The organism is Solibacillus ferritrahens, assembly GCF_037027585.1.
Taxonomy (GTDB): domain Bacteria; phylum Bacillota; class Bacilli; order Bacillales_A; family Planococcaceae; genus Solibacillus; species Solibacillus ferritrahens.
The window spans coordinates 173,015-230,685 of record NZ_JAXCLE010000003.1 but is presented as its reverse complement, the minus strand read 5'-3'; the positions used below and the strand labels follow the sequence as shown (position 1 = coordinate 230,685).

The following is a 57,671-nucleotide window of genomic DNA, read 5'->3' as shown; positions in this document are numbered from 1 at the left end:
AACTGATATTCCTCCTGGTATGTGCTTAACTTTTTTAGTTGCTCTAATGTAGCCGCTCCCCATAGGCTTTTCAACTTAAGTACTTGATCTTGGTCATAAATAATAACGACTACTTTTGCCAGCTTTAAAAGTTCCTCAAGATGATTGTTTCCATGAAAATTATTATAAGTATCTGGTTTGGTTAACAATAAGTGAGCTTCATCTACAAAAATAATGTCCGCTTTTTTCTGCTCTTTTTGAAGAGTGTTTACTAATGGTGTTGGCTTCGAAAAGTTTTTCCCCTTTAGATGTTTTACCTGTTTCGCGATTCCTTTATAGGTCTTATACATCTCCTCATGGTTTACAACTAAATAGTTTTCTGTCTTGTACAATGGTGAAGATGCTTCTTCAGCTCGTTCTTGTATCGTGTTAAAAATTGAACTTAAAACAACGCTTTTGCCTACACCAGCTTCACCTTCTATCACTAATAGGCTGCCATATTCAGATGTAGTTGCTTGTACTTGTTTTTCACAAAATTCGAGTACTTTTTCTTTTAATTCGAGTTGTTCTAAGGATAATTCTTTGAAAGGTGATAATTTAAAAATGTCTTTGTTTTCAATTGTATGCAGCTCATGATTGACAAGCTTTTGTTCATATAATTTCTGCCATAGTTCTTTAAATAATTGTTTATCGTAGTACGCTTTGTTGTAATAGTTGTGCGTAAAATCACTAGCCGTTTTACTTTTGTTTTGGAGTGTATATTTTTCATCACCAAGGAAGTAATTTATAAGCTTAGTTTCTAAATGAAATGTTGCGGATCTATTAAATTCATCATGCTTGATGAGATTGATTTGATCAATATTTTTACGAGTTTTTAAATGTGCTTTCATTCGATTTTTAAAATATACAGTTTCTCCAATATAAGCCTCTTTGTTGCCGTTCAGCACATAAATAACTGGGTAATTTAAATATTGTTCTTTGTTACTTATTTGATTAATACTATCTTGCTTAAACGGCAAAGATAGGATTTCGATTGCTGTCATTTTTTCACCTACTTATGATTTTTCCCAGTCAACAAGTATTTAAATTTTACATGAAAATGATTCCTATGCAGTGTGTATTAAGTCACTATGATTCCAATTACTACTTTAATAATAACAAAGCAGTAATAGGAATATCTACACAATAAAAAACTTCTGAAATAGTCATAGATGCCCTTTCTGCTTTCATCTGCTCGTTTAGCTTTATTATTAGAATTTGCGGGTACCAGCTCTTTTACATTCATCAATTGTGATTACGGAGAATTAAATTATACCCACAAATAACCAAATCCTCAAAACTGTAACGTACCTATTACTATACAGATGAACAGACTTCAAAAGCACTATTTCCTTTACGTGTAAGCGATTGGTTAGGGGGATATTGCCTAAGTAAAAATGCCACTCAACTCTTGATAATAAAGGATTCTTGATAAAAAATTTTAAATTTTTTTAGGATTTTTTTATCTTTTTTTTTTCGGATTTTAGGCTTTAATTAGGCTAAAATCCTTGGAGGAATCAAATAATAGTTTTTTTAGTCGAGTCCTTCCATAGCTATATAACCCCATTTATACTGGAATAATTATTTAATAGTTTCCCTAGTCATTTTCTTCCAACAATTATCCCTTAATTTTTATAAATGTAACTTGAATACTCAAGAAACCTCTCTGGCTTTTTTGATATAAGTTGTATAAATGTTATATAACTTATATTGTTTTTGGCATAAGTTATATAATTGTTATATAACTTTATTGCATTATTTTACTCTGAATGAGCTTTTTCATTGGAAGAATCTAATTGTAGTTTTTTCGGTCATTCTCTCCCTATTGAATTTTCTTCAAACTTATATAACAGTTGTATATAAGTTATATAATTGTTGTTTAAATGTTATATAACTTATGTCCTTTTTCATATAAATGCGACACTAACATCCGAGAAGCACCCTATGACTTTTTCAATATAAGTTATATATATGTTGTATAAATGTTATTTAACTGTTGTATAACTTATATCATTTTCCATATGAATGCGGCACTAGTATTCGAAAAACACCCTTTGCCTTTTCGATATTGGTTATATAAATGTTAAATAACTATTTGGCAGTATAAAATCAAAACTGTATATCGCAACCCAATATTGAGCCATTTGTTAACGGAGCCAGCATGCCAAAACTAGCTACTTAAATGATCATGTCCATCGAAACAGACTGAAATTTCGGTTGCGGTATGGCTCAAATTTCAATTGTGAAATATACAAAACACTATTAATTAAAAGGAATATAATTTAGCTGGCTTTACAACTGGAATGTCCTATTTGTGTCTAAAATGTGACAACTGTGTACAACAAATTCCTATATGTGTGCACACACTTGTTTCCTCCTTTGAACTAGAGGCAGGTATTGGTGTACATTCATGCGTGTGTAAGCCTACCTGTTATCGTACTACTACAAGCGTGCTTTACGAATTACTTTCGCTCCATGCCCACTTATTCTATTTCGTTTACTAGCACGTACCATGGAATATCAAAACACTATTAATTAAAAAGAAAAAGTCATTTAGACCTCAAATGTATCTGCTGATCTGAATGCTCTTATATCCCCCTATTTGTTTGAATTTATTGGCTTAGAATTTCAATGGCTTTACGGCAGGAATGCCACAATTGCGTCTGAAATATGATAACTGTGTATAACAAATTCCTATATGTGTACATGCACTCGTTTCCCCCTTCGAACTAAAGGCAGGTATAAGTCCATGTGTAAACCTACTTTCTGTCGTATTACTACAAGCCATCTTTACAGATTAATTCGCTCTAAGCCCGCTAATACCATTACGTTTATTAGCACGTATCATGGAATATAAAAACACTGTTAATTAAAAGAAATTGGTATTTAGACCTCAATAGATGTAACTAGTTCGCCCTAAGAATTACTTTCTTTACTTCAGATGGTTTAGCATCGACTTTCATATACTTACCATGACATTTTGTGTCGGTTCCAACCCTAAAATACAAGATGAACCTCTCTCTGTAATCCTTCTCCTCGAATCTAAAGTTTCCAATCAAACACCATAGCTACCTAATTCAAATGTTTAGAAGTAATCAATTGAATAATCCTAATTCTGGTTTCTGCCCGACTTAGAAAGATGATGATTAGCTGATTCTATGTATTCGACACTTTTTTGGGAATTTTCCTTTCTGCAAGTGTATAGAGTGTCGTAGTAATGCAAGCAAGCTTCATTCTTTATAACTGCCAATTGGATGTGTACCACACTTTTTTGGGAATTATCTTTTCTGCAAGTGTATAGAGTGTCGTAGTAATGCAAGCAAGCTTCATTCTTTATAACTGCCAATTGGATGCGTACCACACTTTTTTTGGAATTATCTTTTCTGCAAGTGTATAGAGTGTTGTAGTAATGCTTCAGCAAGCTTCATTCTTTATAACTGCCGATTGGATGTGTACTACACTTTTTTTGGAATTATCTTTTCTGCAAGTGTATAGAGTGTTGTAGTAATGCTTCAGCAAGCTTCATTCTTTGTAACTGCCAATTGGATGTGTACTACACTTTTTTGGAATTATCTTTTCTGCAAGTGTATAGAGTGTTGTAGTAATGCTTCAGCAAGCTTCATTCTTTGTAACTGCCAATTGGATGTGTCCTACACTTTTTTTGGAATTATCTTTTCTGCAAGTGTATAGAGTGTTGTAGTAATGCTTCAGCAAGCTTCATTCTTTATAACTGCCGATTGGACGTGTACGACACTTTTTTTGGAATCATCTTTTCTACAAGTGTATAGAATGTCGTATTAACACTTTAGCAACATTCATTACTTAATAACACTACTACCTATTACGGAGGAACTAACAAATGGAACTAACTATTGAAAAATCAATTGAAGAAAAAATTGAAAGCTTAATTACACAAAGCCTTGAAAAAATCCTTGAAAAAAACATTGAATCAATCCTTGATACAAAACTTGATTCTTACCTTGGAAAAAAGCTTGGATTTTCTCCTGATAAAAACCTTGAAAAAAAACTTGGTGAAACAATTGGACAGCATAATGAGCATGAAGCTAAAGAATGGCTAAACGTTCAGGAAACTTGCGATTATATCGGAATTTCCTATAAAAGTTTACAAAAGCTTATTGATCAAGGACTTAAAGGTAATTCAATTGGTCGCAGCAAGCGATTCTCCAAAACGGAAATCAATCACTTTTTAAAAAATGTACAAGCATAAAAAATAATGGAAAACACAAAAGGAGATCATTCTAATGACAACAATGGAAAAAGCAGTTAAAGAATATATGAAAAGAGGCGTTCCTCATTATATGGTGAAAATGTATGGGGGTATCGATCCTTATACGAAAAAGCAAATCGACATTACAAAGCGTGGTTTTAAAACAAAAACTGAAGCAAAAGCTTTTTATGCCCAAAAGCAAGCAGAAATGCTACAACGAAATGATACTGACAATCCAAACCTTACATTTGAGCAATTCTATCATTCTTACTATGAAGAATACCTTCAAAATTGTTCCCTCGAAAAAAGTACTTTAGGGAAAATTAAAGGGATTTTCAAAAACCACATCCTACCTTTTTACGGAGATTTAAAGCTTAAAAATATTTCTTACCAAGATACTTTGCGGTCTTTTGAAGTATGGAAAGAAAAATTACAAAAACCATCAAAAGTAGCAATCGAACTAAATAAATGCTTAGAACAAGCTAAATATAACGATTTCATTCCAAATAATCCCCTTAAACTTGATGGTTTACGATTATGGGAAAAAAAAGAAGAGAGAAAGAGAGACAATGCACAAGGTGATAAATTGTTCTATACATTAGATGAAATAGATTTATTTATTCAAAAACTAAAAACAACAGATGATAGTTCAAAAATCGCAAGTTTCCTCTTGCTTGTAAATTTAGGCTTACGCAAAGGAGAGCTTCTTGCACTGCAATGGCAAGATATTGATTTTCAAAATAAAAAAATCCATATTCATCAAGCAGTTGGTATGGACGAATTGAATAAGCCTTATATTAAAGCTACGAAAAACTTTTTAGAAAGAACACTTGATATTGATGAGGAGACTTTCCAAGCACTATTAAAATGGCAGAAGCTCCAAGCAGAGCAATTAAAGTGGCAAAGTCTTGAGCATCAAGGTAATAAGCAGTTTATCTTCCCAAACAATAAAAATACTTTTTATACTAACAGCAAGTTAAATACTTGGTTAAATAAGTTCCAAACCCAACAAGGACTAAAACTTGTTTCAGTTCACGGCTTACGTCACAGTTGTGCTACTCGCATCTATTATCAAACGAAAGATATAAAATTCGTTCAACATTTCTTAGGTCACAAAGACATGGCAACAACAGTAGATACGTATATTCATTGCATTCCCGAAATAGGCAGTATATTAGTAAAACGTTTTAATCGTACTGCATAAATGACCATTAGTTGAATCTCAATTCGTGCCAAAGTACATTTGTATTTTGGCACTTTTTCTTTCTCTATCTTAAAAAAGGTTTTTAAAATAAGTAAAGAAATACTTGTGAACCGTGTACTGTATGATATTACATCTAAGCCATCAGTAGCCTTATTTAATAATTAATGTATAAATTGAAGGGTTAGTTTTCATTTTTACCCAAGGATATGTGTTTTCACGTAAAATAAAAGTCCACATTTCTAAGTGTTGAAGAAACCTTCCTGTTAAGTGAGTATACCATCCATTACTTTATAAAAAATATTCCAAATGGTAGAATAATACTACTATTTAAGGAGGAGATTTTTTGATAGATTCTGATAAATATTTACAAGACGGCATTCAAGAAAAAAATGTTGAAATTATCCAAGCTACTCACAAAGGAGAATGGACACCCAATGGTACAGACATAAACATAGAATGTTACGTACTTGAAAACGGTGAGCGAGTTTTCTCACTAAGAGGAACTGCTAGAACAATGGGATTAAAAGGAGGAGGTGCTTTAGCGTTACCTCGAATGCTCAATGCTAATTATATACAAGATTATTTAAGCGAAGATTTAAAAACATGGTTAGAAGAGACGAGTAACGGTAAAGTTCAAAAAATCATACCACCAGAAGGAGGAAACAACTTCCATGCCTTCAAAGCTACTCTATTAGTAGATTTATCAGATGCTTTTTATAGAGCAAAAAACGATGGTATTTTCGATAAACCTGGCATGAGCTATCAAAAAGAATTAGCTGATAGACTATATAATATCACTTTAGCTTTTTCTAAAGTGGGAATTAATGCTTTAATTGATGAAATAACAGGTTACCAAGATATACGTGAAAAAAATGCACTACAAAAATTATTAGATTTGTATGTTGAAGAACTATTTCGACCATGGGAACGAAAATTCCCAGAAGAATTCTATAAAGAAATTTATCGTTTAAAAGGTTGGGAGTATACTGGTAGCAGTCAACGACCTCACACAGTAGCCAAAATTACCAACGAATTTATCTACAGTTTTTTACCAGATGATGTAATGAGAGAAGTTCGTGAACGTAAATCAAAAAATGAAAAAATCCATCAATGGTTATCATCAGAGGTCGGATTAAATCACTTAGAAAAGCAAATCACCTCCACTACTACACTAATGCGTGCAAGTGATAGTTGGGAAGAATTCGAAAAATTATTTAACCGTTCCTTTAACCGTAACATTCCGGAACAACTAGCTTTATTTTAATAAAAACTGAAATAACTTATTTCCTTACCCATTAACAATATAATAAAAAATGCTCAATATCTTATCTCCTAAGATATTGAGCATTTATCTATGTGCAATAAATCTATATTAAATCTTCGAGGCAAATAGTTAAATTTCTAATTGAATTTTAATTTCTTCCCATTCAGCACTTACCTCTTTATTTAATTTAATGAAAATTTCACTATCTTGCCTCACTCCAGAGTATGCTTTTGAAGCTTCATATTTTACAAAATAATCCAACAAGCTAGCAATGATCCTTGGATTATCTGCCATTTCATTTTTATTGTTATGTAAAAATAAATTATACAATTCAGCAAAAGTAGACCTATTTTTATAATATAACTTTTCAAGTCTTATATATGAAGGGAGCAAAGCACTAGCAAAAAGCACTTGTGTTACTATCGAAATAAACTCCAGCTTAGTTTCTCTCATTACTAACAAGATTAGGAACAACAAGATAAATGCCCCTATTTTCCACCTTACTGACACTACCATTTTATGAGTCACTCGCATCCCAAAAAGCGAGTTTTCAAATACATTAACTCCTAGTTTTACAATCGATGGCTCTACATCATTATTATAATAGTTAATAGTTCTTTCATTATCTAATGGCACATTAAATGAATTAGACAATAGGTTTTTTCTTCTCTTCTCTTCAACCTCGGCCATCATAAATATTGTTAAATAATTGTCTGTTACAAAATATATCAAAATTGTAGCTATAAATATATAATCTAACACTTCTTTATATTGCATTTTATTATCAATTCCTACGATAACAATAGATATAAATACATTTAGAATAAAAAAAACATTAGAGAACTTACTGAAACTATTTATTTTTTTATAATATTTATCTAAAGAATCTATTCTTTGGTTCATATTTCACCCCTAAAATTCCGAAAAAAGTTTTTTTATTTCAGTTTCAGCAAGAGTAAATTGCCCCATAGATTCATACTTTTTACAATTAGCAATAACCTGTTTAGATTTTTCTAGATTTCGTTTAAACACTTGAGAAGAATTATAATCTGGTGTTAATACTTCTATTATTTCATAAATATACAGTTTAATAGAACTTTTACCACTATACGCATATCTATCAACAATCCATTCCTCTAGTTTAAATGATGAATAATATCCTCCTAAAATAGATTTATTCCAGTATTTCATCAAACGAATCACAGGTTTTAATTTAGACTGACTCCTTACATTCGCAACTGTTAATTTTTTATTGAACGATACTGGTTCCGTATGAATCCACTCTGAGAAAGTTTTCGAAGGATTGGTAGAGGGAATAGAGAGGTTCCCCATCCAATCCTCCAAAGCAGGAGTCAGTTCAAATTTAATATGATTAAGTTTCAATACCATAGTCGGACTATCTTTATAAATATCAGATGTCGAATAATATTTATGCATAAAAATTTTCAAATATCTTAATAATGTTTCTGGTTTAAATCCATTAGGATTTTTGAAAATTATCATATAATCTATATCTGAACCGCTATCTACTTTTCTAGGTAAAATAGTTCCTCTTGTACTAGAACCGAATTGAAAATGCCTTTTCATTTCACCATTATTGAAAAAATAATTTAAACGAATAGATAAAGTTGTTAATGATGTTTCAATACTAGCCTTTTCACTAGCAGTAAGAACCAATCTGCTAGACAATCTTTCTAAATAACCATTTACAGACAAACCACATTCCCCCATTCCATTATTTAACACATTATACTATGTACTTTAAACAATCGCATTATTTCGGTAAACTTGCATTTTAACACATCACCCAAAAATGAATAAATAACTATTTAAATTAAATATCCCCTTTAAGTGATTATAATTTTTCTAATCTCTGGCTAAACAAAAAATAGCAACTTGCAGTAACTGCTACTGAAGGTTATATAAAATTTATTGCTGGAGCTGGTTCAGGAAGAAGAGATCGGTCCCAAAAGTGTAGCCGCCTGGTCTCTTTTAGTTAAACTTTCTTTAATAATTTTATATACAGTAGCCCTACCAATCCCATACTTCTTTGCAATATCTGTAGCACTTTCTCCTGCTTCAAATAATGCTCTAACATGCTTCTTAGTTATTTTATCAATTGCAGGTCTTCCACCCACTTTTCCTCTCTTACGAGCAGCCTCTAATCCTGCTTTAGTACGTTGCTGAATAATATCACGTTCAAACTCTGCAAATACAGCTAACATACCAAACATAGCTTTACCAGTTGGTGTTGAAGTATCAAATGAATCATGTACCGATACAAAATCTACTTCCTTTTCTTTTAAATTGTCTGTTAGCTCATATAACTCTTTTGTACTTCGTGCTAAACGATCTAGCTTATACACAACGAACAAGTCACCTTTTGTAGCTGCTTTCATTGCATTGATTAACTCTGTACGCTCATTCTTACTGCTCGACACCTTCTCTACATATAAAACAAGCTCTAATCCTTTCTGATCTGCATAATTTTGAATTGCTTGTTCCTGCATATCTAAATTCTGTTCTTCAGTACTTACACGACAATAACCAATAATTCTAGGCAAAATTAACCCCTCATTTCTATAAACTTATACGTTTTATATGCTTATAATAATAGATGGATTTATAGACAGATTCCATAAAAAAAGAGAGCCTAAACGTTAATTCAAGCTCCTTCTTTTAATTGTCTACTAAACGATGGTTTTATAGACGTTTATTTCATAATTAAAATGTGAACCATATCGCAACCGAAATACTAGATCATTCTGGTAGATAAGATTATCGAGACAGCAAGTTTACTGGTAGGCTTTACACGGATTCTTTGCGGGCATAATTCACTTTTAAAAGGTATAGAAAAATGTTACTTAACATACCTTTTACTAGGGCTAAATCATACATGATTGAGAACATCAAAATTAATAATTCAATTCAAACTGGATTGAGAATATTCGAAAATTACGCTATAATTCAGTGTGTTGAGATAACAAATAAGACTGTTTAGTGGTGGTACACTAAGCAATCTTAGCAACAAGCAGAATCGATTCAAAGGCGATTAGCGAGCAAAAAGTAAAAAAAGTAAACCACTACTCAACTTTGGCGGAGAGGGCGGTTTATTTTTTTTGTAAAAGCAAATGACAATGCCATTACAAATACGATAAGTGTTGAAAAAAACGTATAGCTATCATCATTGCTTCGCCCTTACCAACAGCTATACACCTCACGATTCTACAATACTAATGTCCGAACGAGTAATACACATGTAAATTGAAGAGGGAAAGTATTTAATCATAAAAAAAGGCTTACCGATCTTATAAGACCAATAAGCATGAGATGAATTAAGATGGATAAGTTTATTTTTAAAGTAAATTCTCAATTCAACTGAGAGCCATTTAGTCAACGACCTCAAATTGCATCGTTTCAAAATTTAGCTCCATTGGAATGTAATGCGTTACGATTATCATTAATGGAAATGCCAGCGTCACTGTATAAGCATATACGTGCATGAATTGTAGCGGATCAACCTGTGCATATATTACTATCACCCAATGAGCGAGCACATACGGAACATAGAAAACGATAAAAAAGTAAGCTAGGCATCTGGCGGTTTGTTGCATACTTAAATAAAAGCCTGATGCGATATATATTAATATGTCTCTTGTTTCTTCTTTCATAATACCGTCGCCTCCATAATATAATGTTTCTTCTATTATATTATAAAAATGATGTACCACGATATTCTCTATTACACCATAAGACATGTTTTTAATTGTTTAGAAAGTAACTTTATACTATTCCTTAAACAACAGCATACACCCTTCGTATTTATTCATAATGTAAAACACCTAGCCATTTTGAGCAAAAAAAGAGATGCAATATGCTGCATCTACTCTATTTTACGCCAATCAATAATCTCAATTATTGCATTTGAAAGCTGATTGTACAGGATTAACCAATTTCCAACGATATTTAATTGAATTAATATTTCACCGTTAATATTTTCTCGAAATACAAGAACAATAATAGAGAGTTCTTTATTTTCGGAACGCTCTAATACCCCAGCCTTCACCAGATAGTCATTAAAATGGCATTCTACGTATTGTTTTTCATCTAACTGAGCGTCAAGTAGCGTTCGTATCGTCTGAGTCACATGCTTGTACAGGTTATGTGTATTGAATTCGTCTTGTAATGCTACTGCTAAATCGTACTTAATTTGCTGTGCTTGCAAAAGAATCGCTCCTTTCATAGTGTGTTCGTACTACCATTCTACATGCTTTGAATCGAGATATTAAATTGATATTTAAATATACTTGACTGTCAAATATATTAAACGTTCTCTACAAGACAAATAGGAAAAGAGGGTTTTTAATCTTTTTTATTTTACCTGAGGTACAGACAACACCATGGAAAAATTGTACGTATAGTTACAGCCGACCAACACTAGAAAATATAAAATATAGAAAACAAAGTAGAACGAACGTTCGTTTCATGGTATATTAAAAGTGCTTCAAGGGCGATTAGCGAGAAAAGTAAATCATTATTCAGCTTTGGGTGCGAGGGCGGTTTACTTTTTTAGTGAAAGTGACTACGGATGTTCTATCATCCGTAGTTTTTCTATTTGCTTAATTTAAATCGAAGTCTTGAGTGCTACGGTTTTTCTGTGTTTGTTTATTGCATGGATTATGCCCTCAAACGTCGCTTTCAATTAATTTAGATACACGCAAAGAACTTTTTAAGTAATTTCTAATTTTTAAGCTTACTAAATGAGCTATTTTCGTTCAAGCAGAGCAATCGCCTTATCAATTTTCTTAATCGTGTTATCAAATCCAAAATTAGTTACTTTGGTGTGTGGCTGTGTAGATTTTCTATTTATAGTACGTTTCAAACCCATGTTTGTCCCCCCTGTATAGCTTTTTCTTAAAATTTTCCTCGTATCCTAAATTTGCAATTATACAAAATAGCTCCTAATCCAAATATTCAGAAGTAAACAATTTTAATTATCTTAATCCTATCTTCTGTCCGACTTAGAAAGCTTATAAATAGCTGATTCTACGTATTCGACACTTTTTTCTGAATTACCTTTTCTACAAGTGTATAGCATATCGTATTAATACTTCAGCACGCTGCATACTTCATAATCGCTGATTCGATGTATCCGACACTTTTTTTGGAATAATCTCATCTGCAAGTTTATAGAGTGGAGTATTAACACTTTAGCAACCTACAAGGCTTAATAACACTTACTATCTATTGCGGAGGAACAAACAAATGGAAAACTTAGTTACACAAAAACTTAAAAAAAACATTGTAACAGAGCTTGAATTTACATTCGATGAAGACCTTAATCAAATCTTTGATAAATGCTTATTGATCAAGGGCGTAGTGGTATTTCAACTAGTCGAGGCAAGCGATTTTTTAAAACGGGAATCAATCACTTTTTAACTAATTTACAAGAATAAAAAATAATAGATAACACAAAAGGAGATCATTTTAATGACAACAACGGACAAAGCTGTTAAAGGTACAAAAAATCAAATTGGAAAATTATTCTATACCCCAATTGAATCGGACGAATTTATTCAAAAGCTGAAAACAACAGATGATACAAAAATCGCAATTTTTTTAATGTTTGTAAATTTAGGTTTACGCAAAGGAGAGCTTCTTGCCCTGCAATGGCAAGATATAGATCTTCAAAACAAAACAATCCGTATTCACCAAGCCGTTGATTTTGACCAATTGAATAAGCCTTATATTAAAGTTACGAAAAACCAATATGAAAGAACGCTTGATATTGATGATGAAACTTTGCAAGCATTATTTAAATGGCAGGAGCTTCAAGCAGAGCAATTGAAGTTGCAAAATCTCGAGCATCAAGGCGAAAAGCAGCTTATCTTCACAAACAGTAAAAATACCTTTTACAATAACTATAAATTAATCACTTGGTTAAAAAAATTCCAAACTCAACACGCACTAAAACTTGTTCCAGTTCACGGTTTACGTCACACTTGTGCTGCTCGCATGTATTACCAAACAAAAGATGTTGAATTTATCCAACAACTTTTAGGTCACACAAATATAAAAACAACAATAGATTTGTATATTCATTGCGTCCCTGAATTAGGCGATATATTAGTAAAGTAATTTTTTCAAACTGTATAAATGATTGTTAATTCAATCTCAATCCATGCCAAAGTACATTTGTATTTTGGCACTTTTTCTCTGTTACTGGTTAACGTAGATTAACAGTTCAAAGTTATATTAATAATCTATTGCTACTAATTCTATAAGAGGCATGGACCAACAGGATATTAATATGTATTATATCTCTGAAAGTAAAGTAGCCCTTCAACATTATCTACAATATAAAATATCTACTTAGCAACCATTATACTATGCATTAAAACATGTAGTCAGAAGTATTAATATGTTCCATTGATTCTTTTATGACCTGAACATCACTAGGTTCAAATAAAACTAAATTTGTTCCATTCTGATGCACTGTACTTCTAAACATCATTCCAGCATACCCCTGTTCCTTGATGTAATTAGCTAAAGCATGAAAAGGGGCATATTCATATTTTCTTGTTTCTTCTTCATTAGAGTGTACAGGTTTAAAAATTTGATCATTAGAAAATATATTGAAATAAAGATTAGCAAGTATACTAGCTAATTTCCCCTTATCTTTTCCTGCCCTTGTTTTTCTAGATATGTAATCAACCAACTCATCCTCTGGTACAGGAATATTAATATCTCCACAAATATTTAGTACCTTTTTTTCCTTAGCTAACTCATTAACCTCAAACTTACATATTGTTGCTTTAGTATTTTTTAATGCTCTTATTTCATTTAGAACAGTTTTCACCACTACTTTTTTAGTTATGTTTTCTGACTTACCTTTATCCTTCCCCAGTACACCTAAATAAATAAAGACCTCTCCCGGTGGGTTCATTCTATTATGTTTTGTAGCAAACTCCAGTTTGGGTATCATTCTCTCAAAGTTTTCAAGATCAATTTCACCAGATACTCCTCTATACATTTGTTTTACATTAGACAGAGAGATTTCTACTAAGTTGCTAGCATTTTTAAATAAATCTGCAAATACTTTAAAAAAAGTATATTTATTAATTAATTGCTCTGTATCATTATATTCAACTACACCATTTGACAGATCATCTTTAAGTATCTGCCATTGCTGAAATAATAACTTGACTTGACTCTCAAATCCCTTCTCATTCAATACATTCACCTCTAAATTAATTTTTTTACTCTCTATCATTATATCCTTTACTCCCCAAACATGAAGCCAGAATTGAGGACAACGGCTTGGTGAATACCCCCCTCTAGTTACTTGTTATAAATAACTAAAAAAAAGTTAAATTTTTGAAGTATTACTTCATTCGGTATATTTATTTTCAGTAATAGAATAGTGATAAATTTCAATATCTGAATCAATGAAACCTCTTCGCTTTGCCCCATGCAACGTTTGATACATATTCTCTCTACCAACAGGGTTGTCCGTATGAATATATATTTTGCTTGCCCGTAACCCTTTTTCACAAATATATTTTACTAAATCATAACCTGTTGGCAATAGATTACCTTGTAGATCCTCTCCTAAATCATGGTCAAGAGAAAGTATATCTACTTGGTAATTTTCAAGTAAGTGAATTGCTTCTTGAAACGTTCTTGCAACGACAAAACCATTCGGACAATCTCTTAAATCATCCACATAAAGATTTATCTTTTGTGTATCCAAAATAATCACATCCTTAATGCACTGTTTGTTTCAATTGTGTAGTGTAATAAAGGATTTTGCAAATATACAACCACTAATTACAAATAGCCTTTTTGCTATCACCATTATTTCTCCATTAAACGCTCTCAAAATAAAGGAAGTTTATTTATTGGGAAACCATTTTTTATACGCTATACTTACAATATAGTTAATCGCAGCATTAACTGTACCCCTAGTTTCCCTGTATGGTTCTAGGAGGCATTTCTATGAAAGACAATATTAAATCGTATACAAAAAAAGATGGCAAAACCTACTATATGTTTAAACTTTATTTAGGAATGGATAGCGAAACAGGCAAACAAATTCACGTTACTAGACGTGGTTTTCTAACGAAAAAAGAAGCTACCTTAGCATTAGCTCAATTAAGAGTTGAAGTTAAGAATGGGGAATATAAGAAGCCTAAAACTGAAACATACGAGGATATATATAATGTCTGGATTCAGCACTACGAAAGAACTGTTGAAGAAAGTACCTTTGTCAAAACTCTTGGCATTTTCAAGCATCATATTTTACCTGCAATAGGTCACTACCGAATAGAGAAGCTGAGTGTAGCAATATGCCAAAGCTTTGTTGATGACTGTTCCTTGAAACTAAAAAGGTTTCGAATGGTTAAAACATACGCATCTAAAGTGATAGATTTTGCAATTAAGCGTGAGTACATCAGTTCTAATCCCTTCAAGCTAGTGGATCTTCCAAAAACCAAAGCTTCTACTGTATTAGATACTGAGGTTAACTACTATTCAAAGGAGCAGCTAATTTACTTTCTACAATGTTTAAAGCAATATGGTAACGCTCAAATCACCGCATTTTTCTATCTGCTTTCATTTTCAGGTATCCGTAAAGGTGAGGCACTTGCATTAACCTGGGCAGATTTAAATTTCGATACAAAGGAATTGTTTATTACAAAAGCTCTTTCGAGAGGTAAAAATAACAAGCTCTATATTAAATCAACGAAAACCGATACTTCACGCCAGCTTTTAATCGATGATGAAACATGCGGCATCTTATCTGAATGGAAAAGGATTCAGCAAGCTAAATTTCCAAAGGCGAATGACAAAAGTCAATTAGTGTTTACAAACGAACAAAATGGCTTATTGCAACAAACGGTTCCCAGAAAATGGCTCATGAAAATCATCGAAACTTACGGCTTGCCCTATACACATGTCCACTCATTTCGTCATGTGCATTGCTCTTTACTTTTCGAAGCAGGTGCAAGTGTCAAAGAAGTACAAGAACGATTAGGACATACAGATGTGCAAACAACGCTCAACATTTATACGCATCTATCAAAGCGTGCAAAAAATGACACGATTAATAAGTTTGTGACGTACTTACACTCATGATTTTGACCCAAAAGTGACCAGTTTTATAGCCAGTTTATGCTGAAAACCCCAGAAAGCTCAGTACAATAAAAATAGAAAAAACCCTTGATATACAAGGGTTTTGACCACTCTAGACAACTCTAGAAAATATAAGTATGGAGACGGTGGGAGTCGAACCCGCGTCCAAAAACTCCATTAAATACAAAGAGAATAAATCAACGTTTTTTATAATACTGAATCCCATCCCGCTCCTCAATCTCAACCATTCCCTGATCCACCAAATAATCAAACTGTCCTAACGTCTCACTCAGTGTCAGGCCTAATTGCTGCTGATAGATCCGTTCAAATAATTGGGTCGTCATTTCAAAGTTGGTTTGCGGCTTATCAAGCAGTCCATATACTTTGAAAGCGCGCTGTCTTTGTTTTTCCAAACGCTCATCGATGAGGGGTTCAATTTGTGTAAGTTCCCCACCGTGTCCTGAGTACACTTTTGAAATCCCTAAGTTTTTCAGGCGTTTTAGTGATTCATTGTACTGCAGAAGAGATTTAGGACGTTCCATCGATAAATCAATTGGTGGCTCGACTAATGGATTGGAAGATGTGCGTTCCAGTAGTAAATCTCCGCCGATACATTCTCTCGTCTGCTCATCGACGAAAATTAAATGGCTTTGTGCATGGCCTGGTGTCTCGTATACTTTCATCCCTGGGTGGCCTGGCACTTCATCCCCTTCTTTTAAATAACCTGTTAGCGGAATCGTACCGAACAGCTCGATTTCCCCTTTTACGTGTAAAATACGGTTCACATATTTTTCAGGTACACCTTGCTCTTTTAATAGCTTTTTAAAAAACTGCTCATGATACTGTAGAAATGATGGTTCCTTTTTCATCCAGTAATCGACATATTCATGACCTAACACTTCCGCGCCAGGAAATGCATCAATCCATCCTGCATGGTCCGGGTGATGATGAGTTAATACGACCTGTTCCACATCTTTCAAATCATAACCTGCACTGCGTAGACCCCATTTGATCGCCTCATATGCTTCTTCTGTTTTTGGTCCTGCATCGAATAAAGTGAGGGCATCTCCTTTTACTAGAAAAGCATTTACATCCCCTACTGCATATGGTGTTGGTATAACAATTTTATGTACTTCCATGTTTTAATCCCCTTTGGCTTGCTCGTTCTGAATGACTATTCATTTATTTTAACTCTTTTTTTCTTATTCGTCACGTTAAAGGTTGACAGTTTTTCAATACACCACTATAATTTTTGATAATTCGAAATTTACAGGCAATGAGAAAGCTAAGTACATTATTTTAAGGTTTTAGAGAGTGCCGTCTTTGCTGAAATCGGCATAACCCGCTGAAATAATCGAACCTCCTTTTGAGCCGTTATGACAACATAACCGTACCCTTTGCGATAAAAAGGCTGAAGCTGCACACATTATGTGTGAATAAAGGTGGTACCGCGGAAATCAATGCATTTTCGTCCTTACTGATTGTAGGGATGAAGATGCTTTTTTTATGTTCATAAAAAAATCTTAACGTTTACAGGAATCGCATTTAAAAATCGGAGGGATACAATATGCAAAAGATTATATTTATCGGTGCTGGTTCCATGGCAGAAGCGCTCATTCATGGATGGATCAAAAAGAGTGTCGTTAACCCAAAGGCTCTGTTCATATCCAATCGATCCAATAAAGAACGCTTACAGGAGCTTGTTGAAGCCTATAATGTCAACCTAATGGAGGATATTTCGCAGCTGCACGATGCTGATCTCGTTATTTTAGCGATGAAGCCAAAAGATGCCCGCGCTGCAATGGAGGTAATTGCACCACATTTAGGTGCTGATACCGCGATTTTATCCGTACTGGCTGGCGTAAGCATTGAGACGATCGAACAATATCTCGGCAGCCGACCAATTGCTCGTGTCATGCCAAACACTTCCGCAACTATTGGAATGTCTGCTTCAGGTATAGCATTCAATAAACACGTCACAACTGTTCAGCATGCACTTTATATTCAAATGCTTGAAGCGGTCGGCATTGTCATTGAAGTTGAGGAAGAAAAGCTTCATGCCGTTACAGCGCTTTCCGGAAGTGGTCCTGCCTATTTATACTATTTGGTTGAAGCATTTGAACAGGCTGGGGCTGAATATGGTTTGTCAAAGGAAATTGTACGGGAACTAATGGTTCAGACGATTGCGGGATCAGCGGAAATGCTGAAATCCGGTAATGTCGAACCGCAAATACTGCGCAAAAAAGTAACGAGTCCAGGTGGAACGACAGAGGCTGGGATTAAAGCACTGGAATCGATGTCCTTTAACGAGACAATTGCAAACTGTGTCAGAAGCGCAGAAAACCGGTCTAGAGAATTGGCGCGCGGGGAGTAAAAAACTTAATTCGAACGTTTGATAAATCACATGCTAAACAAAATCGTATCGGACATGGCAATTAATATAATAGCAAATGAAAATAGTTTGTATGCAAAAGAGCTTGAGGTATTTTTGCACCCAAGCTCTTCTTTATGAACATTTTTAAAAGAATATATTATCGTTGGGCTGCTTGTACTTTACGTAAGTTTGGCACTGTTCCGCCATCTACACGTAAATCGATACCTGTAATGTAAGAAGCTGCATCGCTCAATAAGAATTCAACAGCCGTTGCAATTTCACGTGCTTCCCCTTCCCTTTTTAATGGTGTAATCGCAAGTAATTGTGCCATTTGCTCAGACTGCTTTGCCTCTTGGCGACCCATTGATGTATTGATCGTCCCTGGAGAAAGTGAATTAATACGTGCGCCTTTTTCACCCCAATGCCAAGCCTGATCTTCAGCAATTACTTGTACAGCTAATTTAGAAAACGTATATGCTGCGCCAGAATTCCCTTGAGAGAATTGCTCTAGCGTTTCGACAGTATTTTCACCAAATGGATTGCGGATTACTTCCATATGAGGTCCTTGTGGGGGTACCATATAGCCACTCATAGATGAAATAATAACTGCAGATGTACCTTCAGTTGCTAGCGGATAAAATGCATTTAATACATTAATTGTTCCTGTTAGGTTAACATCTAAAATTTTCTTTGCATCACCCATAGTGGGAGAAATCCCTGCTGTATGTACTAAACCTTTTAATGTACCTAGTTGTTTCGTTTTTGCTGCTAAAGCATCTACATTTTCTTTAGAAGTAATATCAACTGTTTGATAATGAACGTCCGTAATCCCTTTTGAAGCTAACTCCTGTTTTGTTGCTTCTAAACGCTCCTCAGAAATATCTGCAAGTAATACTGTACCGTATTTCCCTACGAGTTCAGCAGTCGCTTTACCCATTCCACCAGAACCACCTGTAATTACATAAACTTGATTTGTCATTTGACATACCTCCTATACTTTTATATTTTAATTGTAACCGCATTCATTTAATATAATTCAGACATTTCAAGTGAAAATGTCCGAGGAGTGTCACATTTGAAATCATTAAAAAACACGTTTCAGGAAGCTTATTTGCAACTCCTTCATCAACATCTCCCTACCCAGGTTTCAGTAAAACAAATTGTTCTAGTTGCTAATACATCACGCTCTTCCTTTTACACCCATTTCGACAATCGAGAGCAGCTCCATTTGTATGTAAAACAGCAGATTCACAGGGAATTTTTCATGCATTATGAAATAAAAAATCCTCATGAATTCAGTAGTACAACTACTCTCAACCTGTGTCAACACATTATTAAATACCGCTCTTATTATCAACATGCATTACAAGATACACTCGATTTTCATCATCTTTCCATTGAACTGAGCAACTATTTAATGCACGTTTATAACGATTTAGATTATGCCATTTTTGCAAGTTTCGGCACAATTGGCTTCTTAAAAAATTGGGTAGAACATGACTTCCTCATTAGTCCAAGTGAAGCTGCCGAAAAATTAATGAAAATCGGTTTCACAAATTGGGCTTCAAAAGTAAATATTTAATAGATTGATTCACCAGTTTAAGCTAAATATTAAAAACACTCAGTTTAAATAATGACTGAGTGTTTAGAAATATGATTAATAATTTAATTGTTTTCATCCCTTATGGGAACCGTAATCTTTTACAACATTCCATTCTTAATTCGCTTCACAATACTGAATGTCGTATACAAAGAAATCGGACCTAATACTGCGGCAATAATCAGCCACGTATTTAAGCTATCTGTTGCCTTAAGCATATCTAGGTTGGTACGTATGTAGACGACTACTCCAAATAATAAAATATAACTCATTACATTTGGAAAAATAACTAGCAATCGTAATACTTTCGGTGAAATTGTCGGTTGCTGCATCATTCATCCCCCTTTTCTCCATTATAGCGAATTATTTCTGTAAATGACCAGATTTTTCTCAAATAAGTAAAGAGGCGTATAGTAAATACTCTAGCATTTACTATACGCCTCAATATAAATTTGCTTATTCAATTTCCATCAGTTCATTTTTCCGCCACTCATACTGGCTGAAATCATTCGCTAGATAGCTGTTTTCGAAGATCGCTTTAGCTTCTTCTAAAAACGGGATTAAATCATGCTTCAGGAAACGGGCGCTAATATGATTCAACAGCAGATGTTTTGCTTGTGCCTTTTTTGCAATTTTAGCTGCTTCTGTATTCGTCGCATGTCCGTACTGGGCGGCAAGTTCGATTGTCGAATGGTCAAACGTCGCTTCATGTACCATAACATCCGCATTCTGTGCTAACCGGATACTGTTTTCGCAATACTTTGTATCCCCTAAAATCGCCACGGTAAATCCTTGCTGCGGGGGTGACGTCACATCACTGCTTTCAACAATCGTTCCATCCTCTAATTGTACGGAATGACCTGCTTTTAATTTGCCTAATAACGGACCTTTTGGCACCCCGTATGCTAACGCTTTTTCAATCAGTAGCTCGCCTTGCATCGGCTTTTGTTCAATCCGATAGCCGAAGCATGGGACGACATGCTGAAGCGGCAGTGCATGGACGGTAAATTTCTCATCTTCAAATATGATTCCCTCTGTTACTTCAACAAATTCGACTGGATAGGTTAAATGAGTTTTCGATAATTGTAATGTTTGTTCAATCCATTGTTTTAAACCAGCTGGCCCGTAAATTGTTAACAGACCCTCCCCACCTAAAAAGGACCGGGAACTTAAAAAACCGGGTAGTCCAAATATATGGTCACCGTGTAAATGCGTAATAAAAATTTTATCGATTTTCCGCGGTTTTATTGATGTATGCAAAATTTGGTGCTGTGTCGCTTCCCCACAATCAAACAACCAAATTGATCCTCGTTCTTCCAAAAGTTTGAATGCAATGGAACTCGTATTGCGTTCTTTTGACGGCATTCCAGCACCGGTACCCAAAAACTGTATTTGCATGTCTTTTCCTCCTAACACGAGTATAGTTTGCCTCATGTAGAAGCTTTTACTATCGTTGTTTTTATTATAGGTTGCAAATAAATTAATGCAAAGTATAAATTGGCACGGTAATAGATAGAGCTTGCGGAAAAATAGACGGAAGAATTCCGCTTATTTTCGAAATTGCTCAAAAAACACCCGAAATAAGGGGAGAATTTCCGCTTATTACCCTAAAAAGCAATAAAAAAGTGGGGATACACACTACATAAGGGAAATTTTTACCCTTATTTTCATGAAAAAACCAATAATTTTTCAAATAAGGGGAATTCCTCCGGTTATTTATTTATAACCCCCTCTTCCTTCCATGGTCATATGAAGCACCTCGTAACTAAAATTCAACATCTTGAGGTATTTTCAAAAAAAATACATCTTCCTTTCCCAACCAACTGTAGTATACTTCTATTTTGAGAGTAGTGCCTAGGTTACCTGCAAATTGATCTTTAGTGAAAGTTTGGACATAATAATCTTGTTTATCAATTGATCCTTGTTTATGCCAACCTCTATCTGAAAGCGGGAAAAATATTTCCTCATCTATACAGCTAATACCCTTACATATATACCAATCAAAATCATTTTCAGTAGCGATTTTCATAAGCCCGCTCTCAGAATCTTCTTCCTCTAAAATACGAATAACCTCCTTTGCAGTGAGTGAATCAATCGGCGGAGATGGATAATGCCAATAATTACTGAAAAAAATCCAGATTATAATTAATAAACCAATAGCTAAAATAAATGCTTTTCTGTCCTCAATTATTTTTATTTTCTTTAGCAATAGTTCATCCTCCTATTCAATGTTATACCAGTAATTTACAATTTTATTTAATAACCGTCTATAGCTACCTCTAGTCATAAGACATGAAGCTCTATAGTTTATTATATTTTTCAATTATATGGAACTAAAATACAAATATTGCGACCGTAAATTATTTTTGGCTGGTCATATTTTAAACTATAAATTTCAATATTTACCTATACATAAAAATATAGACCCTTCCTGATATCTATATCAGAAAGGGTCCTCTTTATTTCCTAAAACGTTTGATCATACCAAGCTTTTGCCTTTTGCACTTCACTCATCGTAAGCTGGTGGCCATTTGATTCCCACGTCAATGTTACATGAGCACCTGCATTTTTTAAGTAACGCTCTAAATCGGTTGCTTCTTGCTGTGGGCAAATTGGGTCATTGATGCCTGCTGCGATAAAGACTAGTGTGCCGTCCTGTTTGGCAACAGTCGTTTCACGGTTTGGCACCATTGGATGATGCAGAATGGCACCCTTTAATGCATTTTCATATTCAAACAACAAGTTTGCTGCGATGTTGGCACCGTTCGAATAACCGATTGCAATAATATTGTTGCGATCAAACTCGTAATCTGCAGCTTTTTTGTCGAGAAATTCATAGAGTTCCTTCGTACGGAATGCTAAATCTTCCATATCAAAAACACCTTCTGCTAAACGGCGGAAAAATCGTGGCATCCCCTGTTCCAGCACATTGCCCCGTACACTTAATACAGATGCTTCCGGATCAATGATTTCTGCCAGTGCAAGTAGGCTGTTTTCATCTCCACCTGTGCCATGCAGCAGTAACAATACAGGCTTATCACTTTTTCCTTTATTAAAAATATAGTTCATAGTCCATTCTCCTTTCTTATATAGTAGAAACTATTCATACTCTTTTTCAATTGTTTTAGTTGAGCGTACTGTATCAATCGGACGAACAACGCTTTCAATATATTGACGTTTGCTTTCTAAAAACGGTGGTAATGATAGCGATTCCCCAACTGTTTCATACGGCTCATCTCCCATAAATCCTGGTCCGTCAGTAGCCCACTCGAATAAAATGCCAGGTGCTACACGCGCATAAAGCGATTCAAAGAAGAAACGGTCAACATAGCCTGATGTACCGAAACCAAAGCCTTCCAAACGTTTTGTCCATTCATGCAGTACTTCCGTATTTTCTAATCGGAATGCAGCATGGTGAACCGTACCAAAGCCTTGACGTCCCGGTGCTAGCTCTGTATTGTGCTCGACGATGACAGATGCCCCATTGCCACCTTCACCAACTTCAAATAAGTGCAATGAACCATCCTTCTGAACTTCACGCATCACCATTACTTTTTCGAGTACCTCTTTGAAATAATCAAATTGTGAAACCCGGATATGAATCGGTCCTAAGCCTGTTATTGCAAACTCCAATGGAATCGGTCCTTTTTGCCATGGCGTACCTGATGCGATGCCTTCATTTTTTTCATCCGAAATAAGCATGTACTGTTGATCATCGAAATCAACAAATGATAATACTTGTTTGCCAAATAGAGTACTAATACCTTCATGCTTTACGTTTAATCGATCAAAACGTTTAACCCAATAATCCAGTGCTGCATCATTTGGGACACGGAACGCTGTTTTGTAAATTTCATCTGTACCATGTGTGCCTTTTGGGATTCCCGGGAAATCAAAAAATGTCATATCTGTTCCGGCAGAGCCTTTATCATCCGCGAAAAACAGGTGGTATGTTTGAATATCATCCTGATTTACCGTTTTCTTCACAAGACGCATACCTAATGTATACGTAAAGAATTCGTAATTTTTTTCTGCACTGCTTGTAATGGCTGTTACATGGTGTATTCCTTTAATGTGGTTCATGTGTAATTCCTCCGTTTTCTCGAAATCGAGATATCATTTTTTATAATGTATTTGCATGATGTCCGACACGTTTTAAGCAATCGATCAACGTATCTAATTCTTCCTCTGACAGAACATCAAAAATGGAAGCAATCTTTTTCTCGTGTGACGGGAATATCGATTCAATCATTTCTGTACCTTCGTCTGTCAGCGATACAAATGTTACACGACGGTCAGTTGGACATGCGACACGCTTGATAAAGTTTTTCTTTTCAAGTTTATCGACAACATAAGTAATGCTGCTGCTTGCGATTAGTACTTTCTTTCCGATGACTTGGATAGGTTGATCGCCTTTATGATAAAGCAGTTCCATTACAGCAAACTCCGTTAAATTTAAATCACTTTGCTGAATATCCTTCTTCGTTGCTTCATGTACAGCTGTCGTTGCTCGGTGTAATACAGTAAATGCTTTTAGTTGTTTATCAAATTCACTCATAAAGTTTCACTCCTTCTTTATCACGAATTCATTTATCTTTAATTCGAGATAAATATAACATTGATTCCTTACACTGTCAAACGATTGATTTTATTTCACGATCCACTATTACTTAAATAAACCGGATAATAATCTTATCCAGCCAAAAATAGAAGTCCATAATATGATGCTTAAAATTAAGCCGTTCAATAGGCCAATGAAAAATCTGTTCTCCATATTTACCACTCCTTAAAAAGAAGGATTGGCAAATTGTAAATGAATTAATCGCTGTTTCATCTGATGGAAATTTTACTTCGAATAGAATTATATATTGTATAATGAGTAGCCCGCATAGGAACATACGCGCTATAATGGTCTTGTATAATTTTTCCTGACTTGAGCTAAAGCTTGAGTCTTTTTTAATGCACTTATTTCTCTATCAGATTCTCATTTGAAACGAAAGGATGGATATACATGCTGTTCCCATATCGCAATGATCCTAGAAAAACTTTAATCCCTTACCTAAATACACTGGATGAGGAACTTTGGCTTAAAAAATCAGATATCTATCCAAATAACGTAGCTTGGGTTATAGCTCATATTTCAAGTAGCGAAGACTATTGGGTGAATGAAATCGGGCTGAAAAAGAGTTGTATTTTACATCTTGATGATGAAAGCTCCCCTAAAGAAATATTAGATAGCTATATACAAATTAGAAATTACACTGATAACATTTTACATACTTTAGAACAATCGCAACTCCATAAACTAGTGGAAGTTCCTAAGTTTTCTGATGGATGGATACCACCTTCTGTTCCTACTTTAAGCTGGTTGTTTCATCATGTTTACACGCATGAGGCGTACCATGTTGGGCAAATTCCAGTTATCGCTCACATTAATGGTTTTCAAAAGCCGTTATTTTAATTACGTTACAAGGGGAATTTCTCCCCTAGTTATTGCGTAGTTTGTTCGATATGTTTAGTATCTAAATTTTATCTATTAGCTACACACAAAATTTGTCCCTGTTCTTTTGCCCTACCTTTTCCCCTATAAAAGAATAATATAAGAGGGGAAGGAGGAATTTTCATGGACTACTCAGGATATGGCAATTGCTATGGAGGATACAACAGTTATAGCAATAACAATAGTTCAACTTTCGTTCTAATCGTTGTACTTTTCATTCTTCTAGTTATTGTCGGTGCTACTTTCATGCAAACAAGTAGTAACAAAAAGTAGTAAGTGTTAGATATGACAGTCAATAAAAATTAGCTTGTCATCTTTTTAATATTATTTTGGAATTAGGATCACTTCCCTGCCCCCCGAGTGATCCTTTTATAATCCTAACTTCACATACATATTTAGTTCACACCTTACTTACTGCACAATTTAGTTCTTTTACCTACTAATTCTTTATCAAAAGTTCTATATTCTCTCTAGTTACGTTACCTAGCTCTTTTTATTTTCAAATCATATTCTATTAATGTAATGCTAGCCTTACAAAAACAGACAAGAAAAGGGGTGTTACAAATGGGTTGTAATTGTAATGATTGTAGACGTGAATCAAGTTCTGGGAATAATAAAGGTCGTTGTAATGGTTGTATCTGTGACCTATTAAGAGAATTAAGAAAAGGTACAGAAGTTGACGTTTTCTTATCAGGAGGTCAAATATTAGAAGATGTCGTTTTTAAAAGATTTGACCATAATAATTGCTGTGCATTCTTTATTGATACAACAACAGAACGTGGTTCAACTCTTATCGTAGACTGTCAAAAAATTGATGCTATACGAATTGAAGTAGACTAAGTTTCAGTAGGCCACTTTCTTAAAGAAAGTGGCCTTTCTTCTGAATTCGATTTACTCGACACTTTGGTTCAATTATTTAATAATCCAGTTCACCTATTGTGAGGCAATTCTCACCATCAAGGTACCAGCGTATTGTATTCCGTTCGGTTAACTGATACCTTATAAAAAACAAGGCAGTGTTATCAGTCATTTGACTTTTAACACTGCCTTGTTCGTAATAAGCAAGCAAATAGTAATCCTACTCCTGCGGTTACTCACATATTAAAACCTGACGCTCGAACTTCCCTTTTTTCAATACAGCTCGGTCTTTAATCGTTAAATTAGCGTGATGAATTTTATCATCCATCGTTTCGATAGTTACGATGACAACGCGTTTTGCGATTCTACGTGCATTCGTAATAATGCTCTGCTGCAATTCACTCGATATATGTGTAAATAAATTGTACGGCATATCAATAATTGCGACGTCATAACCTTCATCCGCTTCTTCAATTGGCCCGATTTCAACATTCGGTTCATATCCGAAGTGGCGTAAATTAATACGTGAACCCCATACGACACGCTTATTCATATCCCGTCCTTCGATATTAATGCCCATACTCATTGCCTCAACTAAGACAGTACCAATTCCGCAGCATGGATCAATAATTTTCAACTCATCCGGATATGGAGCTGCAATATTCACAATGGCCCGCGCATCACGCGTACTAAGCGCAGTGGAGTACATTTCGGGCTTTTGCATATGCTTCAGCCATACAGACTCTCCAGCAACAAGTTCCCCTAAGTAAAAGGTTCCATCATGAATGGCTAACCCCAATACAATATCAGGCTCTTCTAAATCCGGCTCTGCTTCTATCGCATAGCTAAGCTGTAGCATATACTCATTTCGAATCGTACGGTTTAAAGTGGGTTCAATCGCATCTCTACTATTATTTAAACAATGAATTTTAAAAGTCCGTTCTCCTAACTGCAGCTGCTTAGCAGTTTCTACAAGTTGTTCAAACGTATTTCCTTCAAATAGTATATCAAGTCTTAATCGCATATAAGGACTTCGACTTGGTTCTACTTTTCTCTGACTCATTAAAACATTACCTTCCACATGAAAATTAAAAAATGTGCGCATTTCCAGTCGTGAAAGTTCATATTCATCTTTTTGCCAGGCAAAGCTATATAAGTACTTCTTCATCGATTATTTTCCAACAGTTTCATTTAATTGCGCAACAAATTGATAAAGTAATTCACACACTTCTTCGATCGATAATTGTTCATTGAAGCCTTCTATACAATCGACAGCAATATTGAGTTCCCAAAGCCCTTCTTGACCAGAAAAGGCTGCACTGCTGCTGCCTAGAGCTGATTTAACATTTTGCTTTAAATAAACCCGGATTGCTTCGCTGTGCTTCTTTTGTAATTTTAATCCGAACAAAGCCGTATATAAGTTAAATGCATCATCAAATTCAAGTGCTACTGCATCGATTCGGATGTCATTAAACTGTGCACACTCAACATAAATAAATTCGCCTTGATTTTCCTTCAAATACTGAATAGGCGTCGATGCAAATGCACTACTTTCTGCAGTAATTGTATCTTCTGTTTCTTTACTGCATCGTTCTAATACTTCTAAATTTAATTTCATCATGTTTTAAATCCTTTCAAATATAATTCGCTCGTAAATTTCACCTTGTTTAGTATACATGACAATCGAATAATGCGCATTAGAAAGTATTTAGTCTAAATTTGACGTACTTTGGCGCATCAGCTTTATGATTGATGTAAATTTTCTTTACGGCTCACTTTCAGTAACGAGCTATTTGATTTAATTAATGAAATGATGATAACGAGACAGAACGTAAACAAAATCCCGCCTGTAAACATAAATCCGGGTGTTCCTACTAAATTTAATGCACCTAGTACCGATGATCCAGCAACTACGCCAATAGAGAAAAACGCATAAAAATAACCATATGCTTTTCCGCGAATTTCCTGCGTCGTAGCCTCAATTAGGAGCGCATTTATGGACGGGAATAAAAATGCAAACCCGACTCCGTATAGAGCAAGAATGCCATATAGCAATGTCATTTCGGATGCTAGTCCAATACCGATTTGGGCGATCCCCATTAATAGAACACCGATTAATAATGTGTATTGAGCATTAAGATAATCAAATATTTTGTTCGTCGGCAATATAAAGATCAGGACAGCGACGATACCGAATACACTTAGTAATGTTCCCGCTACTCTGGAGCCGTATCCTAAATCCTGAACATAAATCGGCAACAAGTAAGCGAGTACCCCTTGAGAAAACATGAGGAAGAAGGCCCCACCATATGCCTTTAACAAATTACTGTTCCATTGCAGCGTTTCGGAAGTCTTTTTCTTTTCACGTTTAGGCAACTGTGTTTTACGTAAAAAGAGTAGTAGACCAATCAATAGTACAAGACCATATAATGCAACTAGGCTAAATACATTTGCCACTGAGATTTTACTGGCTAAAATACCACTCGAAGCCGGTCCAACAATAGCCGCGATCCCAACAAATGAGCCCGTAAATGCACTCCCACTGCCTTGTTCATTTGTTGCCCGCATATTAGCAAGAAGTGTAAATGCGGCCGGTGTTATAAATCCGCTACTGAAACCATGAACACAACGTACAATTAATAGTACCGTCGTATTATCGACAAGCTGGTAGCATAGCAGTGATACTACAGAAACAAATAGGCCAAAGACCAATATTCGAAACGCTCCAATTTTGTCCGTATAAATGCCTGAAAATATATTTCCAAACGTATTCATAAATGAGTAAAGTCCCACAACAATCCCTGCAACAAACGTTGAGGCTCCGACAGATAAAGCATATGTACTCATAATCGGCAGCTGTACGAACAGATCAAAGAATGAAAAGAAAATAATAGCATAAACAAGCCACTGCTTAGGGAATGGCTTTATATGTAATAACGGCTGCATTTTTTTTAATTTAGAATCGAAAACAAAATTACCAAAAGGTATAAATGCAACAAAAACGGCTAAAAAGGACCAACCGATATTCCACTGAATGCGTAATTGAACAATAGCAATTGCTATTAAATAAAGTATAAATATGCCACCATGAATACTGCCATTTATCGTCACGAACTGCGGTAAATCAGCAAAGTATTTTAATGGCATGGAAATAAATAATAACGTAATGAGCGATAAACCATCAAGTAAGCCCATTATTCGTAAAAAACGTATCGGATGTATTCCCATTATGTCCTCCTGAAGAATGAAATCCCTACTATTATAGCATGGGTATTTCGATGTTACCTAACTAGATGAAAATTATTCTCATATAAATGTCAAATTTTAGACTTTTATAGGATATACAAAGTTCCCATTATTTAAAATAAAATGTAGTTGGACAGGGGGTGATCATTATTAAATGTCTACTTCGTATCCGTTGTTCTCCGTTACGGCGGACGCTTTCCTGGGGCACGGCTCGAGCCCGTAGTCTCTCCCGCGTGCTTGTCCCCTGGGAGTCGCCGCCTTCACTACGAACAACTTTCTCCCCTCATTATCAAGTAAAGGGAACCAGTTAGCATGAACACCCGCTCCTCCACTTACACTCACTTCTTATGTAAATAAATTTTAGTGTAGAAAAATTGAACAATCACGAGTTGATATCAAGAAATTCGAGATTGTTCGTCTATATGTTTTCTTTAATGTGTTACTTCTTTTTTATATATTTTGATTCTTGCTATTCATCAACTTAACGAATTCATCTATATACACCTTTTCTGCATTTGAAGCTCTATCCAATGAATTTATCGCGCGATGCCATAATGGATAAATAGGTTCAAGTGCTGTTAAGTCATTAATTTGCGAAATATCTTCGTCCGTTAATTTTAGGCTATATGATGCAATGTTTTCATGCAACTGTTCTTTAGTTCTTGCAGACAAGACAATTGAATCTACATTTGGTCGATCTCGTAACCATGCTAGAACAACTTGCGGTACTGTCGCTTTATGTTTAGAAGCAACATCTTGTAATAAATCTACTAGATTATAAAACAAATCCGGATTTTTAATATATGTTTAAGGCCAACCATTCCCTTGTCTTGTAGCTAGTTCCGCTTTATTATTTCTTGTATATTTACCAGTGAGTAGTCCCTCACCGAGTGGAGACCTAATACTATTAGCAATGCCCAATTCTTTACCGGCCGGCAAAATTTCGTACTCTGCTTCACGTGATTCTGGTGTGTAATAGATTTGCTGTGCAATTGGCGGTATCATATTATTTTCTACTGCCCATGTACGTGTCTTCGCAAGCGCCCAGCCACTGTAATCGGATACCCCCCGCGAATTTTCCCTTTCTTAATTAAGTCATTCATCTCTTGGACAGTTTCGCTAACCGGTACTTGACCATCCCAACAATGTACATAGTATAAATCAATATAGTCAGTACCAAGTCTTTTTAATAGCGCATCTATGGATGAATCAACGTTAATTATAGCACCTGTATCGGTTGGTTTATCTATCAGCTGAAATCCTGTTTTACTGCTGATGATCATATCATGACGTTTATCTCTGATCGCTTTGCCAAAAATAACTTCTGCATCACCTTTCGCATACATATTTGCTGTATTAAAATGGTTGATGCCTTGATCAAGTGCGTAATCCACCATATAATTCTCAGTTGCCTGATCCATAGCCCCCACATCTTCAAGACCATTTGTACTGAACAGTACCGTGCCCAAAGCATATTTAGAAACTTTCAAATCTGAATTGCCAAATAGATTATAATCCATGACCATTCCTCCTATGCAATGTGTTTTTCCACGTCCCCCATTAAATAAAACATTCTATGGCTAAGAAGATTGCCCTTTCACGATATATGGCACAATCTAGCTGCAGAATTGCGATCTATTTAAAGTTCCTTATTTGTCGAATCGGGGAACGAAAAAAAGGTTGATTAGCACAAATCTTTGGGTAAGAAATTATAAGTGGATTGTTGTACAGGGAGTAATGACTACATGAAATTCTCTCATTGCTGTCAAATACAATCGATGGAAGGAGTGTTTCGGATGAGTAAAAAGAAAGAAATTAAAAAATTAAAGGACCATGCATTTGCAGATCTTTACTTAGTTGAAAAAGAATTTCAGCAAGTTGTAAAAAATACATCGAATAATTCAGGTACTTATAAATGGGTGGAGTTATTAAGCGATTACGAATTAAAAGAATTCTACGGTAGGCGCAGAGATCGGAAATATGCAACACTTACAGTTGAGCTATATTCCTTAATTGAACAACTGTTAAAAGACATCTATAAAGTTATTTTTAAAGGTAAATATAAAAATACTTCCGATATTAATATCATTCTTGATTTAGAGGAGAAAATGGGGGATTACTTAACGTTTAAAAATAATACTAAATTATTGGCGAACTTAAGAAGCTGTATCGTGCATGAAGAGTTCTCTTTAAAGTCTGCAAGAAAGAAAATAAATATTAAAAGGAAAAATAAACTATTATTCAAACAATTGCTTAAAGATGTTGAACAATATATAGAAAATATAAAAGTAAAATAATGTCCTGCCTCAATCTCTGAGAGAAACGTTCATGTAGAACCGAACCGATCCCCACAGAGAGGTTGGTTTATTTGCAAAATTTGCAGTGAATTAATAACCTTTTATTAATCTTTCTTGTCATGAAATTGGGGGGGAATTATGTTTAATATTGATAATCACTGCATCCATTTAAAGTTGAATATGACGAAGCAAATCGAGTTATAACAATTAATTTAGGCTACAGGGATTTATCTATAATAATTTAGTGAGCCATTCAAGTCTAATCACGAAACCTAACTTTTGAAACTAAAATTGGCTGGCATGAGCACGGTGAAAAACCGAATCCATACCAACCAATTAACTCATAATAAAAACTCTAACTTTAAGGGGTCACTACTATTGCAATTTCTCTTTTAAAATGAACTGAAACTAATTATGTCCCGGCCCCAAATAAAGTTATTTAATATTTTATTTCTAGTGAATAAAGACCGTTAAATGAATTATTAATTCATATACCTATTTCTAGAGTCATCATTAAATAAGTGAGAGCGTAGAGTATTGCGCCTATATTAGCCATATAAAAAACAAGATTTTCAAAACCCGTTCGCTTTCTTCCCAATTTAATCTTTCTAAGTCGCCAAATTATTACATAACCACATAACAATAACAAGAGAGAACCTATACCATTAATCTTTTCGAGCATTTCCATAAAAGTTATAAACTCCCTTTTAGGCTAACTATACCCGTAATTAACTTATGATGCACGAATTTGTCCACATGTCATAGCGAAAACAAAAAGTACTACTGGATTTATCATAATTCCCATTGTGCCTAGAACAGTTGCAGCACCGAAATAATCTCCTTGATCAATATAACTTATTAACTGGCTCACTGTATTTTGACTAATATCTAATGCTTCAGCCAAACATCTTGTAAATTCATTACTAGCCATTTGGACTCCACCAAATGGAATAAAGGCATAAGCAAGTAATGCATTCTTTTCAGCGTCCGTGTAATTGGAATTATTCAATTCTGTCAAATTAACATCATAAAAACCTGTTGATTCATTTTTTATAAGGATTTCAGTAAAAATGTACTCTAATTCATTGGCCATTCTCTTTTTTCCATCATCCGGAACCATTTTAATCTCCTTCGCATTACCTAATCCGACAAATGTAAAAGAGAAAAAGAGGACAGCAACTAGAAATGATAAAGATACTTTTTTCTGCATAAATATATGCTCCCCTCTATTTTGAATATATATACATATACTTAAATTTCCTGTTTATCGCAAAATATAATATAAATGGTAAATATTAATCTAATCTATTATTATCTTTATTTATAGATTGTTAAGTGACGAATAAGTGAACTGAAGTGGACAATAAAAATGCAAGTGACTAATATATGGTGTTAAGAGACGAATATCAATGATGAAGTGGCGAATAAGCTGGAGGGAGTGGCGAATATGTGAACTGAAGTGACTAATATCGCGAAAGAAGTGGCGATTAAAGTCCCAGTGCTCAAAAGTGGCGAAAAGGATGTGTCAGTTTGGTTTTTCTTTACTTCTACTATAAAAAAATAGTAGCACAAACCATGGTCTTGGTTTGTACTACTAATGTTAGTATGTTTCATGTTCCCACCCTAAAAATTCACTTCATATGATCATCCAAAAAGTCCTTGCTAAAGCTTGTTTTCGAGGCGTAGCTTTTGGATTTCACCCGGACACCGCGCTTGATCGTCCCTTTTCCAAATTTCGTTTCAATTAAATCGACTAACTGGACAATCGGCTCGTCTTTAATATGCTGCTCGAAATTGAAAAGATTGAGCTGTTGCGTTAATTCTGATTGATCCACCACATTCGAAACAGTAACGCCCAATAACCGGACAGGTGTTTCATCCCAGTAATCCGTGAACAACTTCCAGGCGATTTCAAAAATTTCATCTGCATTTTGAACGGCATTACGAACCGATTTACTGCGTGATGAATTTTGCCAATCATAATTGCGAATTTGAATCGTCACGGTTGTTCCAGCTAAGTACTTAACTTTTAACCGTTCCGCAACACTCTTACTTAATTTCTCAAACGTTTCCTTTAAAATGTAATATTCGCTTTCATCCCTCGGTAACGTTGTCGAGTTGCCGACACTTTTCGTATCGAATATTGAGTTTGGATCGACCGCTCGATTATCTATACCATTCGCCCGCTTAATCAGGCGGACCCCGTTTTTGCCTAGCTCCTTGTATAAAGTCCGTTCATTCGCAATCGCTAAATCGCCAATTGTGAAAATTTGAAGGGAATTTAATTTTTTCGCTGTCTTCTCCCCGACTCCATGCATCGACACAACAGGCAACGGCCAGAGCTGCTCTTTTAATTCCCTGATTCTTAAAACCGTTATGCCCATTGGCTTTTTCATATTCGATGCCGTTTTGGCTAAAAACTTATTCGGGGCAATGCCGATCGAACAAGGTAAATCGAGCTCATGTAATATACGCTGCTGAATTTCTTCTGCTATTTGTAATGGGTGCCGAGTTTTTGCAAGATCCGTTACATCCAAATAGCCTTCATCAATTGATACTGGCTCTACTATTTCAGTATAGCTTCGTAATATAGAAAAAATCGCTGCACTAGCTGCCCGGTACTTCGGAAAGTCCGGTGGTAATAATAGCAGCTCAGGACATAACCGTTTTGCTTCTGCTACATTCATCGTCGTATAAATACCTTTTGCCCGCGCTTCATAGGAACTCGTCACAATAATACCGCGACGTTCCTTTACATTTCCCGCCACTGCAATTGGTTTCCCTTTTAAACTTGGATTGTGCGCCTGTTCGACAGAGGCATAAAAGCTATTCATATCTAAATGGAAAATAATGTTGGCTGCCATTTTTCCACCTCCAATCCGTTAGTTTTATTTTTCAATTAAAGTCAATAGCAATGTTGTTAGTTCCTCATCGCCTTTAATCCTCAAGTACTTGTTTTTGTTCCCATGATTATATTGTAGCATTGATCCTGTCACATTTATATTTATCGTTAATCATCTACTCATCCCCTATAGATTGCCACTTTTCTAGTATAAAGCGCTATTTTTAAATGCTATATATATCTTGTATATTTTGTAAAATAACATGATTTTATATAAAAAACTACAAAAAATAAAAAAACGGTTTCGATAAACTTCTCGAAAATCCGTTTTCTGACTATCCCCACTTGATTAGATTCCAATCAAATGTTGTACCACTATTCCCCGTTTACTTTTTCGGTCATCCGACTATTCATATAATATTTAAAAACCTCAATGGAAGATTTTCGTGGAACATATTGAAACTTTTCCTTAAGCTTACGATTACTGAGCACTGGCCGATAGCGTAAAAAATCAACCTGTTCCTCACCATATTGACTTAAATTTAACCTCTTTAAAATAAACAAACTTCCCTTAATTACATTCGAAGGTATTTTGATGACCTTTTTATTCAATAAACCACCAATTTCATCTATTGTGACAGCGCCGTCCCCTGCTAAATTGAAAATTCCGGTTGTTTCACTATCTATTGCTTGAGCGAAACAAGCTACAACATCCTGATCCCAAATAAATACAAACGGACTTTTGGATTTCGCCACACCGACTAGCATTTTTTGTTCAAATAAATTCGTAATTTGATTGCGTACATTCGCCCCTAATATCGTGCCGATCCTGAAAATCGTCTGTTCAAGCTCAGGGTGCTGTAATCGGTATTGCTCAAGCATCTCTTCTACTAACCGCTTATGGTAGGAGTATGCAAATGCCTCGTTACCGCGTATTGGATCAGTTTCTTCAATCCAATCGGCATTATCTGCATAATACCCGTAGGATGCACCACTTGATGAAACAATAATACGTTTCACATTCGTTTGAACACATGCCTCCAAAATGTTTTTTGTTCCTAAAACATCGACCGAATATTCAAATTCACGATTGCTTTTCTTTCCAGGTGTAACAATCGAAGCTAAATGAACGACTATATCCACATCATATTGTTCAAAGTACTTCTGCGCTTCGTTGGACCGTACATCCAACACGATATAATGCAGATTTTCGTGTGCTTCAAACGGCGATGTTTCCCTAATATCTGCCGCAATAATGCTGTGATTTGTCGTTTGTAATAAATGACGGACGAGCTGCTGACCTAAATAACCGCCCGCACCTGTTATGAGAACATTCATGTATGGACCTCCTGATGAACTGTAACGGTATTATCCGGAGCACGTCTTGACCAGTAAGTAGCAATGATTAGTCCTGAAATGATATGCCAAATACCCCAAAATGCTGCTACCAGGGCCATTCCACCAAGCCCCCCGAAAAAGTTAAAGATTAATACTAATCCAAGACCCGAATTTTGAATCCCTACTTCAATGGCAATGGCACGACGATCCCGATCGACAACCTTTAATGCTCGGGATGCAAAATAACCTATGCATATAGCTAGTGCATTTTGAATAATTACCACCCATACAACCGCACCAACGTTATCAATAAATGCATCGAAATTGTTCGCTACCATAACGATGACAAATAAAACGAAAATAACAATCGATAGCTTCATCATAATTTGATTGAATCGTGCTGCAAATTTTGGCATTACTTTCCGAATATACATACCAACAATAAGAGGCAATCCCAGCATAAAGAAAATTGTCGTAAACATATCCACTACACTAATACTGAACGATGTCATGATTTCCTTTGTCGGACCGTATAGCGATGCCCAAAACATCGTATTTAGCGGTGTCATCACAATTGCCATAACCGTTGAAATAGCTGACATGCTTATTGAGAGCGGGGTATTGCCCTTTGCGTAATGCGTTAAGAAATTTGATAAATTCCCGCCAGGACAAGCTGCGACTAAAAACAGACCTAGTGCAATGCTTGGAATAGGCTGAATGATGCTGACGAGCACAAATGTAATCGCCGGCAATAATAGAAATTGACAAGCAAGCCCGATTAAAGCAGGCTTCGGTGTTTTTAACGATCTCTTAAAATCCGAAACTTGTAAATCAAGCGCTACGCCAAACATAATAAAACCAATCACGATGTTCATAATTAATAATGCAGTTTCATTAAAGTTGATTTGAATTGTATCTATTCCCATACACTATTTTCCCTTCGGCTCGGCATGCATATCTTTGAAATAACGAAGACCCGGTGCCCACATATGCTTTACGGGGTCAACTTCAGTGTGAATAACTGTACATTTCCCTACTGATATCGATGTGCGTAATGCGTTCTCAAGTTGTTCAATACTGTCTACAAATTCACCATGTGCCCCCATCGCTTCTGCGACTTTATCAAAACGAATTTCACCTAAATCCGCATTAATGCTTTCATGTGGATCGAGTGTTTTCTTCCACATTGTTTTTAACGGTCTTAATGCGAAGTGCTGATTCATCTTTACCATGCCCCATTGTTTATCACACAGTACGATGAAAACGACATGAAGATTATTGCGGATAGCCGTTTCGATTTCCTGCGGATGGAAGCCCATTGCACCGTCACCGATAATACATAGAACCGGCTGCTCCGGCTTTGCTACTGCTGCCCCTAACGCCTGACCTAGCCCTGCACCAAGCATTCCAAATTTAAAAGTGGATAGTAACGGCATTTCATCATTTACTTCATAATAGAAATTCGTCCAAATCGCTGTATTGCCACCATCTATAACGAGCGGTGTATTTTTAGGGAATATTTTATTGGCTAAATGCGGAATTTGTGCTGGATTTAATGGGCTATTTTTATCCGCAATATGTTCATTTAATTTTTTACGATGCTGTTTTTTACTCTCCAGATGCTTTTCAATTAATTGTTGGCGGTTTGTATCGACCGGCTGATCAAAGTCATTATTATTAAGCACTACTAAAAGGTCCTGTAAAAACGCTTTAATATCTGCCTGAATTAAAAGTTCGGCAGGCCTATTTGCTCCTAAAATGGAAGGCTCTAAATCTACTTGAATAACCGTTTGATTGCCGTTCCAATATGGTGCTTTCCCCCACCAGTCCGTTTCGCCTAAGCGGGAACCTAATACGAGAACAACATCCGCATCGTTTCTCACATTATTATTCGCTTCAATATGCACCATTGGCATCATTAACGGATTTTCCTCACTCATCGCCCCGCGCCCCGCCCAGCTTGTCGTGACCATCGCCTGCAATTTTTCCGCTACTTCTGTTAGCTCATTTTTTGCTCCTGCATGAATCACCCCGCTACCAGCATGAATGATCGGAAATGTAGCAGACTTTAAAAGCTGTGCTGTACGTTCGATCTGGTAATTCGAAGCTTTCGGCAGCTCTAGCATACGATACTCGGATGGCTCCCAAAAATGAAGGTCACAATTCACTTTTGTGTTCATTATATTTTCAGGAATGTCCAGATGGACGACACCCGGGCGCCCTTCATAGCATTTACGTAAAGCCATCCGCAGCATTTCAGGAATACGGTCAAAAGAAGGGACCGCTTCACTCCATTTTGCAAATTGTTTAATCGTTGCCGTTTGGTCAAAGCATTGATACGTTCCACCACGATCTGGGTACATGATGCCTGTACGTCTTGCGCTCGTAATACAAAGAACACGATTTCCTTCTGCTTCTTCTACAACGAGGCCTGGTAAAATATTCGCTACCCCTGGACCATTGCTTGCCATACAAACACCCAGACGATTTGTCACTCGTGCATAGGCGCCCGCCATATGAGCGGCACTCGTTTCATGACGCGGGGAAATTAGTTCGATACCGTGCTTCTGTAAATTTGAATAAAACCCAAAATAAGTACCATCTATAATTCCGAATACGTTGTCTACCCCTTCTTTTGCCAACATTTTCGCTACAACTTCTCCACCCGTCATCAATACCATCATTCATTTCCCCCTTTATTTTGTAAACGCTTTCTTAATGCTTTAAAAATAGACTCCACATCCACTTTTGTTGGAACACGTCGGTTTGTCACTATTCCGTTTCCAGTAAACGCTTGGTTCGCTAAATATTCAATTACTTCGTCGGTAAGTAATGGTGCTAAAAAGCGTGCACTATCCCAAACTTGTTGCTCTGTATTCAACTGAACCAAATAAGCACTTAACTCCATTTGATCAGAAAGTCCGATTATTTTTGCAATATCCTTATAGCGTTCAGATGCACTTTCCATTGAAAAATCAATGATGAACGGATGCATAAGCGCTACACATTGACCATGCGGCATATGGAATTTTGCACCTAATGCCCGGCCTGTTGCATGTGCCAGATTAGTAGATGCATTGGAAAAAGCAATCCCTGCATAAAAGCTTCCGATGAGCAGCTCCTGACGTACATCAATATTAGTTGGCTCTTTGAATACTTTTTCTACATTTTTCAGTCGGCGAATAGCTTCTAACGCATACAAATCGCTCATGTCATTTGCCTTTGTCGAAACATAAGCTTCAATTGCATGTGTCAGTGCATCCAGAGCCGTAAAGCTCGTAATGTGCTTCGGCAAATTCACCGTAAACGATGCATCTAAGATGACCACATCCGGTATTAAGCTTGGATGTGCAGGATTGAGCTTTGTTTGAAGTGTTTCATCCGTAATCACCGTTATTTTCGTTGCCTCCGAACCAGTACCCGCTGTTGTTGGCACTGCAATTAACGGGAGTCGGTCTAAAAAAGGCTTATTTGGAATATCGGTTAAGGCTAATGTCGGATTTATCGCACATACAGCTACCGCTTTTGCTAAATCAATGACACTCCCACCACCAATTGCAATCACACAATCTCTTTGCCCTCTGTTCAATTCATCGATGGCTCGCTTTAGTTCAGATATGGTAGGTTCGCCTTTTGAGATTTCAAAAAAGCTTGCTTGTTTCCACTTTTGCTTCATCGTATCAAGCTGTTCAGAAAGCGCACTCGAACTATAGATTATAAAAGGGGCTACCCACTTTTTTTGTTCGGCAATGTGCTGCAGTTGCTTAAATGAGCCAATGCCGCTTACGACATGCTTAGGTAAAAATAATTCATTATTCATTAGCCAACCCCCTGTACCGCTCGTTTCGTTTTCAGTTTTAACATATATAATTCCGGATGAAATAAGCTGCTATAGTATTCAATTACTTCACCCTGTGCTCCTAAAAGTATTCTTTCTACACAGAGGACATTAATATTAGGCTGAAGGTTTAATAGTTTTGCATCTTCCAGACTTATAGGGTGACATCTTACAGTTTGTTCCGCTTCAATAATGGCGATATTAAGATTTTTCTCAAGAACATCATAAATTGTGGCAGTGTTTAAATCGTAAGCAGATATTTGCTGACCTAAATGCGGATTATAGTAATGTCGTTCGATCGCAATGGGCTGGTCATCAGCAGTTCGTAATCGCGCAATTGAAAATAACGTAGAATGCTTCAGCAAATCTTTCAGCTCCGGGAAATTGTCGATCATCTTTGCATGTAGTAGCTTAGCGCCTGGCTTCATGCCCATATTCCGCACTGTATCTGTAAAGCTGTTCAATGTATTTAACCAGTCATGCACCGTTTTGTTTTTTGTAATATACGTGCCCTTCCCATGTATTTTTTTCAGAACCCCTTCATTTACAAGATGACTTACTGCCTCTCTTACGGTCGAACGACTTATCGTGAAACGCTCCATTAATTCTCGTTCGCTCGGTATTTTTTCAACATGCTTTCCATCAAAAATTTCAGTTTTCAACAAATCTTTCAGCTGAATATGTAATGGAATATGGCTCTCAAAGTTCATCCATCGTCCACCTCCATTGGTCCGAACATCATAACGTCCGTACCAGTTAACTTTGTTAAAACTGATTATATGGTTGAAACTGGATAATTACAATATATTTTTCTGAAAATTCTGATATATAATATTAAAATAATATCGCAAACTATTATTTTGAAATTTTATCCAAATAAAAAACCTCATTCTTATTATCCTGACAGATAATAGATGAGGTTAATTTAATAATTTTTATTTTATTAGTATATATTTGTGAGCAAAATTATTTTTTATGCCGTGATATCACGTTTCATAAAATAGATGAACGTAATGGCTAAAAAAACAATCGCATATACGATATTGACGATTAACGAGAATGTAAAAGTTAACCCTTCAATGAGCGGCATGCTGCCTGGTGCGTAAAACGATAAATCATTCGCGAACCAAATATATTTAGCAAAATCATATTGTGCAATAAACATTGTCGCTGTTGAACCCATTAATAGGATGAACAATGATAAACTTACTGCCAGCGTGCTTGAACCAAAAATTGTTCCAATCATAAATGCAAATAGAATGGTCATTAGCGTAGAACCAGCAGAATATAAAATCATTTCCAAATATGGAATTTTAACTGTCTCTTCCATTACTTGACCATTTACAATTGATAAAGAAACAGCTGGATCTGTATTAAATAAAATAATGCCGAGTATATACGCAAAAATTAAGCCACTTACCATTAAAGTTAGTCCATATAGAATAGTTGTAACAAGTTTAGATAACAATATTTTCCATCGCGCTACTGGACGAGTTAATAGCATTTTAATAGTTCCAGTCCCAAATTCCGAAGACACAATCCCAGCTGCAATAACTACAGTAAAAATACTTATCATGACAATCGTTAAAGTGATCGACATTTCCATATGCTCTGATATCATTGTCGCATCATACGAAGGTAAATCCTGCGCGATTCGATATTCAGTCATCGCTATTTCATCCTGGTAATATTGTTTATCTTCCTCTGCCATACCTTCAGCATTTAACATTTCATTATAATGTGTCAGCCAATTTTCATTCGCTTCGATACGTGCTTCTTTCGTATCGGAATCAACACCGTAATATTTGTTCATACCTGAAACAAATGCAAGCAATGCGAGTACAAGCCCCAGCATGATCCAAGCGTTTTTTTGTGACCACATTTTTATCCATTCATTTTTAACGTATTGCATCGATTGCACCTCCACCAGTCATCTCGATAAACTGATCTTCAAGACCTTTTTGAATTGGTTGAATTGTGTATAAATCAATTCCAGATTCAACTAGCCTGCGGACGAATGCAGGGACTTCTTCTTTTGTTAAATTTACAACGTAGCCACCCTTTTCTTTCTCCAGTGGCTCTTCAAATAATCCGATCAGTTGCTCAGGTTGACCTACTTCAATGTAATATTGTGCAGCAACCTGTTGCTCGAGTTCCCGAATATCGATTAGCTCGCCGTTTTGAATGATAGCAATACGGTCTACCATAAGCTCGATCTCAGATAATAGGTGACTTGATACGACGATTGCCACATTATCTTCTGCCGCAATTTTACGTAAATACATACGGAACTCCCGAATACCTGCCGGGTCCAGACCATTTGTAGGCTCGTCTAATATTAAAAACTTAGGACGATGCAACATAGCCTGTGCCAAACCTAGTCGTTGACGCATCCCAAGAGAATACGTTTTTACCTTCTCATGAATTCGGTTTTGCAATCCTACTTGAGCTACAACTTCATCAATGCGCTCTTTTGTTACACCTTTATGCATGCGCGCAAAGTGCTGTAGGTTTTTATAGCCTGACATAAATTTGTACATTTCCGGGTTTTCAACGATTACCCCTATATTACTAATCGCCTTTTCATAATTCTTTGATAACATATGACCATCAATTACAACTTCACCTTCCGATGGGTACATTAATCCTGTCATCATTCGAATAGTCGTCGTTTTACCTGCCCCATTTGGACCTAAGAATCCTGTAATCTGGCCCGGATAAAAATCGAGGTTCAAGTTTTTAATAATATGCTTTCCCTTGATTTTTTTGTTCAAATTCTTAATTTCAACAATTGGTTTTGTCAATTGCCCACACCTGCTTTCCTTACCTATGTAAGTAATTTTAAATATCATTGAAAAATGATAACAGTTATTATACTGTTTAAATAACAAAAAGGTTTCATTTATTTACAAAAAATACCTCATCAAATTAATGATGAGGTCCATTCTTTACTTATATTCCCCTACCCATTCGTCTACCATCAAGCCATATACTGCATGATCAACATAATGATCGTACAGCCATTCCGCCTGACGAATCGTTCCTTCATGCATAAAGCTTAAACGCTCTGCAATGTGGCGGCTCTTCTTATTATCGACTGCAGCATGAATTTCCACTTTCTGAAGCTTATATTCGTGAAAGGCAATATCAATGATTCCTTTTACCGCGCGTGTCATTATGCCTTCACCTTGAAACTTTTCATCGAGAAAATAGCCAACCTCGCATTTTTTCAACGTCCAGTTAATCGTATTTATTGAAATTTTCCCGACAAATTGTCCTTTATAAAAAATCGCTGTGTCCAAACCTTCACGCTTTGCAAACTTTTCTAAATTCATTGCTGCAAATGCACGCGTATCTTCTACAGTTTTTGTATTGTCTACCCAACCAAGCCACTCACGCAAATAACTGCGGGAACGGTCAATAAATGCAAAAATTTCCTCTGCATCATTTTGCGTAATTAACTTTAATTGTATTTCATTATCCACTTCATAATAAAACATACGATCTCTCCTATCTAATCTCCCATTCAAAACAAAACTATCTTTTTTATTTCCTTATCATATAAGAGCAAGGTTATATTATGCAATAAAATAACGCTTTATTTTATACAATTGTGTAAGTCGGACCATTTATAGTTGTTCACAATTAATATTAATCAAAAAATTCACAATATTCCCCAACGTTATTTTGATAAAATAGAGTAAGAGGTGTTCAAATGAAAAGACAAGAGCAAACATGGGGAAAGCTTTTAAAATACTACAGACAGAAAAAGAAATTAAAACAAGATGAAGTAGCTTTAGGAGTGTGTACCCCTTCCTATTTAAGCCGCATTGAAAACGGCATCGTCATTGCAGAATATGATTTGTATGAACAGTTATTTGCAAATTTAAATATAGATTTTACAAACCTTCAGCATGATATTTCCGAACACACAACCTTTTTGGAATCTGTGTACGAAAAGCTTTTATCAAATGTTACTGTTTCGGAAAGTGATACGGTACTATTAACGACACTCATGCAAAATGAATACTCAATAGAACTTCAAATCACCGCCAAGCTTATTTACAGTCGATATTTGTATTCCATAAAAGAAGATACTGATGCAAGAAAGCTTTTGAATGAAATTGAACCAGTTGTCAGCTGGAAAAAAGATCGTATTACTGAACTATTTGTATCGATTACCGCATTTGGTCATTTATCATTTTCGGAATTTGACCTTTTAGCTGAAAAAGAACAGGATGCGCAATATTTAACTAACGTACATCCTTTTGAGCTTGCCAATTATCATTATCATCTCGCCTTTGCGAACCATCGCAGCTACAAATTTCACAAGGCTCTGCAGCATATTGAGCTTGCGGCACATTATTTTACTCATCAGTTTAAACCGTTATTTCAGTTGAAGCTGTACTCGATGAAAGGCGTTATTTATAATGATCTCCACCGATACCGCGAAGCATTACAGGAATATGAGGCGGGTATTGAGCTACTGGAAAATGTTGAATCGATTCAAACACCGATGCAGTGGAGCTCGCTTCATAATAACATCGCCTACTGCTACGAATGCCAGGATGATTTTCAAAAAGCGAGTGAACATTATGAAACGGCAAATCAATATGACGAAGATCTACATTCTGCTATTAACTGGATGCGCACATGTTATCAGAATAAAGATTTTACTCAATTAGAAAAGCTATTCCATCGGTATGAGGAACAGCTATTTTCAATCCAGCACCATATTTATCAGCGAAAACTTTTACAATATGCGATTCAGAACGAGCATATCATTCAAGGTCTAAAAGAGTTGGAAGAACAGGCTTTTCATCATTTTAATGAAGAGCAGTACTATGCGTTAACCCTTTTTTATGCCCCTCTATGGGGACAGTTTTATGAACAACTCCATGCCTATAAGCATGCTAGTCAATGTTATAAACAAGCTTTATTTGCAAGTGAAAAAGTACGACAACGAATGAGTAGCTAGGAGGGTGAATGTATGGAGTTAAGAAAAGAGTATTTTTATTTATGGTTTGGATTTGGCGTATCCAAGTTAGGGAGTTGGATTTATTTAATCGCGCTTAATCTAACGGTTTGGCATTTAACAGAGTCGCCTGCAGCCGTTGCAGGAATTTATATCATTGGTCCAATTGCCCGAATCCTTTGCAGCTTTTTTGCCGGCTCCATTGTAGACCGGTCCAATAAAAGGACGATTCTCATATTCAGTGATTTATCCCGTGCAGGTATTGTTTGTTTGATGCCTTTACTTACGGACATTTGGCTCATTTACTGCTTCATATTCCTTGCAAATATCGCAGTATGTTTTTCAAATCCTAGCAGTACATATATGATTACAAAGCTTGTACAGCCAAATGATCGTCTACGCTTCAACTCTATTAACGCTATGCTAGGCTCCGGAAGCTTTATGATTGGACCTGCTTTAAGTGGTGTAATCATTGCCTTTAGCAGTACTTCTACTGCGATGTGGATAAACGCATGCATGCTTCTTTTTAGTGCATGGATGATGTACTTACTGCCAAATGTTCAAGGCGAAATAACGAAATTATTGAAGACGATTACCCCTGCCGTTATTCGGGATGACTTTTATGTGGTCTGGAAATTTATACGAGAGAAAAAGGAAATTTTATACTTTTTTGTTTTATATTCAACCGCTCTTATGATCTGTTATTCACTTGATTCACAGGAAATGTCGTTTTTAAAGGATTTTCATAAAGTGTCTGATACTGCATACGGCATAATTGTTGGACTAACAGGAATTGGTGCCATCGTTGGTGGATTTATGGCTGCAAAATATGTCAAAAAACTATCGCTCATTTCATATATAGGAGCAGGCTTTTCATTAACTTTAGTATGCTATTTTGTGTTTTATTTTTCATCGAATCTGATTTTGGCCATCGCTTCTTTTATTTTACTAGGATTATTCATGGCATTTAGTAATGCGGGCTATGCAACTTTTTATCAGCAGACGATTCCAACTGAAATTATGGGCCGGTTTGGCAGTACATTAGGTTTAATCGAAAGTGTGATGCAAATATTGCTGACCTTGCTCATTGGTTTTTTAGCTGAACTCTATTCAATCCAGCTCATAACAAGTTTATTTGCTTTTATTGGCGTACTAATCGCCTGCTTTGTGTATGTTTATTTAATTAGAAATTCATTATTATTCGTACAGGAGGAGTTACAATGATCACTTATGAGGCCCTCTGTTTTTGCTGTAAAAAGCCCTTTCTATTGGTGGAAGGGACAACAAAATACCAAAAGTATAAACGGAATATGCGTGGCAAGTTTTCCTGTGACAGCTGCGACGTTAAAATCCATATGGAGGCAAGAAAGCACATGATGAGTAAACTAAAGTAGTTGAGATATTCGCCAGTTTTAAGCGGATATTCGCCAGTTCGATGGGAATATTCGCCAGTTCTATGCAGGTATTCGCCACTTCCCTTTATATATTCGACACTTTTTCTCTCTTAATCGTCACTCTTCATTTGATATTCGCCACTTTGGCCACGATATTCGTCAATTAATAAAAAAGGAGGCGCCTCGCAAATGCGGAGCGCCTTCCTTATATTTATTTTTTCCGAAATGCGTATAAAACAAATAGCATAATAAACCATAATGGCGTCAGCATAAGAGAAGTTCTTGTAGCCTCTGAAATCGCCATAATAATTAATAGAAATACGAAAAATGCTAAAACCACATAGTTCACAAACGGCGTTAATGGTGCTTTAAATATCGATTTCGCATGCAAATCCGGGTGGCGCTTTTTATAAATGATATGCGAGATTAAAATAATGCTCCACACCCAAATAAAGCAAATCGCACTGATTGTCGTTACAATACTAAAGGCATCATCCGGCATCAGATAGCTGAGCAGTGCACCAATTGATACGACTACTGAAGAAAATAATAACCCGTTTTGTGGAACGGCATTTTTATTTAATTTACCGAACGATTTCGGAGCCTGTTTCCCTTTACTTAAACTAAACAGCATACGGCTCGTTGAAAACATCCCGCTATTTCCTGCAGAGGCAGCTGATGTTAACACGACAAAATTAATAAGTCCTGCCGCAATCGGAATACCGACCAAAGCAAATACTTGAACGAACGGTGAGCTTGTCGCACTTAACGTATCCCATGGGTTAATCGTTAAAATAACGAATAGCGCACCTACGTAAAACAGTAATATACGGATCGGTATTTTATTAATGGCCGATGGTATATTTTTTTGCGGATTTTCCGTTTCAGCAGCTGCTACCCCGACTAATTCCACTCCAACAAATGCAAAGACAACCATTTGGAAAGCCATAAGGAAGCCAAATGCTCCGTTCGGGAATAAACCGCCATGCTCCCACAGATTAGACACTGCCACTTTCCCAGCATCTGTTTCAAATCCAATGATGAGCAATACAATCCCTATTGCAATAAGTGCGATGATGGTAACGATTTTGATAAGAGCAAACCAAAATTCCAGTTCACCGAATAATTTTACAGTCAGTAAATTTAAGATAAGTAAGACTACTAAACAGGCAATGGCCGGCACCCATTGCGGGATATCAAACCAGTATTGTGTATACATTCCGACCGCTATAATATCTGCCATGGCCGTCATAATCCAGCAGAACCAATATGTCCAGCCAGTAACGTACCCTGCCCAATCTCCTAAATATTCAGTAGCGAACTCCGTGAATGAAGCATAGCCCCCTTTTGATAATAGGAGCTCTCCAAGTGCCCGCATGACGAAAAATAAAGCTATTCCTACGATTAAATACCCGATGATTATTGATGGTCCTGCAAGTGAGATCGCTTTTCCTGATCCTAAAAATAGCCCTGTACCGATTGTTCCGCCAATCGCAATTAGTTGTACATGCCGATTTTTAAGATCGCGCTTGAGTTCATGTTGTTCCAAAACGAATTCCTCCAAAGGATAAGTATTTTGTCTGCCACAAGGACAGCGCAAAATAATAGGTAAATGTTCGCGGTTCATCCAATCATGTTTTCTGAAAATTAAAAAAGGAACTGATAATTCACCAGTTCCTGTAGATAAGAATAATAACGTCCCTTATTATTCCTGTCTTCTGTCCTTTTGCCTGAGATAATGAACCCTTCGGCGACGCGGTACACGCGCTCTCTCCAGAAACTGCTCCCGTCAGTAGTGCTATCCACGACGATCTTCGCTTGATATGTATGTAATTAATCCCTATTTGTTGTCGGCAACCTCCAACTCCAAACAGGTCGCTCACGATACTATTATTGTACAATAATTAATACTAACAACTATTTTGAGTGGATACAATGGTTAGAAGATAAAATTAAATTGAAACAAGCAATTTATCAATGTTTCCACTAAAATGTAAACCTATTACAGAATTTTCATCCTTAAAAAAGTATCCCACTGAAAATAATGAATATTTCATTTTCAGTGGGATATCTAAAAAACCACTCCATTAATCGATTTTAATAGTCGATTAGTTGAGTGGTTTTACTCGTTCAAATAGGAATATATGTTCTATTTATAGTGCTCGTCAAATAAAAGTAGTATTTACTCGTTTTTCATATTATTAGTATATCAAATTTTTTTATTAAAGTCTATATTTCCCATATTTTTAAATCTAAAATAAACCCATCGGCCGAAATAAATCAATGAGGTATTATATGGTTAAAAAAAATATATGGACACGCAATTTAAAGGTAAGACTTTGTGGAGAAACAATCTTTAATTTATTTTATTGGATGTATTTTCCCTTCATTGCGATTTACTTTAGTCAATCATTGGGGTTGGCTTGGGCAGGTGCACTGATGATGGTTCCACCCGTTCTCAGCCTAATTACCGGACTCATAGGAGGTTCATTTGCAGATAGATTTGGACGAAAAAGAGTGATGCTATGGGGCGTAGGTATTCAGTTTACTATGTTTATTCTATTCGCTATGTCTAGTATAATTTGGCTCGATTATTTTGCTTTTTTAGGAATTACAATAGGTAAGGGTCTTTATAAACCGGCAAGTGATGCGATGGTTGCAGATACAGTTTCAGCAGAATATAGAAAAGAAGTATTTGCCACATTTTTAACAGGAAGTAATTTAGGGGCAGTTATAGGTCCTATCTTAGGTGCATGGTTATTTTTTGATTACCGTGATTTGCTGCTATGGAGCTGCGCTATTGTACTGATGGTTTTCTTTTTATTTATCTATTTTTGGTTAGAAGAAACGCTAACTTGGACTTCAAATGAAGGTTTATTTTCACCAATAAAACAATTAAAAGACTACGTTATAATACTAAAGGACAATAAATTTTCTTATTATTTATTGGCAGGAATTTTCTCTGTTATTGCGATTATGCAATTAGATTTATACTTATCAGTTTATATTTACGATTACGTACCAAATCAGACAATCGTCTCATTTATAAACTTCGAGCTTTCCAGTAAAGACGTATTAGGTTATATGTTAGGACTAAATGGTATTTTATTTGTACTATTTGTTCTACCTATTACCAAATGGTTAAAAGGTTGGAGCGATAAGCAAGTGTTTATTTTAAGCTGTCTATTAGCAGGCTTTGGTATGTTTGCAGTGGGTTTTACAACAAATATATGGATCTTGTTATTTCTAACAATTATATTTACTTTTGGTGAAATTGTAAGAGCGCCTGTTCTATACAATTTTGTGAGTGAATATGCCCCCGAAAATGCAAGAGGACAGTATATGGCTGCATCCAACATGCAATTTACAATTGGACGTTTGTTGGCACCATTCACAGTTATTTTAGCGGCCTTTTTTGGACCACTAATTATTTTCAGTATTATTTTACTATGTGCGTTTATCAGTCTAGTTTTTTATATCAAGCTTTATTGAAGAGAGAGATTAACAATCCCTTTGAAATATTGTTGTGTTATTCTTTTGGAGCTTTTCTTTTAAATTAATTATAAAGAAATGAGATTTGGATAAGATTTTCACCAATACAAAAAACTCTCACCTAAATCGTATATTAAGTGAGAGTCTATTTTTTAATGTAAGTCTAATACAATTGGGTCAATTTGTTTGAATTTCTTTACAGGAGACGGCACTAATTTTAAATTAGATGGTATTTGTTCAAAATTTTCAAACTCGTATATATAAGTGCTACGACCTTTAATATATTTATGATCTCCTCTATTTAAACCGATTAAACGATTGTTATGCTCGATATACCAATATCTTGGCACCCTTTCAGGTTTACCCTCTGTAGATATTTTCACATTCATAGACCCTTTATCTATTTCTACCGAATCTATTGCATACGTCACGTCATTATATTGAAATGTTTGTAGTTGCGACGTATTCACATCCGTTTCAAATAAATCGAAAACATAGGCTTCCATTCGCAGCACTTCAAATGTTGATGGGGTCGTATACTTAGGAACAGATGTTGTATAAATCCTTTCACCTAATATTTCTGTACCGCCACCACTTGAAGAGTATTCCGGTATTAGCGGTTGTTCACCGCCTTTTGTTTTCCAAGTAGCTAAAATAAGTTGGCCCGTTTCATCACGAATGGCAAATTGCACCTTTGTTGTTACTGTGCCAAAAAAGTCATCTTGTGTAGATTCAATTTTAGGCTCATTTGCTACTTCTACATTTTTATACTTATTTAAAAACTGCTTATATAAGTTATTTTGCTCTTGCTGGTAATGTTCCTTAAATTTAACTCGGTAAATAATATCATAGTTTTCACCATTTTCTACAACTTTATCGATTGAAACGTCCAAAAATGCCTCATTATAATCTATGTCTTGTACTCTTTCTATAAGTCCTTCCTGCACGCTACTATTCGTTTCCGTTAATTGTGTTGGCTCATCAAACGGCTGCTGCGCCAATTCATTCGGTGTACGGTTCCAAGAATATAGCACAAAGCTCAGCATAATAACGGCTGCACTGATTACAATCATTTTTAAATTATGCCAAGATTTTTTATGTTTTTCATTCGTTTGAATACGTTGCATAATCGCATCAGCTTGGCTATTCGCCATTCTAGGTATATTGAGCTGTGCAATTAAACTCTTTTGCTCATTTAATAATTGTTCATATTCAAGTTGGCAATTTGTACAGGATTGCAAATGCGCTTCCATTTTATTTCGTTCTACCTCTTCTAAAAAACCTTCTACATAATCTTCTAGCAAATAAGAATTACATTTCATAAAAATAACCTCCTTTTTTCATTGAAATTGACCTAAGTTTTTTTTTACTTCGGTGTAACTTGTTACGGACATCATTTAAAGAAATTTGAAGTACTTCGCTTATTTCATCATAGCTTAGCTCATTTACATATTTCAGCAATATCACCATGTACTCAGTTTCATCCAACTGTTGAAGTAGTTGATCTAACTGCTCATTTCTTTCATGTAACAATAATATTTTTTCAGGATAATGACTATTCATTACCTCACTATCAATATGTATCATTTGCAGCTTATTTTTCCGTAAATAATCAAAACAATTATTAACTACAATTCTATATAGCCATGCATTAAAAGATCCTGTGTTCTTATACTTATGTAGGCTATAAAATACTTTTATAAAACTATCCTGTACGATGTCTTCCGCTGTAGCATGGTTTTTTACTATTCGTATAACAGTGATAAAAACTTTCTGCTCATAATGTTTGACAATATTGGTGAAATAATGACTTTCACCGTTCTTTATCCGTGTGACTAGTTCGTCCATATTCATTCGTTTCACCCCCTACTACTATAACGAAATAAAATTCATTTCCTCTCAAATTTTTCTTTTTTTTTTAATATTTAACTCATTTAATCGGGACAAGAAGAATACTTTAGCGTTTTCTTCAAGATTACAAGGAAGGAACTTATCCCCATTTTAAGCGTATTAAAATAAAGGACATAACACTTTGTAATGGAGGGACAACTTTGAAACATTTTATTCTATTAATCTTATCTTGTTTGATTTTATCCGGATGTGCGGGATTAGCAGATTATACAATTTCATTGGAGAATGGTTATCGAATTGATAGACTTTCAGCTCATCAAATTCAAATATACGGAGAAGAACCAGTAAATGATAGAAAGGAAAATACAATAAACTATTTGTATGTACCAGCTAAAGTGGCAGCTGTATGGTGGAATGAACAGTATATTATCGCAAAACAATTGCATTTAAAGTCAAACGGACGAGGTGTAGAAGAACCACCAAAAAAACCTAGCGATGCTGATTATTCTTATTGGATAATTGAAATGAATAAAAACGAAGTAAAAGGTCCCCTAACGTTAAAAGAGTTAGAAAGTGATTCAGAACAATTAGGTATTAACGTCGTCTTTACACCAATCGAAAAGCTAAAAAAGGAACCATAATTAAATAAGATTATTGAACAACCATTTGGAATATTTTTTGTTATTCTAAAGCCTCTTTAACTGTTATATCGCCTTTGTTATTTGACCAAATCTGAAATTTTTGTCCATCAATTTCAACTACCAATACGTATTCTGAAAACCATTCACCCCAAGAGCTTATATGATTTATCGTAATAATATTTTCAATGTCAGGATTATGTTCAATAACTTTATCTTTTACACTATTCATCATAATGTTTGGCACTAAAAAATAGGCAGCTATAATTATAATTACTATGCTGCTCAAACCGATTATTACCTTTTTCAAAATATCACCTCTAATGAGTGTTGCCAAACTTCGATTTAGAAACGTTTATAGGGTCTATTTTTTATACTTTTTGATTTTGTTTTATTTAAGCACGCTTTTATATAAGTACAAATTTTTACAACCTATTTCCATACTTCATCTAATTTATCAACATAGAAATTGATAGCTTTTTTATAACTAAGTATTTCAGAGTCTGTTGTAGTATCTAGCAGGCATTTCAATAAAATTTCCATCGCTTTTCTATGATCGTTTAAATTATACAGGGTCATTGAATAAAATACTTGAATTGCTCTGTTGTTTGGAAATAATTCGATTCCGTTTAGGAATGTACTTTTTGATTTTTCGTATTCCCCTAATGTTCTATATGTACTTCCAAGTCCCAATATTGCTCCTTCTAGATCTTGACCAGATAACCCTATTTTAATAGCCCTTTCATAAAAGGGTACTGCTTTTGATTCTTCTCCTAAAACATCAAAACTCCAAGCGCATTGATAATTAACATACGCATTATCAGGGTATTCCTCAACAATTTTTAAAAGTAATTGATTGGATTCTTTCTTTTTATTATCTTTTCGTAATTCAAGTGCTCTTATAAGCTTTTCTTCTTTCAATGTAAATAACCCCTTTTCATACATTTAATAAAGATCCTTCTTTCACTAAAGTACACAGTTAGTAGAATTATAACTTTCTCATAGCGTCATTGGGTACTTACTGTTCATAAGCAGCCAACACACCCCCTACTCAATTGAACGGGGGGTGTGTTGGTTTCCTAACTTTTCATTTGGGAACGTTATTTAATATTAAGATGTATCTATTATTCATTTTAGGATTTACTTTTTATAGCCTAACACTTTACCTTGAATATTTCCTTCGGGTAATAAACCGAAATCTTTACTGTCCGTTCCTCTCCACCACATATCAACTAACACAAAAACAGTATTATCCTCAACCTTAATTGGTTCCATTGAAGTATTGAAGTAGTTTTCCATTTCTTCTTTGTTAATATTCTTTAAGTTAATTGTTTCAAAATATTCTTCTTTTGTTAATCCTAAGCTCGTTGCCACACTATAGAACGTATCTAATTTTTCGTCATTAATATAAACTTGCCCACCTTTAATTTTTACGGTTTCATTGGGCAATCCGACAACTCTTCCTAAATACATTTTGGGAAGATTCTTATTCTTTTCAAGTTCGGAATCAAGCATCTGATAATAAATGACATCACCTCTTTGCAGTTTTCCACTGTATGGCTCCACAACAAGTTCAGAATGTGACATTGTATTAAAGTCGTGATTTCCTCTATCCATAGCATCCGAATTCCATTCAACTAATAAATGTGATTCTTGAGGTGTAACAGTTCCCAATACTTCAGAAGTATTCTTATCAGTAATTGTATTTGTAGTTGCCACATTTCCTTGACTACAACCAACTAAAATAAAGATTGGTAATAGCACAGTTAAAAGTCTTATCTTAAGCACTCCTTCTTTGAAAGTGTTATTTAAATTATTCACTAAAACTGCATATATCTTTTTTAACTGTAAACATTCCCAAAGCGGTTTTGAAGTCACCCCTATTAGTTAGACGCATTTTTATCTCTACGACTTAATCCAAAAACTGCACATGCATAAATGAAGATGCCACTACATAACCACATCATCAATCCATCATATTCACCGTTTAAAAAAGTTACGTTTACTAATATAAATAACTGCATTAAACAAATTGAAATAAATAAATATAAAGAATGTTTCATACTAAATACCTCCAAATTAATTTTATTTTAATAACGCTTACAAATGTCTAAATATTTCCAGTCCCCAATATAACGTTAATAAATGACCAAGTTTTACTGAATGGAGACTTTTAGTTGATTTATAATTTAATTTAACCATATAATTACATAAATTGCAGGGGGTGTAATTTTGAAAGGGAAACACATTTTAATAGTTATTATCGTTATTTTAGTCGGTGTTTTGGGGTTGAAATTTATGATTGATAACAAAACATATTCAGCTAATGAAATTTTAGAAAATCCTGACTTTAGTGCAGCTAATCGAGAGATGGAAGTTATAAAAATTAAACATAATCCCCTTGAATTAATAACTATAGAAATTCCAGCAGACCAGCAAAAATTGCTTATTGAAAGCTTTAAAAATCTATCATTTAAAAAAAATAAAGATTCTCAAATAGAATACCATTATCGTTTTAATTTCTCTTTAAACTCAAATTTTGCTTTTTATATAGATGTAGATAAGGGGATAATAGTTAATCTTTCTGATAAAAACCAAAATATGTGATTATAAATGATGAAAATTTCTTAGAAAATTTTAAAGAAATAATAGAAAATGAAAAAGAAGTAATAATAGTAATTGAATCTTTGTATTTATGAAGCTAGTCATTTTCCTTCAGGGAGATGACTGGCTTTCTCTTATATTGTCACATAAGATTAAAGATAACTTTAAATTAACATATTTTACCTATAACTATAAGGTTAAAATGCATTAAACAAAAGCCCGCATTAAAAACTCATTAAATTTAAAACTTATTCTTCACTTATTTGACTATATATACAAAGGAGGCAAACAAATGACTTGGGAGGAATTGTATTTAGAATATAGTGATGCCATACACAACTACATTTTATTACTTGTTGGTAATCATGAAGTTGCAGAAGATCTTACACACGATACCTTTGTTAAAGTGAAGTATTCATTAAACCATTTTAGAGGTGAATCATCAAAGAAAACATGGCTTTTTCCATTGCAAGAAATACTACGTATGATTTTTTAAGAAGAAAAAAGATTATACAATTTATCCCCTTCATGTCTTCTGGCTTTGGACATATTTGAACGAGGAAGATCACAAAGTCTATGAATACGGTCTATATAAAGATGGTTATTCTAAAAATACTCCCATTTATTAGGTTCTATTAATGTTTTTTTAGGCAACTAATTATATCGCTGCAGTTTCGCTAAGGTTAATATATTGTGATGTAATACCAAAAATCTGCAGCTAGCGTTCTTTCTAGCAATATATATTATTGAACGACTACTAATTTATCTTCTAGGCTCATTTTAGTCATTTAAAAACCGACCCCTTGTTAGATGTGTCTAAAAGAGTGCAGTTCAAATTTGGAAACTATATTTTTTGCCAATGTTCAATCATTTCATCATAATATGTGTCTGTCCAATGGTAAGGTTGTAGTTCCTTTAATGTTTTATAAATAATTGCTTGTGTATCATTTGAAATGGCACATTGGACTTGGGGACCCCAGTAGAATAAGCGTTCTTGACAGACCCCACAAGGCGAAAGCACCTTTAATGGTGAATGTTCATCTTCTCGTGCTAAACAAATACTATGTGTTACTTGTTTGTTGTATTTGTGAGCTTCTAATATTGCACCCGTTTCCATACAGAGAGCTGTTGAATCATTAATTACTTCTGGCGCTACGCTTGTATAAATTGTACCATCTTCTACACGAACGGCTGCTGCACCACCCCAACCGATAGGATATCTTTCTTCAACTAAATTTCTTACAATATCATATAGTTCTTTATCATTCATTAGTTTGTTACTCCTTAATAGTTACCGTAGACATCATGTATATATTCTGATAAAGCATAATCTCTACCATCATTTTCTTCTTATCATATTTAATTCTATTTACGTGTTTGATATCTGCTTTTATTTTGTTTTCATTTCATCTTAAAATTAAGTTTAACCCTATTTTCTCTTAAACGAGAATCAATTATATATTACTATGCAATGAATTTTGCAAACCAAGCAACATAATGTGCTCCTGGAATAAATAGGAGTTGGGCAAATATAGTTCCTAAAAGTCTTGAACTCATCATCATAACCGAAGCTCTTTTCAACTCAGAATAATTTCCTTTTTTATTAATTACATCATCAGCCAAAATAGATATTTTTGGGTCAATAAATATAATTAATAACATTGTGGCTATACCGTTTATTAATCCCGAAGCCATAATTGCCGTTGTTTTGTATTCAGGAACCAATAAGCTAGCATATAAAGCCGATAAAACCCCTATTGTATAAACAGCAGTAATGACAATATTAATAATAAATAACTTTATTGGAATATCACGTATCCCTATTCCTCGTAAATATGAAAGGCTTGGTTTGCGTAAATGTTTGAATGCACGACGTAAATAGTCAAATGTAAAACCTTTTTTCAATAAAGCCGGGATTGAACCCCTTTCATCAGCTAAATGAATAATGGCCCTAGAAAAAATGGCTACAAAGGTTGGTAAACAAATAATACCAAGCAACGTACCGAGTGAAGCTGAACCTATAAGAAAACGGAATTGATGCTCGACAAATTGTAAAGCATGATTAGAAGGAGCATTATCTATCAAGCTCCCTGTAAATGGCTGCTGCATCATATTAGATAGTCTTGAAACCATTACCATTACATTAAAAAGTGACAATGCCGATGCTAATAAGCGAACACGAGCTCCAGAAAGTCGCACTGCATACGCTAATGTTTCAATCGAGTGAATGATTAATATAAATAAAGCAATCATAATGAGTTTTTCTGTTATAAGTTCTATTGCCCCCACCTGCCATATCCTTATTTTCACATTTCAACGTTTTTATTGTAAATTAGTTCCCTCTAATTTAAACAATGCAGTAAAATAAACATCCCAAACATTGCTTTGAGACAAACGCGAGCGAAGTTTACCTCATTTCCATCGTGGATTATTCAGCCCATAAACTTCCTTTTCCAATTAAATATTTTGGACCAGCTTCTAATTTTTTCTAATTATAGAAAAACTGCCCCAAAGTTAGTTGGGGCTAACAATGGGACAGTTCATATTAGAGAGTTACAACCAATTATTCACATAAGCAACTAACCCAACAATCGCACCAATTGTGGCACCAAAAAATACAAAATAGCCCGTTTTTATTTCAGCGATGTTCCACTTGTTATTTGTATTACTCATCAAATACCCCTCCCACTTTATATAATAACTATATATTACCATTAAATGGATTTCCAGTTGTGATTATAGTTCGCTAGCTAAAAAGTTCGTATAATGCAGGAACTCCTAAACCAAGAAATAGTGTAATCGTAGCAAAAAGTTTAGCTTGTTTTGTTAAACGTTTATCTCCCTCTTTTAAATATTCAAAGTAAGAAAGACTAAAGTAAAGACAAGCAGTTAGCATTATAACCGAAAATAATCCCGCACTATTTCCGATTAACATATCCGTTAATATCATCTCTAATCACATATTCTCCCTTATTTTT

57 protein-coding genes, 1 pseudogene, 1 riboswitch and 1 other annotated feature (1 of these 60 cut by a window edge) are annotated in these 57,671 nt (G+C 35.1%); of the genes and pseudogenes, 18 read left to right on the top strand and 40 right to left on the bottom strand.

Going from position 1 to position 57,671, the window contains the following annotated elements; all coding sequences use genetic code 11:
* A protein-coding gene (locus SNE38_RS05145; RefSeq protein WP_336046021.1) for a DUF2075 domain-containing protein crosses the window boundary here: on the bottom strand, positions 1-1,022 show its 5' portion. The gene continues 601 nt to the left of window position 1, outside the view; the window shows 1,022 of its 1,623 coding nt (coding positions 1-1,022); it begins with the start codon at positions 1,020-1,022; its stop codon lies beyond the left edge, outside the window.
* Positions 1,023-3,877: 2,855 nt separating this feature from the next.
* Between SNE38_RS05145 and SNE38_RS05140 the strand changes: the two genes are divergently transcribed.
* The 3 genes from SNE38_RS05140 (at position 3,878) to SNE38_RS05130 (ending at position 6,714) form a co-directional block, all read left to right on the top strand.
* A complete protein-coding gene (locus SNE38_RS05140) occupies positions 3,878-4,246 on the top strand; it encodes a helix-turn-helix domain-containing protein (RefSeq protein WP_336046020.1) in 369 nt (122 codons plus the stop codon).
* 34 nt (positions 4,247-4,280) lie between these two features.
* The gene (locus SNE38_RS05135; RefSeq protein WP_336046019.1) at positions 4,281-5,450 is read left to right on the top strand and encodes a tyrosine-type recombinase/integrase; all 1,170 of its coding nucleotides are present in this window, start codon (positions 4,281-4,283) and stop codon (positions 5,448-5,450) included.
* A 343-nt stretch (positions 5,451-5,793) separates the two neighbouring features.
* Entirely contained in the window at positions 5,794-6,714 is a 921-nt protein-coding gene (locus SNE38_RS05130) for a P63C domain-containing protein (RefSeq protein WP_336046018.1), read from the top strand.
* Between the two features lie 129 nt (positions 6,715-6,843).
* Here SNE38_RS05130 and SNE38_RS05125 read toward each other — a convergent pair whose 3' ends face one another.
* From SNE38_RS05125 to SNE38_RS05100, 6 genes are all read right to left on the bottom strand, one after another.
* A complete protein-coding gene (locus SNE38_RS05125) occupies positions 6,844-7,617 on the bottom strand; it encodes a hypothetical protein (protein ID WP_336046017.1) in 774 nt (257 codons plus the stop codon).
* 9 nt (positions 7,618-7,626) lie between these two features.
* Positions 7,627-8,430, bottom strand: coding sequence for an SMODS domain-containing nucleotidyltransferase (locus SNE38_RS05120; RefSeq protein WP_336046016.1), 804 nt, complete (start codon positions 8,428-8,430; stop codon positions 7,627-7,629).
* 230 nt (positions 8,431-8,660) lie between these two features.
* Positions 8,661-9,278 carry a recombinase family protein gene (locus tag SNE38_RS05115; protein ID WP_336046015.1) on the bottom strand — a complete coding sequence of 206 codons (618 nt, stop codon included), beginning with the start codon at positions 9,276-9,278 and terminating at the stop codon, positions 8,661-8,663.
* Between the two features lie 825 nt (positions 9,279-10,103).
* Complete coding sequence (locus SNE38_RS05110) at positions 10,104-10,472, bottom strand: hypothetical protein (protein WP_336046014.1); 369 nt, start codon at positions 10,470-10,472, stop codon at positions 10,104-10,106.
* A 125-nt stretch (positions 10,473-10,597) separates the two neighbouring features.
* Positions 10,598-10,957 carry a hypothetical protein gene (locus SNE38_RS05105; protein WP_336046013.1) on the bottom strand — a complete coding sequence of 120 codons (360 nt, stop codon included), beginning with the start codon at positions 10,955-10,957 and terminating at the stop codon, positions 10,598-10,600.
* A 522-nt stretch (positions 10,958-11,479) separates the two neighbouring features.
* A complete protein-coding gene (locus SNE38_RS05100; RefSeq protein ID WP_336046012.1) occupies positions 11,480-11,602 on the bottom strand; it encodes a hypothetical protein in 123 nt (40 codons plus the stop codon).
* 377 nt (positions 11,603-11,979) lie between these two features.
* Between SNE38_RS05100 and SNE38_RS05095 the strand changes: the two genes are divergently transcribed.
* Together SNE38_RS05095 and SNE38_RS05090 are read left to right on the top strand one after the other, a co-directional pair.
* A complete protein-coding gene (locus SNE38_RS05095) occupies positions 11,980-12,153 on the top strand; it encodes a hypothetical protein (protein WP_336046011.1) in 174 nt (57 codons plus the stop codon).
* Positions 12,154-12,204: 51 nt separating this feature from the next.
* Complete coding sequence (locus SNE38_RS05090) at positions 12,205-12,852, top strand: site-specific integrase (RefSeq protein ID WP_336046010.1); 648 nt, start codon at positions 12,205-12,207, stop codon at positions 12,850-12,852.
* Between the two features lie 256 nt (positions 12,853-13,108).
* Here the strand turns inward: SNE38_RS05090 and SNE38_RS05085 are convergent, their stop codons facing one another.
* Complete coding sequence (locus SNE38_RS05085) at positions 13,109-13,987, bottom strand: RES family NAD+ phosphorylase (protein ID WP_336046009.1); 879 nt, start codon at positions 13,985-13,987, stop codon at positions 13,109-13,111.
* A gap of 117 nt (positions 13,988-14,104) precedes the next feature.
* The gene (locus SNE38_RS05080) at positions 14,105-14,467 is read right to left on the bottom strand and encodes a cyclic-phosphate processing receiver domain-containing protein (protein ID WP_336046008.1); all 363 of its coding nucleotides are present in this window, start codon (positions 14,465-14,467) and stop codon (positions 14,105-14,107) included.
* Between the two features lie 245 nt (positions 14,468-14,712).
* Between SNE38_RS05080 and SNE38_RS05075 the strand changes: the two genes are divergently transcribed.
* Positions 14,713-15,849 carry a site-specific integrase gene (locus SNE38_RS05075; protein WP_336046007.1) on the top strand — a complete coding sequence of 379 codons (1,137 nt, stop codon included), beginning with the start codon at positions 14,713-14,715 and terminating at the stop codon, positions 15,847-15,849.
* A 194-nt stretch (positions 15,850-16,043) separates the two neighbouring features.
* Here the strand turns inward: SNE38_RS05075 and SNE38_RS05070 are convergent, their stop codons facing one another.
* Entirely contained in the window at positions 16,044-16,985 is a 942-nt protein-coding gene (locus SNE38_RS05070; protein WP_336046006.1) for an MBL fold metallo-hydrolase, read from the bottom strand.
* 128 nt (positions 16,986-17,113) lie between these two features.
* Positions 17,114-17,325, top strand: a binding site (T-box leader).
* Positions 17,326-17,413: 88 nt separating this feature from the next.
* Here SNE38_RS05070 and proC point away from each other — a divergent pair.
* Positions 17,414-18,220, top strand: a complete 807-nt coding sequence (gene proC, locus SNE38_RS05065; protein WP_191705103.1) for a pyrroline-5-carboxylate reductase — start codon at positions 17,414-17,416, stop codon at positions 18,218-18,220.
* A gap of 157 nt (positions 18,221-18,377) precedes the next feature.
* Here the strand turns inward: proC and SNE38_RS05060 are convergent, their stop codons facing one another.
* Positions 18,378-19,199 (bottom strand): SDR family oxidoreductase, encoded by an 822-nt coding sequence (locus SNE38_RS05060; RefSeq protein ID WP_191705104.1) that lies wholly within the window; start codon positions 19,197-19,199, stop codon positions 18,378-18,380.
* A 96-nt stretch (positions 19,200-19,295) separates the two neighbouring features.
* On the opposite strand from SNE38_RS05060, the gene SNE38_RS05055 reads away from it, so the two are divergent.
* Positions 19,296-19,802, top strand: coding sequence for a TetR/AcrR family transcriptional regulator (locus SNE38_RS05055; protein ID WP_336046005.1), 507 nt, complete (start codon positions 19,296-19,298; stop codon positions 19,800-19,802).
* A 119-nt stretch (positions 19,803-19,921) separates the two neighbouring features.
* On the opposite strand, the gene SNE38_RS05050 is transcribed toward SNE38_RS05055, so the two are convergent.
* The 6 genes from SNE38_RS05050 to SNE38_RS05025 form a co-directional block, all read right to left on the bottom strand.
* Positions 19,922-20,152: an acyl-phosphate glycerol 3-phosphate acyltransferase gene (locus SNE38_RS05050; RefSeq protein WP_191705106.1), complete on the bottom strand. Its 231-nt coding sequence runs from the start codon at positions 20,150-20,152 to the stop codon at positions 19,922-19,924.
* 124 nt (positions 20,153-20,276) lie between these two features.
* Entirely contained in the window at positions 20,277-21,218 is a 942-nt protein-coding gene (gene rnz, locus SNE38_RS05045; RefSeq protein ID WP_336046004.1) for a ribonuclease Z, read from the bottom strand.
* Between the two features lie 367 nt (positions 21,219-21,585).
* On the bottom strand, positions 21,586-22,029 hold the full coding sequence (locus SNE38_RS05040) for a hypothetical protein (RefSeq protein WP_336046003.1): 444 nt from the start codon (positions 22,027-22,029) through the stop codon (positions 21,586-21,588).
* A gap of 257 nt (positions 22,030-22,286) precedes the next feature.
* Positions 22,287-22,889 (bottom strand): alpha/beta hydrolase, encoded by a 603-nt coding sequence (locus SNE38_RS05035; RefSeq protein ID WP_336046002.1) that lies wholly within the window; start codon positions 22,887-22,889, stop codon positions 22,287-22,289.
* A 30-nt stretch (positions 22,890-22,919) separates the two neighbouring features.
* Positions 22,920-23,903, bottom strand: a complete 984-nt coding sequence (locus tag SNE38_RS05030) for a ring-cleaving dioxygenase (RefSeq protein ID WP_336046001.1) — start codon at positions 23,901-23,903, stop codon at positions 22,920-22,922.
* A 40-nt stretch (positions 23,904-23,943) separates the two neighbouring features.
* Positions 23,944-24,378, bottom strand: coding sequence for a MarR family winged helix-turn-helix transcriptional regulator (locus SNE38_RS05025; RefSeq protein ID WP_191705111.1), 435 nt, complete (start codon positions 24,376-24,378; stop codon positions 23,944-23,946).
* 453 nt (positions 24,379-24,831) lie between these two features.
* Between SNE38_RS05025 and SNE38_RS05020 the strand changes: the two genes are divergently transcribed.
* From SNE38_RS05020 to SNE38_RS05010, 3 genes are all read left to right on the top strand, one after another.
* A complete protein-coding gene (locus SNE38_RS05020) occupies positions 24,832-25,281 on the top strand; it encodes a DinB family protein (RefSeq protein WP_191705112.1) in 450 nt (149 codons plus the stop codon).
* Positions 25,282-25,443: 162 nt separating this feature from the next.
* Positions 25,444-25,593 (top strand): YjcZ family sporulation protein, encoded by a 150-nt coding sequence (locus SNE38_RS05015; RefSeq protein ID WP_191705113.1) that lies wholly within the window; start codon positions 25,444-25,446, stop codon positions 25,591-25,593.
* Positions 25,594-25,884: 291 nt separating this feature from the next.
* A complete protein-coding gene (locus tag SNE38_RS05010) occupies positions 25,885-26,160 on the top strand; it encodes a hydrolase (RefSeq protein ID WP_191705114.1) in 276 nt (91 codons plus the stop codon).
* Positions 26,161-26,410: 250 nt separating this feature from the next.
* On the opposite strand, the gene SNE38_RS05005 is transcribed toward SNE38_RS05010, so the two are convergent.
* The 4 genes and pseudogenes from SNE38_RS05005 to SNE38_RS04990 all read right to left on the bottom strand — a co-directional run bounded on the left by SNE38_RS05005 (position 26,411) and on the right by SNE38_RS04990 (position 30,944).
* Complete coding sequence (locus SNE38_RS05005; RefSeq protein WP_336046000.1) at positions 26,411-27,346, bottom strand: TRM11 family SAM-dependent methyltransferase; 936 nt, start codon at positions 27,344-27,346, stop codon at positions 26,411-26,413.
* 3 nt (positions 27,347-27,349) lie between these two features.
* Positions 27,350-27,799, bottom strand: coding sequence for a protoporphyrinogen oxidase (locus tag SNE38_RS05000; RefSeq protein WP_191705116.1), 450 nt, complete (start codon positions 27,797-27,799; stop codon positions 27,350-27,352).
* Positions 27,800-27,921: 122 nt separating this feature from the next.
* Positions 27,922-29,406, bottom strand: coding sequence for an MFS transporter (locus SNE38_RS04995; protein ID WP_336045999.1), 1,485 nt, complete (start codon positions 29,404-29,406; stop codon positions 27,922-27,924).
* A gap of 468 nt (positions 29,407-29,874) precedes the next feature.
* A pseudogene (locus SNE38_RS04990) lies at positions 29,875-30,944 on the bottom strand (aldo/keto reductase).
* Between the two features lie 276 nt (positions 30,945-31,220).
* On the opposite strand from SNE38_RS04990, the gene SNE38_RS04985 reads away from it, so the two are divergent.
* Positions 31,221-31,721: a nucleoside-diphosphate sugar epimerase gene (locus SNE38_RS04985; protein WP_336045998.1), complete on the top strand. Its 501-nt coding sequence runs from the start codon at positions 31,221-31,223 to the stop codon at positions 31,719-31,721.
* A 733-nt stretch (positions 31,722-32,454) separates the two neighbouring features.
* Here the strand turns inward: SNE38_RS04985 and SNE38_RS04980 are convergent.
* From SNE38_RS04980 to SNE38_RS04935, 10 genes are all read right to left on the bottom strand, one after another.
* Positions 32,455-32,931, bottom strand: coding sequence for a hypothetical protein (locus SNE38_RS04980; RefSeq protein ID WP_336045997.1), 477 nt, complete (start codon positions 32,929-32,931; stop codon positions 32,455-32,457).
* 421 nt (positions 32,932-33,352) lie between these two features.
* Positions 33,353-34,585, bottom strand: coding sequence for a DNA polymerase IV (locus SNE38_RS04975; protein ID WP_191705120.1), 1,233 nt, complete (start codon positions 34,583-34,585; stop codon positions 33,353-33,355).
* Positions 34,586-34,938: 353 nt separating this feature from the next.
* A complete protein-coding gene (locus SNE38_RS04970; RefSeq protein ID WP_336045996.1) occupies positions 34,939-35,901 on the bottom strand; it encodes an SDR family oxidoreductase in 963 nt (320 codons plus the stop codon).
* A complete protein-coding gene (locus tag SNE38_RS04965) occupies positions 35,898-36,827 on the bottom strand; it encodes a bile acid:sodium symporter family protein (RefSeq protein ID WP_191705122.1) in 930 nt (309 codons plus the stop codon). The genes SNE38_RS04970 and SNE38_RS04965 overlap by 4 nt, the downstream gene beginning before the upstream one ends.
* A 3-nt stretch (positions 36,828-36,830) precedes the next feature.
* Positions 36,831-38,585 carry a thiamine pyrophosphate-binding protein gene (locus tag SNE38_RS04960; protein ID WP_336045995.1) on the bottom strand — a complete coding sequence of 585 codons (1,755 nt, stop codon included), beginning with the start codon at positions 38,583-38,585 and terminating at the stop codon, positions 36,831-36,833.
* Positions 38,582-39,721, bottom strand: coding sequence for an iron-containing alcohol dehydrogenase family protein (locus SNE38_RS04955; RefSeq protein WP_336045994.1), 1,140 nt, complete (start codon positions 39,719-39,721; stop codon positions 38,582-38,584). The genes SNE38_RS04960 and SNE38_RS04955 overlap by 4 nt, the downstream gene beginning before the upstream one ends.
* Positions 39,721-40,449, bottom strand: coding sequence for a GntR family transcriptional regulator (locus tag SNE38_RS04950; RefSeq protein WP_191705124.1), 729 nt, complete (start codon positions 40,447-40,449; stop codon positions 39,721-39,723). Before SNE38_RS04950 ends, SNE38_RS04955 begins: the two co-directional genes overlap by 1 nt.
* A gap of 263 nt (positions 40,450-40,712) precedes the next feature.
* On the bottom strand, positions 40,713-41,651 hold the full coding sequence (locus SNE38_RS04945) for an ABC transporter permease subunit (protein ID WP_336045993.1): 939 nt from the start codon (positions 41,649-41,651) through the stop codon (positions 40,713-40,715).
* A complete protein-coding gene (locus tag SNE38_RS04940; RefSeq protein ID WP_191705126.1) occupies positions 41,638-42,543 on the bottom strand; it encodes an ABC transporter ATP-binding protein in 906 nt (301 codons plus the stop codon). The genes SNE38_RS04945 and SNE38_RS04940 overlap by 14 nt, the downstream gene beginning before the upstream one ends.
* Before the next feature lie 144 nt (positions 42,544-42,687).
* Positions 42,688-43,239 carry a GNAT family N-acetyltransferase gene (locus SNE38_RS04935; RefSeq protein WP_191705127.1) on the bottom strand — a complete coding sequence of 184 codons (552 nt, stop codon included), beginning with the start codon at positions 43,237-43,239 and terminating at the stop codon, positions 42,688-42,690.
* A 215-nt stretch (positions 43,240-43,454) separates the two neighbouring features.
* Here SNE38_RS04935 and SNE38_RS04930 point away from each other — a divergent pair, with 215 nt between their 5' ends.
* Together SNE38_RS04930 and SNE38_RS04925 are read left to right on the top strand one after the other, a co-directional pair.
* Complete coding sequence (locus SNE38_RS04930; RefSeq protein ID WP_336045992.1) at positions 43,455-44,717, top strand: helix-turn-helix transcriptional regulator; 1,263 nt, start codon at positions 43,455-43,457, stop codon at positions 44,715-44,717.
* A 12-nt stretch (positions 44,718-44,729) separates the two neighbouring features.
* A complete protein-coding gene (locus SNE38_RS04925) occupies positions 44,730-45,938 on the top strand; it encodes an MFS transporter (protein WP_336045991.1) in 1,209 nt (402 codons plus the stop codon).
* 381 nt (positions 45,939-46,319) lie between these two features.
* On the opposite strand, the gene SNE38_RS04920 is transcribed toward SNE38_RS04925, so the two are convergent.
* Complete coding sequence (locus SNE38_RS04920; protein WP_336045990.1) at positions 46,320-47,657, bottom strand: amino acid permease; 1,338 nt, start codon at positions 47,655-47,657, stop codon at positions 46,320-46,322.
* Between the two features lie 159 nt (positions 47,658-47,816).
* A riboswitch (glycine riboswitch) is annotated at positions 47,817-47,895 on the bottom strand.
* A 508-nt stretch (positions 47,896-48,403) separates the two neighbouring features.
* On the opposite strand from SNE38_RS04920, the gene SNE38_RS04915 reads away from it, so the two are divergent.
* The gene (locus tag SNE38_RS04915; protein ID WP_336045989.1) at positions 48,404-49,600 is read left to right on the top strand and encodes an MDR family MFS transporter; all 1,197 of its coding nucleotides are present in this window, start codon (positions 48,404-48,406) and stop codon (positions 49,598-49,600) included.
* Between the two features lie 152 nt (positions 49,601-49,752).
* Here SNE38_RS04915 and SNE38_RS04910 read toward each other — a convergent pair whose 3' ends face one another.
* The gene (locus tag SNE38_RS04910; RefSeq protein ID WP_336045988.1) at positions 49,753-50,922 is read right to left on the bottom strand and encodes an anti-sigma factor family protein; all 1,170 of its coding nucleotides are present in this window, start codon (positions 50,920-50,922) and stop codon (positions 49,753-49,755) included.
* Complete coding sequence (locus tag SNE38_RS04905) at positions 50,912-51,454, bottom strand: RNA polymerase sigma factor (protein ID WP_336045987.1); 543 nt, start codon at positions 51,452-51,454, stop codon at positions 50,912-50,914. Before SNE38_RS04905 ends, SNE38_RS04910 begins: the two co-directional genes overlap by 11 nt.
* Before the next feature lie 197 nt (positions 51,455-51,651).
* Here SNE38_RS04905 and SNE38_RS04900 point away from each other — a divergent pair, with 197 nt between their 5' ends.
* Positions 51,652-52,092, top strand: coding sequence for a DUF3997 domain-containing protein (locus tag SNE38_RS04900; protein WP_336045986.1), 441 nt, complete (start codon positions 51,652-51,654; stop codon positions 52,090-52,092).
* Positions 52,093-52,132: 40 nt separating this feature from the next.
* Here the strand turns inward: SNE38_RS04900 and SNE38_RS04895 are convergent, their stop codons facing one another.
* From SNE38_RS04895 to SNE38_RS04880, 4 genes are all read right to left on the bottom strand, one after another.
* Positions 52,133-52,399 carry a hypothetical protein gene (locus SNE38_RS04895; protein WP_191705132.1) on the bottom strand — a complete coding sequence of 89 codons (267 nt, stop codon included), beginning with the start codon at positions 52,397-52,399 and terminating at the stop codon, positions 52,133-52,135.
* Between the two features lie 122 nt (positions 52,400-52,521).
* Positions 52,522-53,034, bottom strand: a complete 513-nt coding sequence (locus SNE38_RS04890; RefSeq protein ID WP_191705133.1) for a tetratricopeptide repeat protein — start codon at positions 53,032-53,034, stop codon at positions 52,522-52,524.
* 195 nt (positions 53,035-53,229) lie between these two features.
* Positions 53,230-53,967: a signal peptidase I gene (lepB, locus tag SNE38_RS04885; RefSeq protein WP_191705134.1), complete on the bottom strand. Its 738-nt coding sequence runs from the start codon at positions 53,965-53,967 to the stop codon at positions 53,230-53,232.
* A 5-nt stretch (positions 53,968-53,972) separates the two neighbouring features.
* Positions 53,973-54,152 carry a hypothetical protein gene (locus tag SNE38_RS04880; protein WP_191705135.1) on the bottom strand — a complete coding sequence of 60 codons (180 nt, stop codon included), beginning with the start codon at positions 54,150-54,152 and terminating at the stop codon, positions 53,973-53,975.
* 169 nt (positions 54,153-54,321) lie between these two features.
* Here SNE38_RS04880 and SNE38_RS04875 point away from each other — a divergent pair, with 169 nt between their 5' ends.
* Positions 54,322-54,696, top strand: a complete 375-nt coding sequence (locus tag SNE38_RS04875) for a hypothetical protein (RefSeq protein ID WP_336045985.1) — start codon at positions 54,322-54,324, stop codon at positions 54,694-54,696.
* A 289-nt stretch (positions 54,697-54,985) separates the two neighbouring features.
* Entirely contained in the window at positions 54,986-55,189 is a 204-nt protein-coding gene (locus SNE38_RS04870; RefSeq protein WP_336045984.1) for an RNA polymerase sigma factor, read from the top strand.
* Positions 55,190-55,537: 348 nt separating this feature from the next.
* Here SNE38_RS04870 and SNE38_RS04865 read toward each other — a convergent pair whose 3' ends face one another.
* Complete coding sequence (locus tag SNE38_RS04865) at positions 55,538-55,963, bottom strand: cytidine deaminase (RefSeq protein WP_336045983.1); 426 nt, start codon at positions 55,961-55,963, stop codon at positions 55,538-55,540.
* A 194-nt stretch (positions 55,964-56,157) separates the two neighbouring features.
* On the bottom strand, positions 56,158-56,946 hold the full coding sequence (locus SNE38_RS04860) for a lipid II flippase Amj family protein (RefSeq protein WP_225223913.1): 789 nt from the start codon (positions 56,944-56,946) through the stop codon (positions 56,158-56,160).
* Between the last annotated feature and the right edge of the window lie 725 nt (positions 56,947-57,671).

Coding starts and splice junctions, on each gene's coding strand:
- SNE38_RS05090 (WP_336046010.1), top strand. CDS start 12,205: ATGACAACAACGGACAAAGCTGTTAAAGGTACAAAAAATCAAATTGGA.
- SNE38_RS04865 (WP_336045983.1), bottom strand. CDS start 55,963: ATGAATGATAAAGAACTATATGATATTGTAAGAAATTTAGTTGAAGAA.
- SNE38_RS05000 (WP_191705116.1), bottom strand. CDS start 27,799: ATGATGAAATTAAATTTAGAAGTATTAGAACGATGCAGTAAAGAAACA.
- SNE38_RS04945 (WP_336045993.1), bottom strand. CDS start 41,651: ATGCAATACGTTAAAAATGAATGGATAAAAATGTGGTCACAAAAAAAC.
- SNE38_RS04930 (WP_336045992.1), top strand. CDS start 43,455: ATGAAAAGACAAGAGCAAACATGGGGAAAGCTTTTAAAATACTACAGA.
- rnz (WP_336046004.1), bottom strand. CDS start 21,218: ATGCAAATACAGTTTTTGGGTACCGGTGCTGGAATGCCGTCAAAAGAA.
- SNE38_RS04910 (WP_336045988.1), bottom strand. CDS start 50,922: ATGAAATGTAATTCTTATTTGCTAGAAGATTATGTAGAAGGTTTTTTA.
- SNE38_RS05025 (WP_191705111.1), bottom strand. CDS start 24,378: ATGAGTGAATTTGATAAACAACTAAAAGCATTTACTGTATTACACCGA.
- SNE38_RS05085 (WP_336046009.1), bottom strand. CDS start 13,987: ATGATAGAGAGTAAAAAAATTAATTTAGAGGTGAATGTATTGAATGAG.
- SNE38_RS04890 (WP_191705133.1), bottom strand. CDS start 53,034: ATGTATGAAAAGGGGTTATTTACATTGAAAGAAGAAAAGCTTATAAGA.
- SNE38_RS04905 (WP_336045987.1), bottom strand. CDS start 51,454: ATGAATATGGACGAACTAGTCACACGGATAAAGAACGGTGAAAGTCAT.
- SNE38_RS05105 (WP_336046013.1), bottom strand. CDS start 10,957: ATGAAAGGAGCGATTCTTTTGCAAGCACAGCAAATTAAGTACGATTTA.
- SNE38_RS04950 (WP_191705124.1), bottom strand. CDS start 40,449: ATGAACTTTGAGAGCCATATTCCATTACATATTCAGCTGAAAGATTTG.
- SNE38_RS05015 (WP_191705113.1), top strand. CDS start 25,444: ATGGACTACTCAGGATATGGCAATTGCTATGGAGGATACAACAGTTAT.
- SNE38_RS05110 (WP_336046014.1), bottom strand. CDS start 10,472: ATGTCTTATGGTGTAATAGAGAATATCGTGGTACATCATTTTTATAAT.
- SNE38_RS05005 (WP_336046000.1), bottom strand. CDS start 27,346: ATGAAGAAGTACTTATATAGCTTTGCCTGGCAAAAAGATGAATATGAA.
- SNE38_RS05070 (WP_336046006.1), bottom strand. CDS start 16,985: ATGGAAGTACATAAAATTGTTATACCAACACCATATGCAGTAGGGGAT.
- SNE38_RS05010 (WP_191705114.1), top strand. CDS start 25,885: ATGGGTTGTAATTGTAATGATTGTAGACGTGAATCAAGTTCTGGGAAT.
- SNE38_RS04995 (WP_336045999.1), bottom strand. CDS start 29,406: ATGGGAATACATCCGATACGTTTTTTACGAATAATGGGCTTACTTGAT.
- SNE38_RS05060 (WP_191705104.1), bottom strand. CDS start 19,199: ATGACAAATCAAGTTTATGTAATTACAGGTGGTTCTGGTGGAATGGGT.
- SNE38_RS04880 (WP_191705135.1), bottom strand. CDS start 54,152: ATGAAACATTCTTTATATTTATTTATTTCAATTTGTTTAATGCAGTTA.
- SNE38_RS04960 (WP_336045995.1), bottom strand. CDS start 38,585: ATGATGGTATTGATGACGGGTGGAGAAGTTGTAGCGAAAATGTTGGCA.
- SNE38_RS05135 (WP_336046019.1), top strand. CDS start 4,281: ATGACAACAATGGAAAAAGCAGTTAAAGAATATATGAAAAGAGGCGTT.
- SNE38_RS04965 (WP_191705122.1), bottom strand. CDS start 36,827: ATGGGAATAGATACAATTCAAATCAACTTTAATGAAACTGCATTATTA.
- SNE38_RS04955 (WP_336045994.1), bottom strand. CDS start 39,721: ATGAATAATGAATTATTTTTACCTAAGCATGTCGTAAGCGGCATTGGC.
- SNE38_RS05125 (WP_336046017.1), bottom strand. CDS start 7,617: ATGAACCAAAGAATAGATTCTTTAGATAAATATTATAAAAAAATAAAT.
- SNE38_RS05050 (WP_191705106.1), bottom strand. CDS start 20,152: ATGCAGCAACCGACAATTTCACCGAAAGTATTACGATTGCTAGTTATT.
- SNE38_RS05030 (WP_336046001.1), bottom strand. CDS start 23,903: ATGAACCACATTAAAGGAATACACCATGTAACAGCCATTACAAGCAGT.
- proC (WP_191705103.1), top strand. CDS start 17,414: ATGCAAAAGATTATATTTATCGGTGCTGGTTCCATGGCAGAAGCGCTC.
- SNE38_RS04915 (WP_336045989.1), top strand. CDS start 48,404: ATGGTTAAAAAAAATATATGGACACGCAATTTAAAGGTAAGACTTTGT.
- SNE38_RS04975 (WP_191705120.1), bottom strand. CDS start 34,585: ATGGCAGCCAACATTATTTTCCATTTAGATATGAATAGCTTTTATGCC.
- SNE38_RS05035 (WP_336046002.1), bottom strand. CDS start 22,889: ATGAACTATATTTTTAATAAAGGAAAAAGTGATAAGCCTGTATTGTTA.
- SNE38_RS04935 (WP_191705127.1), bottom strand. CDS start 43,239: ATGTTTTATTATGAAGTGGATAATGAAATACAATTAAAGTTAATTACG.
- SNE38_RS05075 (WP_336046007.1), top strand. CDS start 14,713: ATGAAAGACAATATTAAATCGTATACAAAAAAAGATGGCAAAACCTAC.
- SNE38_RS04860 (WP_225223913.1), bottom strand. CDS start 56,946: ATGATTGCTTTATTTATATTAATCATTCACTCGATTGAAACATTAGCG.
- SNE38_RS05140 (WP_336046020.1), top strand. CDS start 3,878: ATGGAACTAACTATTGAAAAATCAATTGAAGAAAAAATTGAAAGCTTA.
- SNE38_RS04970 (WP_336045996.1), bottom strand. CDS start 35,901: ATGAATGTTCTCATAACAGGTGCGGGCGGTTATTTAGGTCAGCAGCTC.
- SNE38_RS04925 (WP_336045991.1), top strand. CDS start 44,730: ATGGAGTTAAGAAAAGAGTATTTTTATTTATGGTTTGGATTTGGCGTA.
- SNE38_RS05020 (WP_191705112.1), top strand. CDS start 24,832: ATGCTGTTCCCATATCGCAATGATCCTAGAAAAACTTTAATCCCTTAC.
- SNE38_RS04870 (WP_336045984.1), top strand. CDS start 54,986: ATGACTTGGGAGGAATTGTATTTAGAATATAGTGATGCCATACACAAC.
- SNE38_RS05095 (WP_336046011.1), top strand. CDS start 11,980: ATGGAAAACTTAGTTACACAAAAACTTAAAAAAAACATTGTAACAGAG.
- SNE38_RS05100 (WP_336046012.1), bottom strand. CDS start 11,602: ATGGGTTTGAAACGTACTATAAATAGAAAATCTACACAGCCACACACC.
- SNE38_RS04980 (WP_336045997.1), bottom strand. CDS start 32,931: ATGCAGAAAAAAGTATCTTTATCATTTCTAGTTGCTGTCCTCTTTTTC.
- SNE38_RS04985 (WP_336045998.1), top strand. CDS start 31,221: ATGAGTAAAAAGAAAGAAATTAAAAAATTAAAGGACCATGCATTTGCA.